General features: G+C 66.2%; 44 protein-coding genes and 3 pseudogenes (2 of these 47 only partly in view). 26 read left to right on the top strand and 21 right to left on the bottom strand.

The genetic code is table 11. The annotated features are described in order from the left end of the window. The 3 genes from G6N27_RS07355 to G6N27_RS07345 form a co-directional block, all read right to left on the bottom strand. On the bottom strand, positions 1-291 hold the beginning of the coding sequence (locus G6N27_RS07355) for a PE-PPE domain-containing protein (protein ID WP_163775745.1). Its footprint begins 852 nt before the window's first position; the window shows 291 of its 1,143 coding nt (coding positions 1-291); the start codon lies at positions 289-291; its stop codon lies off the left edge, out of view. Positions 292-334: 43 nt separating this feature from the next. Then, a complete protein-coding gene (locus G6N27_RS07350; RefSeq protein WP_163775744.1) occupies positions 335-3,310 on the bottom strand; it encodes an MMPL/RND family transporter in 2,976 nt (991 codons plus the stop codon). Between the two features lie 97 nt (positions 3,311-3,407). Then, positions 3,408-4,829 (bottom strand): condensation domain-containing protein, encoded by a 1,422-nt coding sequence (locus G6N27_RS07345; RefSeq protein ID WP_163775743.1) that lies wholly within the window; start codon positions 4,827-4,829, stop codon positions 3,408-3,410. Between the two features lie 324 nt (positions 4,830-5,153). Here G6N27_RS07345 and G6N27_RS07340 point away from each other — a divergent pair, with 324 nt between their 5' ends. Continuing rightward, positions 5,154-16,280: a type I polyketide synthase gene (locus G6N27_RS07340; protein WP_163775742.1), complete on the top strand. Its 11,127-nt coding sequence runs from the start codon at positions 5,154-5,156 to the stop codon at positions 16,278-16,280. A gap of 44 nt (positions 16,281-16,324) precedes the next feature. Here G6N27_RS07340 and G6N27_RS07335 read toward each other — a convergent pair whose 3' ends face one another. Beyond that, positions 16,325-17,434, bottom strand: a complete 1,110-nt coding sequence (locus tag G6N27_RS07335) for an acyl-CoA dehydrogenase family protein (RefSeq protein ID WP_163775741.1) — start codon at positions 17,432-17,434, stop codon at positions 16,325-16,327. A 12-nt stretch (positions 17,435-17,446) separates the two neighbouring features. Then, entirely contained in the window at positions 17,447-18,607 is a 1,161-nt protein-coding gene (locus G6N27_RS07330; RefSeq protein WP_163775740.1) for an acyl-CoA dehydrogenase family protein, read from the bottom strand. A 163-nt stretch (positions 18,608-18,770) separates the two neighbouring features. Here G6N27_RS07330 and G6N27_RS07325 point away from each other — a divergent pair, with 163 nt between their 5' ends. The 3 genes from G6N27_RS07325 to holA are packed head-to-tail and all read left to right on the top strand — an operon-like array spanning position 18,771 to position 22,126. Next, positions 18,771-19,601, top strand: coding sequence for a ComEA family DNA-binding protein (locus tag G6N27_RS07325; protein ID WP_163775739.1), 831 nt, complete (start codon positions 18,771-18,773; stop codon positions 19,599-19,601). A gap of 5 nt (positions 19,602-19,606) precedes the next feature. After that, positions 19,607-21,151 carry a ComEC/Rec2 family competence protein gene (locus G6N27_RS07320; RefSeq protein WP_163775738.1) on the top strand — a complete coding sequence of 515 codons (1,545 nt, stop codon included), beginning with the start codon at positions 19,607-19,609 and terminating at the stop codon, positions 21,149-21,151. A 33-nt stretch (positions 21,152-21,184) separates the two neighbouring features. Then, positions 21,185-22,126 carry a DNA polymerase III subunit delta gene (gene holA, locus G6N27_RS07315; RefSeq protein ID WP_232065011.1) on the top strand — a complete coding sequence of 314 codons (942 nt, stop codon included), beginning with the start codon at positions 21,185-21,187 and terminating at the stop codon, positions 22,124-22,126. Here holA and rpsT read toward each other — a convergent pair. Then, complete coding sequence (gene rpsT, locus G6N27_RS07310) at positions 22,123-22,389, bottom strand: 30S ribosomal protein S20 (RefSeq protein WP_163775736.1); 267 nt, start codon at positions 22,387-22,389, stop codon at positions 22,123-22,125. The genes holA and rpsT overlap by 4 nt on opposite strands. 298 nt (positions 22,390-22,687) lie before the next feature. Between rpsT and G6N27_RS07305 the strand changes: the two genes are divergently transcribed. From G6N27_RS07305 to G6N27_RS07285, 5 genes are all read left to right on the top strand, one after another. Further along, positions 22,688-24,268, top strand: coding sequence for a circularly permuted type 2 ATP-grasp protein (locus G6N27_RS07305; RefSeq protein ID WP_232065009.1), 1,581 nt, complete (start codon positions 22,688-22,690; stop codon positions 24,266-24,268). After that, the gene (locus G6N27_RS07300; protein WP_163775735.1) at positions 24,268-25,248 is read left to right on the top strand and encodes an alpha-E domain-containing protein; all 981 of its coding nucleotides are present in this window, start codon (positions 24,268-24,270) and stop codon (positions 25,246-25,248) included. The genes G6N27_RS07305 and G6N27_RS07300 overlap by 1 nt, the downstream gene beginning before the upstream one ends. Beyond that, positions 25,248-26,087 (top strand): transglutaminase family protein, encoded by an 840-nt coding sequence (locus tag G6N27_RS07295; protein WP_163775734.1) that lies wholly within the window; start codon positions 25,248-25,250, stop codon positions 26,085-26,087. The genes G6N27_RS07300 and G6N27_RS07295 overlap by 1 nt, the downstream gene beginning before the upstream one ends. A gap of 22 nt (positions 26,088-26,109) precedes the next feature. Beyond that, the gene (locus G6N27_RS07290) at positions 26,110-26,748 is read left to right on the top strand and encodes a hypothetical protein (protein WP_232064910.1); all 639 of its coding nucleotides are present in this window, start codon (positions 26,110-26,112) and stop codon (positions 26,746-26,748) included. 78 nt (positions 26,749-26,826) lie between these two features. Next, the gene (locus G6N27_RS07285) at positions 26,827-27,255 is read left to right on the top strand and encodes a CBS domain-containing protein (protein ID WP_163775733.1); all 429 of its coding nucleotides are present in this window, start codon (positions 26,827-26,829) and stop codon (positions 27,253-27,255) included. Between the two features lies 1 nt (position 27,256). Here the strand turns inward: G6N27_RS07285 and G6N27_RS07280 are convergent, their stop codons facing one another. Then, positions 27,257-27,835, bottom strand: a complete 579-nt coding sequence (locus tag G6N27_RS07280; protein ID WP_163775732.1) for a type II toxin-antitoxin system PemK/MazF family toxin — start codon at positions 27,833-27,835, stop codon at positions 27,257-27,259. Positions 27,836-28,102: 267 nt separating this feature from the next. Here G6N27_RS07280 and G6N27_RS07275 point away from each other — a divergent pair, with 267 nt between their 5' ends. From G6N27_RS07275 to G6N27_RS07250, 6 genes and pseudogenes are all read left to right on the top strand, one after another. Further along, positions 28,103-28,681, top strand: coding sequence for a hypothetical protein (locus tag G6N27_RS07275; RefSeq protein ID WP_163775731.1), 579 nt, complete (start codon positions 28,103-28,105; stop codon positions 28,679-28,681). Positions 28,682-28,979: 298 nt separating this feature from the next. Then, complete coding sequence (locus tag G6N27_RS07270) at positions 28,980-29,963, top strand: hypothetical protein (protein ID WP_163775730.1); 984 nt, start codon at positions 28,980-28,982, stop codon at positions 29,961-29,963. A 218-nt stretch (positions 29,964-30,181) separates the two neighbouring features. Further along, on the top strand, positions 30,182-30,712 hold the full coding sequence (locus G6N27_RS07265; protein WP_163775729.1) for a hypothetical protein: 531 nt from the start codon (positions 30,182-30,184) through the stop codon (positions 30,710-30,712). Between the two features lie 65 nt (positions 30,713-30,777). Next, positions 30,778-32,687, top strand: a pseudogene (gene lepA / locus G6N27_RS07260) (translation elongation factor 4). Positions 32,688-32,690: 3 nt separating this feature from the next. Then, on the top strand, positions 32,691-33,449 hold the full coding sequence (locus G6N27_RS07255; protein ID WP_163775728.1) for a sensor domain-containing protein: 759 nt from the start codon (positions 32,691-32,693) through the stop codon (positions 33,447-33,449). Between the two features lie 106 nt (positions 33,450-33,555). Further along, positions 33,556-34,543: pseudogene (locus G6N27_RS07250) on the top strand (IS481 family transposase). Here the strand turns inward: G6N27_RS07250 and G6N27_RS07245 are convergent. Then, positions 34,540-35,763, bottom strand: a complete 1,224-nt coding sequence (locus G6N27_RS07245; RefSeq protein ID WP_163775727.1) for an FAD-dependent oxidoreductase — start codon at positions 35,761-35,763, stop codon at positions 34,540-34,542. The pseudogene G6N27_RS07250 and the gene G6N27_RS07245 overlap by 4 nt on opposite strands. Before the next feature lie 45 nt (positions 35,764-35,808). On the opposite strand from G6N27_RS07245, the gene G6N27_RS07240 reads away from it, so the two are divergent. The 6 genes from G6N27_RS07240 (at position 35,809) to G6N27_RS07220 (ending at position 40,087) form a co-directional block, all read left to right on the top strand. Beyond that, on the top strand, positions 35,809-36,012 hold the full coding sequence (locus tag G6N27_RS07240; protein WP_163775726.1) for a hypothetical protein: 204 nt from the start codon (positions 35,809-35,811) through the stop codon (positions 36,010-36,012). Between the two features lie 132 nt (positions 36,013-36,144). Continuing rightward, positions 36,145-36,237 (top strand): Ms4533A family Cys-rich leader peptide, encoded by a 93-nt coding sequence (locus tag G6N27_RS25660; RefSeq protein WP_372512934.1) that lies wholly within the window; start codon positions 36,145-36,147, stop codon positions 36,235-36,237. A 126-nt stretch (positions 36,238-36,363) separates the two neighbouring features. Next, the gene (locus G6N27_RS07235) at positions 36,364-37,356 is read left to right on the top strand and encodes a sulfate ABC transporter substrate-binding protein (protein WP_163781474.1); all 993 of its coding nucleotides are present in this window, start codon (positions 36,364-36,366) and stop codon (positions 37,354-37,356) included. Then, positions 37,353-38,207, top strand: a complete 855-nt coding sequence (cysT, locus tag G6N27_RS07230) for a sulfate ABC transporter permease subunit CysT (protein ID WP_163775725.1) — start codon at positions 37,353-37,355, stop codon at positions 38,205-38,207. Before G6N27_RS07235 ends, cysT begins: the two co-directional genes overlap by 4 nt. Next, positions 38,204-39,022 carry a sulfate ABC transporter permease subunit CysW gene (gene cysW, locus G6N27_RS07225; RefSeq protein WP_163775724.1) on the top strand — a complete coding sequence of 273 codons (819 nt, stop codon included), beginning with the start codon at positions 38,204-38,206 and terminating at the stop codon, positions 39,020-39,022. The genes cysT and cysW overlap by 4 nt, the downstream gene beginning before the upstream one ends. 12 nt (positions 39,023-39,034) lie before the next feature. After that, a complete protein-coding gene (locus tag G6N27_RS07220; RefSeq protein WP_163775723.1) occupies positions 39,035-40,087 on the top strand; it encodes a sulfate/molybdate ABC transporter ATP-binding protein in 1,053 nt (350 codons plus the stop codon). Here G6N27_RS07220 and G6N27_RS07215 read toward each other — a convergent pair whose 3' ends face one another. Genes G6N27_RS07215 through G6N27_RS07205 form a run of 3 tightly spaced genes read right to left on the bottom strand, consistent with a single transcriptional unit; the run spans position 40,088 to position 43,169 of the window. Then, on the bottom strand, positions 40,088-40,801 hold the full coding sequence (locus G6N27_RS07215) for a sirohydrochlorin chelatase (RefSeq protein WP_163775722.1): 714 nt from the start codon (positions 40,799-40,801) through the stop codon (positions 40,088-40,090). It lies immediately after the preceding gene. Next, positions 40,780-41,511: a phosphoadenylyl-sulfate reductase gene (locus G6N27_RS07210; protein ID WP_163775721.1), complete on the bottom strand. Its 732-nt coding sequence runs from the start codon at positions 41,509-41,511 to the stop codon at positions 40,780-40,782. The genes G6N27_RS07215 and G6N27_RS07210 overlap by 22 nt, the downstream gene beginning before the upstream one ends. Further along, on the bottom strand, positions 41,508-43,169 hold the full coding sequence (locus G6N27_RS07205; protein WP_163775720.1) for a nitrite/sulfite reductase: 1,662 nt from the start codon (positions 43,167-43,169) through the stop codon (positions 41,508-41,510). The genes G6N27_RS07210 and G6N27_RS07205 overlap by 4 nt, the downstream gene beginning before the upstream one ends. 348 nt (positions 43,170-43,517) lie before the next feature. Here G6N27_RS07205 and hemW point away from each other — a divergent pair, with 348 nt between their 5' ends. After that, positions 43,518-44,690 (top strand): radical SAM family heme chaperone HemW, encoded by a 1,173-nt coding sequence (hemW, locus tag G6N27_RS07200; RefSeq protein WP_232064908.1) that lies wholly within the window; start codon positions 43,518-43,520, stop codon positions 44,688-44,690. Between the two features lie 6 nt (positions 44,691-44,696). Here hemW and G6N27_RS07195 read toward each other — a convergent pair whose 3' ends face one another. Next, positions 44,697-46,166: an HNH endonuclease signature motif containing protein gene (locus G6N27_RS07195; RefSeq protein WP_163781472.1), complete on the bottom strand. Its 1,470-nt coding sequence runs from the start codon at positions 46,164-46,166 to the stop codon at positions 44,697-44,699. A 120-nt stretch (positions 46,167-46,286) separates the two neighbouring features. On the opposite strand from G6N27_RS07195, the gene G6N27_RS07190 reads away from it, so the two are divergent. The 3 genes from G6N27_RS07190 to G6N27_RS07180 are packed head-to-tail and all read left to right on the top strand — an operon-like array spanning position 46,287 to position 49,068. Then, a complete protein-coding gene (locus G6N27_RS07190) occupies positions 46,287-47,459 on the top strand; it encodes a cytochrome P450 (protein ID WP_163775718.1) in 1,173 nt (390 codons plus the stop codon). Continuing rightward, positions 47,456-47,647 (top strand): ferredoxin, encoded by a 192-nt coding sequence (locus G6N27_RS07185; protein WP_163775717.1) that lies wholly within the window; start codon positions 47,456-47,458, stop codon positions 47,645-47,647. Before G6N27_RS07190 ends, G6N27_RS07185 begins: the two co-directional genes overlap by 4 nt. Positions 47,648-47,706: 59 nt before the next feature. Then, a complete protein-coding gene (locus G6N27_RS07180) occupies positions 47,707-49,068 on the top strand; it encodes a salicylate synthase (protein ID WP_163775716.1) in 1,362 nt (453 codons plus the stop codon). Here G6N27_RS07180 and G6N27_RS07175 read toward each other — a convergent pair. The 6 genes and pseudogenes from G6N27_RS07175 to G6N27_RS07150 form a co-directional block, all read right to left on the bottom strand. Beyond that, entirely contained in the window at positions 49,065-49,979 is a 915-nt protein-coding gene (locus tag G6N27_RS07175; RefSeq protein ID WP_163775715.1) for a MerR family transcriptional regulator, read from the bottom strand. The two genes, G6N27_RS07180 and G6N27_RS07175, sit on opposite strands and share 4 nt — an antisense overlap. A gap of 3 nt (positions 49,980-49,982) precedes the next feature. Further along, positions 49,983-51,478, bottom strand: a pseudogene (locus G6N27_RS07170) (flavin-containing monooxygenase). Continuing rightward, entirely contained in the window at positions 51,478-52,398 is a 921-nt protein-coding gene (locus G6N27_RS07165; RefSeq protein ID WP_163775714.1) for a ferritin-like domain-containing protein, read from the bottom strand. The pseudogene G6N27_RS07170 and the gene G6N27_RS07165 overlap by 1 nt, the downstream one beginning before the upstream one ends. Positions 52,399-52,422: 24 nt before the next feature. Continuing rightward, complete coding sequence (locus G6N27_RS07160; protein WP_163775713.1) at positions 52,423-53,271, bottom strand: SDR family NAD(P)-dependent oxidoreductase; 849 nt, start codon at positions 53,269-53,271, stop codon at positions 52,423-52,425. Positions 53,272-53,273: 2 nt separating this feature from the next. Next, on the bottom strand, positions 53,274-54,260 hold the full coding sequence (locus G6N27_RS07155; RefSeq protein WP_163775712.1) for an alpha/beta hydrolase: 987 nt from the start codon (positions 54,258-54,260) through the stop codon (positions 53,274-53,276). A 70-nt stretch (positions 54,261-54,330) separates the two neighbouring features. Continuing rightward, a complete protein-coding gene (locus G6N27_RS07150; RefSeq protein WP_163775711.1) occupies positions 54,331-54,708 on the bottom strand; it encodes a nuclear transport factor 2 family protein in 378 nt (125 codons plus the stop codon). 64 nt (positions 54,709-54,772) lie between these two features. Here G6N27_RS07150 and G6N27_RS07145 point away from each other — a divergent pair, with 64 nt between their 5' ends. Then, a complete protein-coding gene (locus tag G6N27_RS07145; RefSeq protein ID WP_197746526.1) occupies positions 54,773-55,378 on the top strand; it encodes a DNA-3-methyladenine glycosylase I in 606 nt (201 codons plus the stop codon). Here G6N27_RS07145 and G6N27_RS07140 read toward each other — a convergent pair. The 3 genes from G6N27_RS07140 to G6N27_RS07130 form a co-directional block, all read right to left on the bottom strand. Then, entirely contained in the window at positions 55,367-55,540 is a 174-nt protein-coding gene (locus tag G6N27_RS07140; RefSeq protein WP_163775710.1) for a hypothetical protein, read from the bottom strand. The genes G6N27_RS07145 and G6N27_RS07140 overlap by 12 nt on opposite strands. 107 nt (positions 55,541-55,647) lie before the next feature. Next, positions 55,648-57,273, bottom strand: a complete 1,626-nt coding sequence (locus tag G6N27_RS07135; RefSeq protein WP_163775709.1) for a (2,3-dihydroxybenzoyl)adenylate synthase — start codon at positions 57,271-57,273, stop codon at positions 55,648-55,650. 40 nt (positions 57,274-57,313) lie between these two features. Continuing rightward, positions 57,314-57,671: the end of a hypothetical protein gene (locus G6N27_RS07130; protein ID WP_163775708.1), read on the bottom strand. The gene runs 572 nt beyond the window's last position; only the last 358 of its 930 coding nucleotides appear in the window; its start codon lies off the right edge, out of view; the stop codon is at positions 57,314-57,316.

The raw sequence follows: 57,671 nt of genomic DNA, 5'->3' as shown, positions 1-57,671 counted from the left end.
GCCCGGGAAGAGGTTGGCGAGCACATGTCCCTGCACCTGTCCGGCGGGGTACCGAACGATCTGGCGTTGCTGGCCGGGGAACCAGTCCGCGCCCTCCATCTTGATGTACTGGTCATAGGGAACACCGAGCACGTGCGCGCCACCCAGGGCGTAGGCGGTCTGGTCGCCCGGCGCGCCCGGAGTCGGCGGCCCGGTGATGGGCCCGTTGTCGGCCGTCGCGGTACCGGCGCCGAAACACCCTGTGGCGCTGATGGTTACCAGCGCACTGACTCCTGCGAGTAGTTTCTTCATCGCTACTCCTGACCACTCATTTTGACTCGTAGTTTCACACAGTTCATTCGGGCGCGCGAACCCTTGCCGCCCGTGAGGGCCACCAGTTCGCCCGCCCGATCAGCGCCGCGAACGCGGGCACCGTGATGGTGCGAACCAGGAAGGTGTCGAGCAGGATTCCGACGCCGATGACGACCCCACCCTGCACGACGGTGCCGATGCTGGAGAACAGCAAACCGGCCATCGAGGCCGCGAAGATGACGCCCGCCGCGGTGATCACGCCACCCGTCGAGCTCAGCGTGCGAACGATCCCGTAGCGAATGCTGCGCGGAGACTCGTCGCGCATTCGCGACACCAGCAGCATGTTGTAGTCGGCTCCCACCGCGACCAGCACCACGAACGCCAGCGGCGGCACGCTCCAATGCAGATGCTGGCCGAGGATGAACTGGAAGAACACCACGCCGATGCCGACCGCCGACAAATACGAGATCACCACCGAGGCAACCAGGTACAGCGGGGCGACAATCGCGCGCAGCAGCACCATCAGGGTCAGCAGGACCACCAGCAGCGTGATCGCGATGATGAACCGGATGTCGTGGTTGTAGTAGTCGCGGGTGTCTTTGAGGCCCACGGTGAATCCCGCCATCGAGATCTTGGCGTCCGACAAGGTGGTATTCGGCTGGGCCCCTTTGGCCGTCGCCATGATCGTGTTGACCTGATCCATCGCGTCGGTGCTGAACGGGTTGAGCCTGGTCTGGACGAGGTAGCGCACCGAGTGGCCGTCCGGCGACATGAAGATGCTCGCGGCCTTCTTGAATTCGTCCAGGTGCAGCAACTGTGCCGGGATGTTGAACCCGGCCATCGTCGGCTGGGACGCGTCGTGCTTCAGCGACAACAGGAACGTTGCCGATTCGCTCAGTCCGGCTCCCAGCTGCTTGACCTGATCGACGAGTTGATTGACCGCGTCGGCCACCTGCCGGCTGCCACCGGCGAACTGGTCTGCGCCGCTCTGCAGGTTGTTCAGGTTCGACTGCAGCCCACCGGCCTGGTCCATGCCGAGGGAACGCATGACGTCGCTCAGCTTGGTGACCGCCGCACGTAGGCGGTCCGACGACGCTTTCAGCTTGTTCTTGTCTGGATACTCCTGCATCTGGTGCGCCAGATCGTTGATCGCGTCCAGATCCTCTTGATCGCGCCCACCCACAAGCTGCTCGAACGCGTCACGGGTGTTGGTGCAGGATTCGTCGGCGTCGCACACGGGGTTAGCGCGCAGGGACATCAGCACCGGGCCCAGCCAGGAGAACAGGTTCTTGCCGGCGGTGAAGTTCCAGCCCATGTCGTTGGTGATCTTGTCGATGTGGTCGACCAGTTGCGCGCCAAGGTCGACTTCTTTGACCAGCGTCTCGCCGCTGTACTGGTCCTTTGTCGAGGTGAACGTGCTCTCCAGTTCCTGCACGCTGGCGGCGAGCTGGCTGACCTGACCGCGCACGCTGTCGAGATTCTCGGCCAGCGTGTCGCTGCCCTGGGACAGCCGATTGAGGTCGCTGGTGTGGTCGCTGATCAGCTCCGAGCCGCCCTGCAGGAACGATCCGATGGCGCCCGCCTGGTAGGTGGCCCGGAATTGCTCCGGCACGTTTCCGGTCGGCCGGGTGATGCCGCTGATCGCCGCGACGTTCGGCAGCTGGCTGACGCGGTCGGCCATCTGCTCCAGGTCGGCCAGCGCCTGCGGGTTGCGCAGGTCGTGTGGCGACTGGATGAGGATGTACTCCGGGATGGACTGGTTCACCGGGAAATGGCGATCGAGTTCGGTGTAGCCGACCGAACTGGGAGTGGACGCTGAAAGGGCCTTGCGATCGTCGTAGTTGTAGCGCACGAAGGCCGAGCAGCTGGCCAGGATGGCCAGCACGATCAGGCTGGCAACCAGGTGGGTCCTGGGACGACGCACGATGCGGACGCCCGAACGCCGCCAGAATCGGGCGGTCAATTCGCGCCGTGGCTTGACCCAGCCGCGAGGGCCCGCGAGCGCCAGGATTGCCGGTAGCAGCGTCACCGCGGCCAGGAAAGCGACGCCGATCCCGATCGCCGACGCGATGCCGACGGTCTGGAACACGCCCATGCGGGCGAAGCTGATCAGCAGGAAGGTGATGCCGACCGTAGTGGCGGAGGCGGCGACGACCTTTCCGATCGAGATCAGTGCTCTCTTAAGGGCCTGGTCGGACGTTTCGCCGGATCGCAGATAGTCGTGATAGCGGCTGATCAGGAAGACCGCATAGTCTGTGCCGGCGCCGGCCATGATCGCACTCAAGAAGACGTTCGACTGGTTCGAGACGCCGGTGCCGGTGATTTGCGAGAAGGCGGCCACCAGCGACTGCGCGATCACCAGGGACAGGCCGATCGTCATCAGCGGCAGCAGCATGGTGATCACGCTGCGATACACCACCAGTAAGACGATGAGCACCAGCACGCCGATCGCCAGCTCGATCGGAAGGCGATCGTTCTCGCCAGCGACGGTCAGGTCGGCGACCGTTGCCGCCGGCCCGGTGATGTTCGCCCGCAGCGACGTGCCGGCCACGGTATGGGTGATGACGTCACTGATCTGGTTGAACGCTTCGTAGGATCGCGGCGTCCCCAATTCACCTGCCACGCCGACGGGCAGCACCCAGGCTTTGTCGTCTTTGCTGGTCACGACGGAGCGCAGTGGCGGCGTGGCGATGAAGTCCTGCAGCATCACCACGTTCTTGGTGTCTTTGCGCAGCGCGTCGACCAATTTGCCGTACACGGCCTCGTCGTCGTGACCGAGACCCTTGTCGTCGGTCAGAACCACCAGCAGCAGGTCCTCTGAACCTGATTCGTGGAAAGCCTCGGTCATCTTGCGCGCGGTGACGTTCGACGGCGCGTCGCTGGGCAGGATCGCCAGCGGATGCTTCTGTGCCATCTCGCTCAGCGACGGGAAAGTCAGTGGTAGAGCGGCCGCGACCGCAAGCCACAGCCCAATCACAACCCAAGGCCACCGCACCACGAAAGCGGCTAGCCGTCGCATATCGTCCTCGTCCCCCGGTCGGCGCCGCTGTGTGCGGTCGCCGGCGACGGTCGCCGGCGTTCGATCAGAAAAGCTCTACCCATTAAAGCTGTCGTCGCTATGCGACTCGCCCCCAATTCCCGCTGTCGGCAACCCGCACGCACACGGACTTCATCGCCTCCATGTAGCGGGTGACTGATTTCAGGGCGACCGGATTGTCGGGATACATGATCGCCATGACCGTGCCCTCGCCGTACCGGAAAATGTAGATGGTCAGCTGATAGGAGAACCGGCCGTCCGGGTAGATGCCGATATTGTCCGCCAGACCCAGTTCGCCCGCGGCCAGAATGGCGTTGAGCGGCGCTGCTCCGCCATGGAAGAAGTTGGACACCGGGAAGTTCGGCTCCGGCCATTTCAGCCAGGGCGCCAACTCCAACACGCGGTAATAAGGCACTCTCGCCATGTCGAGGCCGGAATCGAAAGCCGTCTGCGCCGCTCCCGCAGCTTCGGTGAACGAGGATGCCGCGATGGGCACGGTGATCGGGATGAGGCCGGTGAACCAGCCCTGCGTCATGAAGTTGTCCGCGGCGGTGCGCGAGTCCCGGGGAGTCAGCCCGTAGTAGGTCATCGCGCCGGTGAACTCGTGTTCCACCAGACCCAGGCACGCGAACAGGCCGCCGACGAAGCGTGCGCCGGCCGCCTGGCAGGCCGCTTCGAATCGGTCCGTCTGCGCCGGATCCATCAGCAACTCGGACGCCATGTAGCTCTTCTCCGACTCCGACGGGTCCCCCAGCGGAAGCGGAAATTCGGGAAAACCGCCGTTGTTGTTTTCGGCGAAATCGATCCACGTTCGGACTCCCGGCGAATCCACAGTCAATTGCGAGGCGAATTCCCGTTCGCGGACGCAGAAGTCGTCGAAGCTGCCCGGATCGGGAAGCTGCATGACCCCACCGCCGCTGCTCAGCGACGAATACATGCCGTTGGCCTCGAGCATCGTCGTGCCGATCAGCGTCGCGTCACCGTGCACGTGGTCCATCGCGGCGAAGAAGGAGAAGTGCTCCTCGCCCTGCACGACGCCGAACGTGAAACATCCCCATTCCAGCGGGTTCGGGATCGAGGTGACGTGTTGGTGAATTTGTTCGACGGTCATGTAGCCGTGCTCGATCGGCTCGAACTCGATATCGGCGGGGTCGGTGATGGAATGCCTGATGAATTGGCCGTCGCCGGCGTGCTCGAACCAGCTGCGGAAGGTGTCGTGGCGACGCAGGTAGGCGTTGAGGGCCTGATCCATCGCGGCGATGTCGCAGTGGCCGGCGGCGTCGCAGCTGCCGATGATCTGCCGGGAGAAATTCAGCCCGGCGGCGGTGCGTTCGGTGTAGTTACGCAGGTGTTGTCCCTGCATATAGCTGACCGGTACGGAGCTGACCGGTGCGTGGCGAACCCTCTCGATCGCAGCGGCGGTCGGGTGCCACGAGATGACGGAGCCAGGGGCCAGCGTCCATTCGTCGAGTGAGCCCACCGTGATTTTGCCGATGCGCAAGGGGTTGTCCTCCTCTAATAGCGGCTTCGACCGACCACGCTGGCGGCGTGACCCAAGATAACCCGCTCAGCTATGACTGTCGCCCAATGTCGTTCGGTTGCGCCGCGCACACCACGACGGATCTGGCGAGCGGTCTTGACAGATGGGCGCGCTTGGCGCTAACCCGGCGCGGCGTCCCTGCCGTGCGTTACGGTGCCGAATGTAAGGCGCAACGCGATGGCGTCACACTTGCAATACTGGACCAAGGCAGCAATTCTGTTGCGCACTCGGGCCGAACGCGCCGGCCGATATCTTCCACAGTCCCCACATAGAGAGGACGAACGCATGGCATCTAACGGAGAACAACAGAATCCGCCAGCGGCATTTGCGGTAGTCGGCTACGCGGCGCGTTTTCCCGGTGCCGCGAGTGCGGAGGAGTTCTGGGATGTCCTGCGCGAGGGCCGCGACGCGATATCGGAGGTGCCCCAAGACCGGTGGGACGTCGACGAGTTCTTCGACCCGGAGCCAGGCGCGCCCGGCAAGGTTGTGACCCGTCGCGCCGGTTTCGTCGACGACGTGACCGGGTTCGACGCACCGTTCTTCGGCATGTCGACGCGCGAGGTCCGGTTGATGGACCCGCAGCATCGGCTGTTGCTCGAGACGGCGTGGCGTGCAGTGGAGCATTACGGCGTCTCGCCGACGGCGCTGGCGAACACCAACACCGGCGTCTTCGTCGGGCTGGCGACCCACGACTACTTGGGAATGGCCTCCGGTGAGCTGACGTATCCCGAGATCGAGGCCTACATGGCGATCGGGACGTCGAACGCCGCAGCGGCCGGCCGGATCAGTTACCGGCTGGGCCTGCAGGGTCCGTCGGTCGCCGTCGACACTGCGTGCAGCTCGTCGTTGGTGGCGATCCACCAGGCCTGCCAGGCGCTGCAGCTGGGGGAGACCGACCTCGCTCTGGCCGGCGGCGCCAACGTGCTGCTCACCCCGGCGACCATGATCACCTTCTCCAGCGCGCAGATGCTCGCGCCCGACGGCAAGTGCAAGACGTTCGACGCGGCCGCGGACGGCTACGTGCGTGGCGAGGGCTGCGGCGTGATCGTCATCAAGCGGCTCGAGGACGCGATCCGTGACGGTGACCGGATTCGGGCCGTCATCCGTGGTAGCGCGATCAACCAGGACGGTGCATCCGGCGGTTTGACGGTGCCCAATGGTGGTGCGCAGCAACGGGTTATCGCCGACGCGCTCAAGCGCGCCGGCCTGGCGCCCAGCGACGTGAATTATCTGGAGGCACACGGCACGGGAACCTCGCTCGGCGACCCGATCGAGGCTCAGGCCGCCGGTGCGGCGCTCGGCGCCGGACGCGAGGCCAATGACCCGCTGTTGATCGGATCGGCCAAGACGAACATCGGGCACCTCGAAGCGGCAGCGGGCATCGCCGGCGTCATCAAGGTAATCCTGTCGCTGGAGAACGAGCAGCTGCCCAAGCACCTGCACTTCCAGAACCCGTCGCCGCACATTCCCTGGGACCGCCTGGCCGTCGAGGTGGTGCAGGAGACCAGGCCATGGAAGCGGGACGGCAAGCCCCGCATCGCCGGTGTCAGTTCGTTCGGCTTCGCCGGGACCAATGCGCACGTCATCCTCGAAGAAGCGCCCTTGGCTGCTCCCGCTGTCGAGGCCGCCGAGCAGCCCGACGACGGACGGTTCAGCCTCCTTCCGCTGTCGGCGCACACACCCGCCGCGTTGGTGCGGATCGCCGAGGACTACCGCGACTGGCTCACGGCGCACCCGGAGGCCACGCTGGCGGACCTGTGCCTCACCGCCGGAGTGGGACGGGCACACCTGGAGCACCGCGCCGCATTGGTGGTTAATTCGAAAGAAGCTGCCAGTGAGTTGCTCGGCGCTCTCGCAGACGACCGTCCGGCCCCCGGACTGGTCCGCGGGGAAACACACGACAAGCCGAAGACGGCGTGGCTGTTCACCGGTCAGGGCAGTCAGTACGTCGGCATGGCCCGCGAATTGTTCGACACCGAGCCGGTTTTCGCCGAGACGCTGACCCGGTGCGCCGCAGCCGCCGCCGATGTCCTCGAAAAGCCGCTCCTGGACGTCATTTTCGCCTCGGAGAGCCCGGAAAGCGAAGAGACGCTGCGGCAGACGTCCTACGCCCAGCCCGCCTTGTTCGCCATCGAGATGGGCTTGGCGCACCTGTGGCAATCGTGGGGCTTCGAGCCCGACGTGGTGCTCGGGCACAGTGTCGGGCAGTATTCGGCAGCCTGCGTCGCCGGAGTATTCAGCCTCGAAGACGGCATGCGATTGATGGCCGAGCGTGGTCGCCTGTTCGGCAGTCTGCCCGCAGGTGGTCGGATGGCCGCGGTGTTCGCCGATGCTGAGCGCGTCGAGAAGCTGACCGACGAGTTCCCCAGCCTGTCGGTCGCCGCCTACAACGGCGCCAACACCGTATTGTCCGGCCCGGCAGCGGATTTGGAACAAGCGGTGGCCCGCTTGGCGGCCGACGGCGTCCGGTGCGACTGGCTGGACACCAGCCACGCGTTCCATTCGGCGCTGCTGGACCCGATCCTGGACGAGTTCGAATCGTATGCAAACCAGTTCACGTTTGGTTCGCCGCAACGGATTCTGATCGACAACCGCACTGGCGCCACGATCGGCAGGAGCCTCAAGCTCGACGGCAACTACTGGCGTCGGCACGCCCGCCAGCCGGTCGAATTCGCCAAGAGTGTCAAGACGCTGTCCGATCTCGGTTGCAAAGTGCTCGTGGAGATCGGCCCGCAGCCCGTGCTCACCGCCGCAGCCCTGCGGGCGTGGCCTGACCCGGCCACCACGCCGAAGGCGATCGCGTCGTTGCGCAAGAACACCGCCGACCATCGCCAGATCACCGAAGCCCTCGCTGACGCTTACGTTTTGGGGCATCTACCCGACTTCGGAGCTGTCCTGCGGGGCCCGGCATGCAAGCTCGACCTGCCCACCTATCCCTTCGAGCATCGGCAGTACTGGTTCAAGGACAACCGGGAGCGCCCCCATCAGCAACAGCGTGGCGCCGGTGGCGGCGGTCCGCGCACCCAGGCCGTCCGCCTGTTGGAGGACGGCCGCATCGAGGAGCTCGCGGCCCTGCTTGACGGTGCGAACGGTGACGGGCACACCGACACCCTGGGTGTGCTGACAAGGCTTGCCGCACAGCACAATCAACAGAAGAACACCCAGTCTATTGCGGATGACCGTTATGAGATCCGCTGGGAGAGCTACACTTCCGACGCCACTGCGGCGGAGGCCGGCCAGGTTTCGACCTGGCTTCTGGTGGGGGACAACGCGGACGCGGTGCAGCCGCTGGCCGACACGCTGACCGCGCGCGGCCAGCGGTACGAGATCATCGGCTTGCCGGCGAGCGACGCAGACCAGGAACGCTTCGAAGGCGTGTTGCTCGCCGCGGCGGCAGCCGACCCGTCGCTGCGGATCGTGCATGTCGCGGCCCTCGATTCCGGCACCGAATCATCGATGAAGTCGCTGCTGCGGATGCAACACCGAGTGCTTGCCGGAACGAAGCGACTGTTCCGCGCCGTGACTGCTGCGGAGATCCGGCTACCGATTTGGTTGGTGACCCGCGGCGCGCAGCGAGTGGTCGACGCCGACACCGTGTCGCCGGAGCAGAGTGCGCTGTGGGGCTTTGGTCGGGCCGCCGCGCTCGAGCTTCCGCAGCTGTGGGGCGGACTGGCGGACCTTTCCCAGGGCGGCGCCGACGAATGGTCGCGGTTCGTCGACCACGTCGTGACCGCACCGGCCGGCGAGGACCAGATCGCGCTGCGCGACCAGACCGTCTTCGTTCCCCGGCTGATCCGACGCGTCGCGGCACCGAGTGGGGCACCGCTGCAACTTCGCGACGACGCAACATATTTGGTGACCGGTGGTCTGGGATCGATCGGACTGGAGATCGCCGGGTATCTGGCCGCGCACGGTGCCAAGCACCTGGTGCTGACCAGTCGACGCTCACCCAGTGAGGCCGTGCAGCAGCGTATCGACGCACTCAGCGCGCAGCACGGCACCGAGTTCCGGGTGGTGGAGGCCGATGTCGCCGACGCCCACGGGGTCGCGCGCCTGCTGGCCACCGTGCAGGCCGAACTGCCGCCGCTGGCCGGTATCGTGCACGCTGCCGGCGAGATCGGCACCACCCCGCTCGGGTCCCTCGAAGATGCCGAAGTCGACCGGGTGTTCGCTGGGAAAGTCTGGGGCGCTTGGCATTTGAGCGAAGCAGCTGCCGATCTGAAGTTGGACTTCTTCCTCAGCACCTCGTCGATCGCCTCGGTGTGGGGCAGCTTCGGCCAGACCGCTTACGGCGCGGCCAACGCGTTCTTGGACGGCCTGTCCTGGCGGCTGCGTGACCACGGTGTCTCCGGTGTCAGCGTGAACTTCGGGCCGTGGGCCGCGGGGATGGCCGACGAGGAAGCCCGTGCCCAGCTGCAGAAGCGTGGCGTGCGGACCCTGTCGCCCGCCGACGCGCTGGCCGGCCTGGCCGACCTGATGGCCGTGTCGTCCGAGCAGGGCGCAGCGCAGGGTGTGGTGGCGCGGATCGACTGGGCCCGCTTCCTGCCGCTGTATCAGCAGGCGGGCAAGCGCTCCCTGATGGCGGAGCTGGAGCGCGAGGTGCCCGACGTGGCGCCGGTGCCCACCACGGCGTCCGGGAAGACCGTGCTGGTCGAGCGGCTCGCGAACGCTCCTGTGCAGCAGCGCCGCAAGCTCATGGTGGATTGGCTGCGCGACGCGGTCGCCGAGGTGACGCGCGTCGATCCGTCGGAGATCCGCGAGGACGCCGGGTTCTTCGACCTCGGCATGGATTCGCTGATGGCCGTCGAATTGCGGCGCCGGATCGAACAGGGGGTGGGCAAGGAGATCCCCGCGACCCTGGCGATGGATCACCCGCGACTGTCCGACGTGGTCGACTATCTGCTCAGCGACGTGCTCGAGCTCAGCGAGCAGTCCGCCGCCAAGGCGCGTCCGCAGCTGGCCTCGCTGGCCACGGCGCGCACCGATGACCCGATCGCGATCGTCGCGGTTGCCTGCCGTTTCCCCGGCGCGCCCGACCCGGAAGCGTTCTGGGAGTTGCTGTCCGGTGGTCTCAACGCGATCCGGGAAGTCCCGGACGACCGGTTCGACGTCGACGAGTTCTACGACCCGGACCCCGACGCCCCGGGCAAGATGTACACCCGGTTCGGCGGATTCCTGGACGGGATCGACGGATTCGATCCCGAGTTCTTCGGTATCTCCCCGCGCGAGGCGGTGTGGATCGAGCCGCAGCAGCGGTTGATGCTCGAAATGGCCTGGGAGGGCTTGGAAAGGGCGGGGTACTCCCCGGCCTCGTTGCGGGGCAGCCGAACCGGCGTGTTCGTCGGTGTCGCGGCCAACGAGTACGCGCATCTGCTGTCCGGCGAGTCGATCGACAAGATCATGCCGCACTTCATCACCGGCAACGCGCTCAACGCCATCTCCGGACGGGTGTCCTTCGCACTCGGGCTCGAGGGACCGGCCGTCGCGCTCGACACCGCGTGCAGCTCGTCGCTGGTGGCGGTGCATCAGGCCTGCCAGGCATTGCACTCCGGCGACTGCGATCTGGCCCTGGCCGGCGGGGTGAACGTGCTGCTGAGCCCGATCACGATCGTCGCGGCATCCCGCGCCAGGATGCTGTCGCCGGTCGGGCAGTGCAAGACGTTCGACGCCTCGGCTGACGGCTACGTGCGTAGCGAAGGCGCCGGAATTCTGGTGCTGAAGAGGCTCAGTGACGCGCAGCGCGACGGTGACCGGATCGCCGCGGTGATCCCGGGCAGCGCAGTGAACCAGGACGGTGCGTCCAGTGGTTTGACAGTACCCAATGGTGGTGCGCAGCAACGGCTTATCGACACCGCACTGGTTCGCGCCGGTCTGGTCGGTGGCGACGTCGACTACCTCGAGGCGCACGGCACCGGCACCCCGCTGGGTGACCCGATCGAAGCCCAGGCCGCCGGCGCCGTCTACGGCGCAGGCCGCGACGCGGACCGGCCGTTGCTGATGGGATCGGTCAAGACCAACATCGGCCACCTCGAGTCGGCATCGGGAGCCGCGGGCCTGATCAAGGTCGTGTTGTCGCTGCAGCACGAGGTGCTGCCGCAGAGCCTGCACTTCGACAGTCCGAACCCGCACATTCCGTGGGACTCGTTGCCGGTCAAGGTCGTCGACAAGGCGACGCCATGGGAGCGCAGCGGCAGGCCGCGACGCGCCGGCGTGAGTTCGTTCGGATTCACCGGCACCAATGCACACGTGCTGATCGAAGAGGCGCCGGCGCCACCGGTGGTCATCGAGCAGGAGCCGGCCGACGGCGTCGACGCGCCGCCGGAGACCGACGCTGCCCAGGAGTCGGTGAACGTGCTGGCGCTGTCGGCGCGCTCACCGGAGGCGCTGGTGTCGCTGGCCCAGCGTTATGGGTCGTGGTTGACCGCGCACCCCGAGGCCGACATCGCCGACGTGTGCCTCACCGCCGGGATCGGGCGTTCGCACTTCGAGCATCGGGCGGCGTTGGTCGTCGACTCGGTGCAGAGCGCCGGCGACGGGCTGGCCGAGTTGGCCGAGGGCCGGTTGCGACCCGGTGTGGTGCGCGGTGAGTGCACCGACCGGCCGACAACGGCGTGGCTGTTCACCGGCCAAGGCAGTCAATACCCGGGAATGGCACGCGAATTGTTCTACGCCGAGCCGGTTTTCGCTGAGACGGTGAAACAGTGCGCGGACGCCGTCGCCGACATCCTGCCGCAGCCGTTGCTCGAGGTGATCTTCGCCACCGACCGGGAAACCGGCGGCAAAGCCGGAGAGACGTTGAAGCACACCTCGTTTGCCCAGCCGGCGCTGTTCGCCGTCGAGATGGGCCTGGCCCGGCTGTGGCAGTCGTGGGGTATCGAGCCCGATGTGGTGCTCGGCCACAGCGTGGGCCAGTACGCGGCGGCATGCGTGGCCGGTGTCTTAAGCATCGAGGACGGCGCACGCCTGATGGCCGAGCGTGGCCGGCTGTTCGGCAGCCTGCCCGCCGGCGGGCGGATGGTCGCCGTGTTCGCCGACCCCAAGCAGGTCGAGCAGGTCGCCAATGAATTCGCCCGGGTGTCCGTCGGCGCCTACAACGGCACGAACACGGTGCTGTCGGGTCCCGGCGAGGATCTGGAACAGGTGGTCGCCAAATTCAGCGAAGACGCAATCCGCTGCACCTGGCTGGAAACCAGCCACGCGTTCCACTCGGAACTGCTTGACCCGGTGCTCGATGAGTTCGAGGCGTACGCGGCGCAGATGCAGTTCGCTGTGCCGACGTTGCCGCTGGTCTGCAACCGCACCGGCGCCGTGCTCACCGCCGAAACAGCACTGGACGCCAAGTATTGGCGGCGGCATTCCCGTCAGCCGGTGCAGTTCGCCGAGAGCGTGCGCACCGTGGCGGCGCTGGGATGCACGGTGCTGATGGAGATCGGCCCGCAACCGGTTCTGACCGGCGCCGCGGTGCAGGTCTGGCCCGAACACCTGGCCGCGCCGCGTGCGCTGGTGTCGCTGCGCAAGGGCGTCCCGGACCGGCGTCAGATCGCCGAAGCGCTGGCCACCGCCTACGTCAGTGGTCACCGGCCCAATTTCGCTGCACTGCAACATCAGCCGCGGCACAAGGTCGAACTGCCCACCTATCCGTTCCAGCGTCGCCGGTTCTGGCCCAAGTCGTCGGGGATCACGGTCGACGGCCCGGCCGTATCCGGAATCCTCGGTAGCGCCAAGGATCTCGCCTCCGGCGACAGTGTCTACACCAGTCGCATCTCGGTGAAGTCGCAGCCGTGGCTGTCCGACCACGTCATCTACGGCACCGTCGTGGTGCCGGGTGCAACGTATGCGGCGATGGCCCTGGCCGCCGTCGGTACGCCGGCGCGGGTCAAGGAAGTCTTCTTCTACGAGCCGATCATCCTGCCCGAGAAGGCTTCTCGTGAGGTGCAGCTGACGCTGCACCCGATCGAGGGCGACGGCGACTTCACCTTCCAGGTGCACAGTCGCCCGTATGGGGTTCGTGACGCCGAGTGGTCGCTGAACGCCGACGGCACCGTCGTCACTGGTGCGGTGGACGAACCGGACCCCGACGAGGCGGATCCCGTCGACGCGGCGATCGAGCGGATGGAGCGGATGCGTCCGCAGGAGCTGTTCGAGACCTTTGCCGACATGGAACTGGCATGGGGCCCGAACTGGTCGGGTTCGCTGAAGTCGTTGTGGCTGGGCGAGGGTGAGGCGATCGGCGATATCACCGTCGGCGAAGAACTTTCCGAACAGCTCGGCACCGAACCGATGCACCCGGTCCTGATGGACCTGTGCACCGGTGTTGCGTTCCCGGCTTTCCCCGCGCTGCTTGCCGCCGAACAGGGCGTCAGCGATCTGTTCCTGCCGCTGCGGTACGGGTCGGTGTTTCTCAAAGAGAAGATGCCGCGACGGTTCTACTGCCGTGCGCGCTGGCACAACGCCGCCCTCGACGGCGAGACCCAGGTCTTTGACCTCGATTTCGTCGATCGGGACGGCCGCCTGCTGGGCGGGATTCGCGAGTTCACCGTCAAGCGCGCTCCCCGGGAAGCGTTGCTGCGCGGGCTCGGCGGCGATACCACCCGGCTGCTGTACACCGTCGGTTGGCAAGAGGTGCCACCGTCGGGCAACGACGCTGAAAGTGCCAGTGGCACATGGCTGATCGCCGGGTTCGGTGAGCTTGCCGCCCAGGTGCCGGGTTGCATCTCATTTGACCGGATCACCGATCCCGAGCTGCTGGGCCAGATTTTGTCGCAGGCTCACGAGAAGGGCATGCCGATCTCGGGCATCGTCTGGCGCGGCGCCGGCCCCGGTGCACAAGAGTCGACCGCGGACGCTGCCGCCCGGCTGGAGGCCGAGATCACCGGTCTGCTCGGCGCCGTGCACACACTGCAGGGCGGCGAGGTGAAACTGCCTGGCGGACTGTGGATCGTCACCGAGAAGGCGGTTGCCACCGAGTCCAGCGAACCGGTCGACCCAATTCAGGCAGCACTGTGGGGCCTCGGGCGCACCATCATCAACGAGGAGCCGGCGCTGCGGGTCAGGCTGATCGACTTCGACGAGCCAGAGGAGGCCGCGCAATTGCTGGCCGGCCAGCTGGGCTCGCCGGTCGTCGAGCCCGAACTTGCACTGCGACAAGGGAAGTTCCTCGCATCGCGGTTGCTGCCATGGGCGCGCAGTGGTCACCTGACGGTGCCGCGGTCGGCCGACTACGCTCTGTTGCCGACCGAGCGTGGTGCCATCGACAACCTGCGGATCACCGAGAAAGAGGTGCCGCCGCCGGACGCGGGCTACGTGCAGGTGCGGGTTGAGGCCGCCGGCCTGAACTTCCGCGACGTGCTCAACGTGTTAGGCCTCTACCCGGGTGATCCCGGCCCGATCGGTGGTGACTTCGCCGGTACCGTCACGCAATTGGGTGAGGGCGTCACCGGACTCGAGATCGGCCAGCGGGTCTACGGCTCCATGCAGGGTGCCTTCGCCAGCCGCTTCAACGTGCCGGCCCAGTTCCTGGCGCCCATTCCCGACGGTGTCAGCGCGGTCGAAGCGGCAACGATTCCCGCGGCCGCGCTCACGACCAGGCTCGCCTTCGACTGGGCACAGCTCAAGCCCGGCGACAAGGTGCTGATACACGCGGCCAGTGGTGGTGTGGGTCTGGCGGCGATCCAGATGGCGCAGCAGCACGGTGCGGTCGTCTTCGCGACGGCCAGCAAGTACAAGCGCGACACGGTGCGCAAGCTGGGTGTGCAGTATGTGTACGACTCGCGCACAACCGATTTCGCCGACCAGATCCTGGCCGACACCGACGGCGCCGGTGTCGACGTGGTGCTGAACAGCCTGACCAACGAAGGGTTCATCGAGGCGACCTTGCGGGCCACCGCCCAGAACGGCCGTTTCGCCGAGATTGCCAAGCGCGACATCTGGAGCCCGGAGCAGATGGCCGAGGCTCGACCCGACATCGCCTACGAGATCGTCGCATTGGACACGGTGATGTTCACCGAGCCCGATCGCATTCGCGACTTGCTCACCGAGGTGTCGGACGGGTTGGCCAATGGGGAGTGGACGCCACTGCCCGCCGAGGTCTACCCGCTGACCGAGGCCCGGGCCGCGTTCCGGCGGATGCAGACGGCGCGGCACATCGGCAAGATCGTGTGCCAGATCCCGAACCCGTTGCAGCCGCGCGCCGATCGCAGCTACCTGATCACCGGTGGTCTGGGTGCGATCGGTCTGCACACGGCGTCGTATCTGGCCCAGCTCGGCGCCGGCGACATCGTGTTGACCAGCCGGCGTGCGCCGGACGAGGACGCCCAGCAGGCGATCGACGAGATCGTCGAGCGCTACCGCTGCCGCATCCACGTCCGTTCGGCTGACGTCAGCAACGAGGCCGACGTCGTGAAGGTGCTGGAGGAGATCCGCGCGGAGTTGCGGCCGCTGGCAGGTGTGGTTCATCTGGCCGGTGTGCTCGATGACGCGCTGCTGGGTCAGCAGACGCTGGAGCGTTTCCAGACGACGTTGGCGTCCAAGGCTTTCGGTGCCCTGTACTTGGACCGGCTGACGAAGGACGACGACCTGGACTTCTTCATCCTGTCCTCGTCGGTGTCCAGCTTGTTCGGATCACCGGGTCAGGCCAACTACTCGACCGCCAATGCACTACTGGACGGATTGGTCGGGCAGCGAAAGGCGCAGGGCCTGCCGGTCACCGGGGTCAACTTCGGTCCGTGGGGACAGGGCGGCATGGCCTCGTCGGAGGCCGCGACAGCCAACATCAGTGCGCAAGGCCTGGTCCCGCTGGAGCCGTCGGCCGCACTCAGCGCACTGTCCGAGGTGATCGCCAACGGCACCGGCCAGGCGACCATCCTGAAGGCCAACTGGCAGCGGGCAGCCAAGGTGTTGGGCAGTTCGCGTCCACCGATCCTCGACGTGGTGCTGCCCAGCGCAGCCGGTGAGGTTGTCGGTGACAGCGAGTTGCTCAAGCAGCTGCAGGAGATACCGGTGTCGCAACGAGCCGGGTTCATCACCGAATTCCTGCAGCGCGAAGTGCAGGGCTTCCTGCGGCTTGCGCAGCCGCCCGCGGCGACCAGCCGGTTCCTCGACCTCGGAACGGATTCGCTGATGGCGGTCGAACTCCGGAACCGGCTGCACAGCCAGTTCGGCGGCAAGTTCACCATCAATGCGACGGCGGTCTTCGACTACCCGACGATCGGTGGGCTGGGCGAGTATCTGGCGGCCCAGCTGCCCGACGCCGATGGCGAGGCTCCGGCACCGGAGGCATCAACCAACGGTGAGGCATCGACCAACGGTGCGACATCGGCCAACGGCGAGGCGCGCGGCGACGCGGAACCAGTTGCGGTTCCGGCTGTGTCGGAGTCGGGTGACGCGGAATCAGGAGCGGGCGAGCCGAATTAGCTGATGGTGGTGCGGGTTCAGTGCTGAACCCGCACCGGGCACCGCTACAGCGTCACGACGTCGTAGTCGCCGACCTGGTCGATCAGCACGTGCAACTGGTCCTGTGACGACCCGAAGGTGTGGTCGATTCCGGTCAACCGGGCCGCGTAGTGGCCCACCGGGTATTCCGCGGTCATACCGATGCCGCCGTGCAACTGGATCGCCTCTTGGCTGATGTGCCGGCCCGACCGTCCGATCTGCAGCTTGGCGCGGGCAGCGATGACGGGATCGAAATTGCCATCAGCGATCGACAGCGCCGCGTAGAGGTTCATGCTGCGCGCCAGTTCCAACGAGACGTACATGTCGGCGGAGCGTTGCGTCAGCGTCTGGAAGGTGTTGAGCGTGACGCCGAACTGCTTGCGCTGCTTGAGGTAATCGGTCGTCAGCCGCAGCGCCTCTTCCATCGCGCCGACGGCCTCGGCGCACAGCGCGGACTGGATCCGGACCACGCCGTTGCGGAGCGCCGCCGAGGCGTCCCCGCCGGTGCCCAGCGGCTCGCCGGCGGCCTTGTCGAGATCGATCTGCGCGCCGCGTTGGCCGTCGAACGTGCGGTACGGGTGGCGGGTGATGTCCTCGCCGTCGACGAGGAACAACCCGACTCCGCCGTCCGGCAGCTTCGCACTGACCACCAGCGTGTCGGCTGAGTCGCCGGCCAGCACCGGGTTCTTGCGACCGCTGATCACCCACGAATCACCTTGCTGGGCAGCAGTTGTCGAGACCTCGTCGGTGAGCACACCGCGGGCGCCGGGTTCCAGGTGCGCGAAGGCTAACAACCGCTGACCTTCGGCGACCTCGCCGAGCAGTTCTTTCTGCGCGTTGCTGCCGACCTCGGCGATGATCGCGCCGGGTCCCAGCGCGGCATGCACGACGGGCTCGGGTGCCAGCCGCCGCCCGACTTCGGTGAGTACGACCGTCACCTCGAGCTGGCCGGCCTCTTCGGGGTCGAATCCCAGCCCGAGGATGCCGGTTTCGGCGAGCTGGGTCCACACCTCTTTGCTCCAGCCCAACTCGGAGGCGATGACCTTGTTGCGGCTCTCCGCGTCGTAGCTGCGGGACAGCAACTCTTTCGTGGTGTCGCGCAACAGAACCTGTTCGTCGCTCAACTGAAAGTCCATGGCTTAACTCCCTTACAAGCCGAGAATGGTCGACGCGATGATGGTGCGCTGTACTTCGTTGCTGCCGCCGTAGATCGACGTCTTGCGGTAGTTCAGGTAGTGCGGCGCGCTGCCCTGCGCCCACTCCGGCGAGGCGATGTCGCTGCCGGCGTCGAAGGGCAGCGCGTCCGGACCCGCGACCTCGACGAGCAACTCCGTGGCGATCTGCTGTAGCTGGCTGCCGCGCAGTTTGAGCACCGACGACGCCGGGTTCGGCTTGCCGTCGGCCGAGCCGGACGCGACCCGCATCTGGGTGAGTTCCAGTGCCAGCAGCTCGTTTTCGGCTTCGGCGAGCCGGGCGGCGAACAGCGGATCCTTGAGCAGTCCGGTCTCGGTGGCGCGTTCCTTGACGTCGGCCAGTCGCACTTTGGTGCGCCCGACGCCCGCGATGCCCGTCCGCTCGTTACCCAGCAGGAATTTCGCGTACGACCAACCCTGATTCTCTTCTCCGACAAGCTGATCGGCGGGTACTCGGACATCCTCGAAGAACACTTCGTTGACCTCGACGCTGCCGTCGATCAGTTTGATCGGGCGCATCGTGATACCGGGCGTGTCCAAATCGATGAGCAGGAACGAGATACCGGCCTGCTTCTTCGGCGCCTGCGGGTCGGTGCGCACCAGGCAGAAAATCCAGTCGGCGTACTGGCCCAGCGTCGTCCATGTCTTCTGCCCGTTGACGACGTAGCTGTCGCCGTCACGCAGGGCGGTGGTGCGCAGCGACGCCAGGTCCGAGCCGGCCTCCGGCTCGGAGAATCCCTGGCACCACCAGATGTCCAGGTTCGCCGTCGGCGGCAGGAAGCGCTGCTTGGTTTCCTGCGAGCCGAACTCGGCGATGACCGGGCCGACCATCTTGGCGTTGAAGTTCAGCGGCTCGGGTACACAGGCGAGCTGCATCTCGTCCAGCCAGATCTGGTGCTGAGCCGGCGTCCAGTCTTTGCCGCCCCACTCGACGGGCCAGCTGGGCACCGCGAGCCCGTGCTCGTTGAGGATCTTGTGGCTGGTGGCGATGTCCTCGTGGTTGATTCCTTCGCCCTGACGGGTCCGCTCGCGGATCTCTGCAGGGATCTTCGTCGTGTAAAACTCGCGCAGCTCGTCGCGGAAGGCGGCTTCGTCCTTTGTGAGCGCCAGTTGCATGGCAGTCTCCTCTGCTGGATCTGACGGTCTTGCATGCACGTTATCCGTCTTCCCAACCAACCAGTCAGGCGGCCTGTGCACAGTTGACAGTCGGTCCACAGCGCGGCGGTATCGGGGTCGGCGACGGCACCGTCACGACGGCTGCCGTACTTACCGTCGTCGCATGCGCACAGAACTGCCCGCCGAGCGACTGCACCGCCGCCTCGGTGCCCAACCGGACGCCGCCGCCGAACCAGACGACGACGGAGAAGACGACACCGACCCGAATTCGCTGGTGCCGCGCTGGCTTCCGGACGGCTCGACGCACGACGGGTGGCTGGCCAAGGTGCGCGCCGATCCGGGGCGGGCGGGCGCTGTCGCCTTGGCCGCGGTCGCGGCCATCGCGGTGCTGGTGACGATCTTCACGCTGATGCGTGAACAGCCCGCGCCGGTGGTCTCGGCGAAGCTCCCGCCGGTCGACATGGCGGCATCGGCCGGCCGCAGCCCGGATGCGAGTCCATCGGCGCGGGCCAACCAACCGGTCGTGGTCAGTGTTGTGGGCCTGGTGCATACGCCGGGCCTGGTCACCTTGACGCCGGGCGCGCGGATCGCCGACGCGTTGAAGGCGGCGGGCGGAACGATGAACGGCGCCGACACCGCCGGGCTCAACATGGCCCGCCAGGTCGACGACGGCGAGCAGATCGTGGTGGGGATCGCGCCGGTCAACGGGCAGCCCAGCGTGCTGGGTAGCTCGACGAGCTCGGGAGCGACCACCGCCGGACCGTCGACCACCGGGTCACGTCCCGGCAGGACGGCCCCGTCTCAGGTGATCAACCTCAATACCGCCACCGTGCAGCAGCTGGACGCGCTGCCCGGGGTCGGGCCGGTCACCGCAGCCGCAATCGTGGCCTGGCGCGATTCTCACGGCAAGTTCACCAGCGTCGACCAGCTCGGCGAGGTCGACGGCATCGGTCCCGGGCGCCTGGAAAAGCTGCGCCCGCTGGTCCGTGTCTGAGCCTGATGCACACGGCCGTGGCCGAGCGGCTGGATGCCCGTCTGGTCCCGGCCGCGGCGACCAGTTGGGTGGTGACCGCGGCGGGGATCTTGTGGCCGATCGGCAACGTCGTCGGGTGGCTTTGCGCTGCGGCGGGCGCGTGCGGTGTACTGCTGTGGCGCGCTGGGTCTGGCAGGCCACGATTGCGGGCCATCGGCATCGGCCTGACCGCCACCGGTGTCGTCGGCGCGGGCTTCGGATTTGCGATCGCATTGCGCGCCAACGCGGTTGCCCGCCATCCCGTCACCGCGGCCTTCGGCTCAGCTGTGGAGGTGGCCGTCACGCCCAGCCAGAGCGCGGCACCGGTTGGCCGCGGCCACGTGATGTTCCGGGGTTCCCTGCGAGGGCTGGGGCACAACGAGATGTCGGGCCGCGTCGTGGTTTTCGCACCGGCCCGCGACTTCGATGCCGTCATGGTCGGCCAGCCGCTGCGGTTCCGGGCCAGGGTCACCCGGCCCACCCGCCGTGACCTGACGGTGGCCGTCGTGACCGCGATCGGCACACCGACGACGGGCCGAGCCGGCCCGGTGAACCGCGCCGCGTCCGGGGTTCGGGCAGGCTTCGCCGCCTCGGCTCGTCACGTGCTGCCTGCCGATCAGGCGGCGATGCTGCCGGCACTGGTCCTCGGCGACATGTCGACGGTCAGCCCGATCACCGCCCAGGAATTCCGCACGGCTGGGCTGACGCATCTCACCGCGGTATCCGGTGCCAACGTCACGATCGTGTGCGGTGCGGTGCTGTTCTCGTCGCGGCTGCTCGGCCCTCGGGCCGCGGTCGGGCTGGCCGGGCTCGCCCTGCTGTTGTTCGTCATCGTCGTGCAGCCCACCGCCAGCGTGCTGCGCGCCGCGGTGATGGGCGCGATCGCGTTGTTCAGCATGTTGTCGGCGCGGCGCAGACAGGCGATCCCGGCGCTGTCGGCGACCGTGCTGGTGTTGATGGTGGTCGCGCCGCAGTTGGCCGTCGATGTGGGTCTGGCGCTGTCGGTGGTGGCGACCGCCGCATTGGTGGTCATCGCGCCGGCGTGGTCGCGCCGTCTGGTGGACGCGGGGTGGCCCAAGTGGCTGGCCGACGCCGTCTGTGTGGCGTGCGCCGCGCAGTTGGTGACGGCGCCGCTGATCGCCGCGATCTCGGGCCGGTTGAGTCTGGTGGCCGCCGCGGCCAACCTCGCCGTCGCGGCGCTGGTGGCACCGATCACCGTGCTGGGCACCGCGGCGGCTGCGCTGGGCCCGGTCTGGCCCGCGGCGGCCCAGCTGCTGATCCGGTTCACCGGCCCCGAGCTGTGGTGGCTGTTGCGGATCGCGCACTGGGCCGCGAGCGTTCCCGCCGCGAGTCTTCCGGTGCCCTCCGGGCTGCCCGGCGCGGTGGCCCTCGGCGCCGCAGGACTGCTGGCGGTGTTGCTGTGGCGGTGGCGGTGGTTCCGGGCGGGGATGGCGGTGGCGGCCGTCGCGCTGCTGGCCTGGTCGCTGTCCGGTCTGCTGGCAGGGGCCGGCGGCCCTGTCGGCACGACGTGACACGATCAACCGGTGAGCCAGCAGGATTCGGCATTGCATCTGGTACTGGGCGACGAGGCTCTGCTCGTCGAGCGTGCCGTCGGCGACATCCTGCGCGCGGCCCGGAAACGCGCCGGCACCGACGACGTTCCGGTGAACCAGGTGCGGGCCGGCGACGTCGGGGTCTACGAGCTGGCCGAACTGCTGAGCCCGTCGCTGTTCGCCGACGAGCGCATCGTCGTGCTGGAAGCGGCCGGGGAAGCCGGCAAAGAGGCCGCCGAATTGATCGCCAACGCCGCCGCCGACGTGCCGATGGGCACCGATCTGGTGGTCGTGCACTCCGGTGGCGGGCGCGCCAAAGCGCTGGCCAATCAGCTGCAGAAGCTGGGCGCACAGGTCCATCCGTGCGCTCGGATCACCAAGCCCGGCGAACGATCGGACTTCGTGCGCAAGGAGTTTCGCGCACTCAAAGTCAAGGTCGACGACGACACGGTCAGCGCGCTGCTCGATGCGGTCGGCTCCGACATCCGCGAACTCGCTTCGGCCTGTTCACAATTGGTGGCGGACACCGGCGGGAGCGTCGACGTCGCCGCGGTCCGGCGTTATCACAGCGGCCGGGCTGAGGTGAAGGGGTTCGACATCGCCGACCGTGCCGTGGTCGGCGACGTCAAGGGCGCCGTCGAGGCGTTGCGATGGGCGATGATGCGTGGCGAACCGCACGTGGTGTTGGCCGACGCGCTGGCCGAGGCGGTGCACAGCATCGGCCGGGTGGGAGCGCTGTCCGGTGACCCGTACCGTCTTGCCGCCGAACTGGGCATGCCGCCGTGGCGTGTGCAGAAGGCGCAGAAGCAGGCCCGGCGCTGGTCGCGGGATTCGGTGGCTACTGCGATGAGGCTGGTGGCGGCGCTGAACGCCGACGTGAAGGGCGCAGCCGCGGATCCGAACTACGCCCTGGAAGCTGCGGTAAGAAAGGTCGCCGAGCTAGTGGCTGACTAGCTACCCAGCTTGTGCAATGCGCTGGCCAGCGCGGACTTCTTGTTCGCGGCCTGGTTCTTGTGGATCACGCCCTTGCTGGCGGCCTTGTCGAGCTTGCGACTGGTGGAGACCAGCAGTTCGGCGGCCTTTTCCTTCTCGCCCGCCTCGGCGGCCTCACGGAATGCGCGCACGGCCGTGCGAAGCGACGACTTCACCGACTTGTTGCGCAGTCGGGCGCGCTCGTTGGTGCGGTTGCGCTTTTGCTGCGACTTGATGTTGGCCACGCGTAATTCCTTCGACGTAATTTTTTGCAGGCTTGTGGTGTCACGGTTGGCCGCAGCGCTGAAGACGCTTGAGCGGCGACTGCTTAGGGTATCAGTCCCCGATGCATTCCCCCAAAGCGAAGGCCCCGGACCTGCGGAGCTGGACGATCTGATGCAGCATGGCACAGTGGCCCTTCGAACTTTGCCTGGAGAAACCAAACGGCATCAGCGCAGCAAGCCGCAGTCGCCGCCGCCCTACGATCACATCTTCGACGGGTACAACTCTGCGGGCGGTTGCTACGCGGAGGCGTTCGACGAGATGTTCGACGCTCAGGGCAACGTTCGCGGACCGTACAAGGGGATTTACAAAGAGTTGGCGCCGTCGGACGCCGCCGACCTCGATGACCGCGCCGAGGCGCTGAGTCGCGCATTCGTCGACCAGGGCATCACGTTCTCGCTGTCCGGTCAGGAGCGGCCGTTTCCGCTGGACCAGGTCCCGCGCGTCATCTCGGCCGCCGAATGGACGCGGCTTGAGCGCGGCATCACCCAGCGCGTGAAGGCCCTCGAGGCCTACTTGGACGACATCTACGGCGACCAGGAGATCCTGCGTGACGGTGTGATCCCACGCCGGCTGATCACCTCCTGCGAGCACTTTCACCGCCAGGCCGTCGGCATCATGCCGCCCAACGGCGTGCGGATCCATGTCGCGGGCATCGACATGATCCGCGACGAGAAAGGCACCTGGCGAGTCCTCGAGGACAACCTGCGGTCGCCGTCGGGCGTGTCCTACGTGATGGAGAACCGCCGCACGATGGCGCGCGTGTTCCCCAACCTGTTCGCCAGCCACCGGGTGCGCGCCGTCGACGACTATGCGGCCCACCTGTTGCGGGCGCTGCGCAATTCCGCGGCCACCAACGAAGCCGACCCGACCGTCGTGGTGCTGACGCCGGGCGTCTACAACTCGGCGTACTTCGAGCATTCGCTGCTCGCCCGTCAGATGGGTGTCGAGCTGGTCGAGGGCCGTGACCTGTTCTGTCGGGACAACCAGGTCTACATGCGCACCACCGAAGGGGAGGTGCAGGTCGACGTCATCTATCGGCGCATCGACGACGTCTATCTGGACCCGATGCAATTCCGCCCCGATTCGGTGCTCGGCGTGGCCGGCCTGCTCAACGCGGCCCGTGCCGGCAACGTGGTGATCTCCAGCGCCATCGGCAACGGCGTGGGCGACGACAAACTCGTCTACACCTACGTGCCGACCATCATCGAGTACTACCTCGGCGAGAAGCCGCTGCTGGCCAACGTCGACACCTACCGGTGCTGGCTGGACGACGAGCGCGAGGAGGTGCTCGACCGGGTCGACGAGCTGGTGATCAAACCCGTTGAAGGATCGGGTGGTTACGGCATCGTCTTCGGTCCGGAAGCGTCCGCCAAAGAGCTCAACGCGATCAGCAAAAGCATTCGCGACGACCCGCGGGGCTGGATCGCCCAGCCGATGATGCAGCTGTCGACCGTGCCGACGCAGATCGGCGACACACTCACGCCGCGTTACGTCGACCTGCGGCCGTTCGCGGTCAACGACGGCGACGACGTCTGGGTGCTGCCCGGCGGTCTGACCCGGGTGGCGCTGGTCGATGGGTCGCGGGTGGTCAACTCCAGCCAAGGCGGCGGATCCAAGGACACCTGGGTGCTAGCGTCACGCACCTCAGGGGCCGACCGTGAACTCGGCGCCGCCGAGGTTGTGAAGAAGCTACCCAAGACGGTCACCAGCAACGGGGACTCGGATGCCGAAAAGCCGCCCCAGCAGAAGCAACAGCAGCAACAGAGACAGTCGAAGTCGGAACCGGTCACGGAACAACAGCCGGGCCAGCAGCAGCAACAGCAGCAGGTGATCCGCTGATGCTCGCCCGCAACGCTGAAGCGCTGTACTGGATCGGTCGTTATGTCGAGCGCGCCGACGACACGGCGCGCATCCTCGACGTCACGGTCCACCAGCTGTTGGAGGACTCCAGCGTCGACCCCGACCATACGTCGCGAGTCCTGTTGCAGGTCTTGGGAATTGATGCACCCGAGACGGAGCTGGACGTCTGGTCGCTGACCGACCTGGTGGCATTCCAGCGTAAGACAAAAGGCGGTGGCACCTCCATCGTCGACGCGATCACCGCCGCGCGGGAGAACGCGAGGTCTGCCCGCGAGGTGACGTCCACCGAGACCTGGGAGTGCCTCAACACCACCTTCAACGCGCTGGGTGAACGCGAGCGCGCCGCCAAAAGGCTTGGGCCACACGAGTTTCTGTCGTTCATCGAAGGTCGCGCCGCGATGTTTGCCGGTCTGGCGGACTCGACGCTGTCCCGGGACGACGGTTACCGCTTCATGGTGCTGGGTCGCGCGATCGAACGGGTCGACATGACGGTGCGCATGTTGCTGTCACGAGTGGGGGACAGCGCGGTGTCCCCGGCGTGGGTGACGGTGCTTCGATCCGCGGGTGCACACGACACCTACCTGCGCACCTACCGCGGTGTGCTGGATGCGAATCGGGTCGTCGAATTCATTTTGCTGGACCGGCTTTTCCCGCGGTCGATCTTCTACTCACTGAAGCTGGCCGAGCACAGCCTCGATGAACTGCTGCACAGTCGGGGCAGTCGCGTCGGCGCCACATCCGAGGCTCAGCGGCTGTTGGGACGGGCGCGAAGCGAGCTCGAGTTCGTGCGGCCGGGTGTTCTGCTCGAATCATTGGAGATGCGGCTCGCCGGGTTGCAGAAATCGTGTTTTGACGTCGGAGAAGCGTTGTCGACGCAGTACTTCCACGCCGTGCCGTGGGTTGCCTGGTCGGATGCCGGCCACCGCGATCCGCTACCAGCCGGGAAGGGGAAGAAGTGATGTGGCGCAACCGCGTTCTACACGCGACCGGCTACGCGTACCCGTCGCCGGCGACAGCCTCCTACAACGAAGCCCGACTCACGCCGAGATCGGACTCGCGGCAAAACGTCGTCCTCAACCGGGTGGAAACCGTTCCGGCGACCAGGTCGTACCGCTACATCGATTACTGGGGCACCGCTGTGACGGCGTTCGACCTGCACGCCCCGCACACCGAGTTGACGGTGACGTCCGCGTCCGTCGTGGAGACCGACCGGCCCGATCCGGTGACCGAGGAACTCTCCTGGTCGGATCTGCAGCAAGAGGCGGTGATCGACCGGTACGACGAGGTGTTGCGTCCCACGGATTACACGCCGGCGAGCAAACGCATCACGGCCGTGGGCCGGCGGATCGCCAAGGAGCACGAACCAGCCGACGCCGTGCTCGCGGCGGCGGCCTGGGTGCGCAGCGAACTGGATTACGTCAAGGGCAGCACCGGGGTTCACACATCGGGCTCGGACGCCTTGCGTGAAGGCAAGGGTGTCTGCCAGGACTTCGTTCACTTGTCGCTGATGGTGTTGCGCAGCATGGGAATTCCGGCGCGCTACGTGTCGGGATACCACCATCCCGACGCCGACGCGGTGATCGGAGAGACTGTCGACGGGCAGAGCCACGCCTGGATTCAGGCCTGGACCGGAAGTTGGTGGGACCACGATCCCACCAACGACAGCGAGATCAACGAGCAGTACATCACCGTCGGGGTCGGCCGCGACTACGCCGACGTCTCTCCGCTGAAGGGCATCTACCACGGGCAAGGCGCCACCGATCTTGACGTGGTCGTCGAAATCACCCGACTGGCATAGCTTTCCGCCTTATCGTGTCGCCATGGCTGAGTCGCCGCGGCACGGAACCTGGTCGCTGACTCTGATTGCGGCGACGAGTGTCGCCCTGCTGTTCGGTGGCTTGGCGATCGGCGTCGCGCTCGGCGGCATGCTGCCGCTGCCGTACGGGTCGGTCGCCGCTGTCCAGCATTACGTGCTGTCGCAGTCGTCGGCGTTGCGTGTCATCGCGGTGACGACGTTCGCGGCGTCGGTGCCGCTGGCGGTCTACGCGGCGATCGCCAGTGCCCGGCTGCGTCAACCGGTCGCCGCAATCGCTTTGGCGGGCGGAATCCTAGCGGCGGGCGCCTTGGGTCTGACCGGGTTGGTGGGCTGGACGTTGTCGAGGACGGAGATCACCGGCGACACCCCGTTGGTCCGGTCGCTGTATCTGATGGCGTTTCTGATCGGTGGGCCCGCGCACATCGTGGCGCTCGGGGTGCTCATCGCAGGGATCGCGGCCGGCGGGGTCTTGGCGCGGCCACTGACCCGGGTCGGCGTGGCGATCGCCGTGCTGTGCGAATCGGCAGCGCTGGTATTGGCCTGGCCGATGTTGGGTCCAGTGTTGCCGGTCGCCCGGGTCGCGGCGTTGACGTGGCTGGTCGTCGCGGGCGCGCGGCTGGATCGCGCGAACGCCTTGGTCTGATTTCGCCCAGCTACTCACATCGCGCCCGATATCGCCGTAGCCTGGATGTGAACCTGATCACACTCGGCGGGAGGCTCTATGCGGATTGCAGATGTGTTGCGCGGCAAAGGTGGCGCGGTGGTGACGATCAAGCCCGACGCGACGGTGGCGGAGTTGCTCGCCGGGCTCGCCGATCACAACATCGGCGCCATGGTGGTGGCCGGTCCCGACGGCGTGCTGGGCATCGTCTCCGAGCGTGACGTCGTGCGCCAGCTGCACGCCCACGGAGCGTCGGTGCTGTCTCAGTCGGTTGAGAAGATCATGACGACAGTGGTGTCGACATGCTCCAAGTCCGACACCGTCGACAGCCTCACGATGCTGATGACCGAGAACCGGGTGCGGCACGTGCCGGTGCTCGAGGACGGCAAGCTGATCGGCATCGTCAGCATCGGCGACGTCGTGAAGACGCGGATGCAGGAGCTGGAAAGCGAGCACGAGCAGCTCCAGTCCTACATCACCCAGGGCTGATTCAGCTCCAGGAGTAGTCGCGGCGCAGCCGGGCAGCGACGACGTCGAAGACGCCGCGGTCCAGGATCGCCCCCTCGCGACGGATGCCCTCTTCGGGCACGTCGAGCACGCGATCGAGTCGCACCCAGCTGGGTCGGCCGGCGCCATCCCAGCTGCCGGTACCGATGCTCACCCACGAACGGTCGTCGGCGTGCCGTTCCTGGCTGGACATCATCAGCCCGAGCAAGGTGGCGCGGTCGCGGCCAACGACCAGGACCGGGCGGTCCTTGCCGCGGGACGGGTCTTCCTCATAGGTCACCCACGTCCACACGATCTCGCCCGGATCGGCCCGACCGTCGAGGTCGGGCGCGTAAACCAGTTTGCGGGCCCGGTGCGCAGTGGGCACGCTCGTCCTGGTCACCGGCCTGCCTGTGGTGATCTCGGCCGGCGGTTCGGCGGCGGTGCCGGCGATCACGTCGAGTCCGATCTGAATGCCCCGCTGCACGGCGGGCGAATGCTGCAGCTGCCGAATCAACTTCGGGGCTTCGCTGAAGACAAGGTGTTCGGCGAGACGCTGGAACTGCCTCCACTGTGACGCCATCTTCGCAGCATAAGACGGAACCGATGCGCGACGCCGGTCACGCCCGGCCTTTGGCCGTCGAGAGGTTTTGTCTTGCTTGTCGGATATAACCGCCGAAAATCCGGACAGGGAGGCTACCCGACACCAAAAGTTTTCGCGGAATACTTACCGAAGTAGTATCAGATTGTTAGTGTGCTCTCAGGTTTCACACCAGGCTCGATGTGGATGTGGGGGACCTCCGGCGGAACGCCCGGACCGCCGGACGACATCTTCGAAAGGCAATGATTCATGGATATTCGCAAAATCGCCGCGGCCAGTGGCCTCGCGATCGGCGCAGCTCTGGCGTTCGCGCCGCTCGCCTCCGCTGACGCCTTCTCTTCCATCGTCGACAGCGAGATCGCGGGCGAGAACTCCATCTTCCAACTCGACACCCTGCTTGCGGGCGTGCCCAGCAGCGACTACTCCGTCGTCGACGGGTTCGACACCATCAATGCGGCGGACATCGCGACGGTGCAGGGCACCGGCACCACTCCGTTCGACTTTTTGATCTACGGGGTTGACCCGAGCCAAGCTGGTCTGGCCGGCGACCCAGGTTCCTACAACATCTTCAACGGCGCGGTGACCAAGTTCGACGACGCCCTCAACGTGCTGCTCTACGCGGCGGAGAACAAGGACGCCCTGATCCCTGCCGGCGATCTGTTCGGTAACCACATCGCTGACGCACTGGCCGGCGGAACGGATGCCAGCGCGTTCGAGTACTTCTGGAACTTTGCCATCGGCGACCTTGGCGGCTTCTTGCAGGAAAACCTGTCAGCCCTGGACATCTCGGCCACGACAGCCAATTCACTGTTTGGACTGTTTGGATAGTTCACGCTCCACAACGAACCCCCGGAGGCAACTCCGGGGGTTTCGTTTGGGCCCGCATCGAACCGCGCGCGAATGCTGAAGTTCTGATTCCGCTGCCGCCCGCCGGATCGGCTGCACGGAAAAAAGAATTTAAGTTTTTGTGGAGTGTTTCTCTTCAACTGGACCCAGCTCATTGTTACGTTCTTCTCAGGTTCCAGGTTTGGTGTCAGGCGATCGGCAGCCGTGACAACGATGTGGGGGGACCTCCGACGAGACGCCCGATCCGTCGGTGGACATCATTCTGAAAGGCAATACCTTCGTGGACATTCGTAAAATTGCGGCCGCTGCTGCCCTGGCGACCGGCTCGGCCCTGGCGCTTGCACCGCTCGCGTCGGCGGACCTGACCACCACCGTCACCAGCACTCTGGACAGCGAGATCGCGTTGCAGAACTCGATTTTCGAGCTGCAAGCCGCTTCCGCCGGAGCCGAAGTCACCAAGGCCACGGCACCGGGCCAGTACGACTCGCTGACCAACCTGTCACATGACGCCCCGCACCTCATTGCCAACACCGCCAGCTACGGTCAGGTCACTCCGCTGGAGACCGAAATCTACGGGGCCAACCCGATTCTCGCGGGCATCTCCTCCGAGACCGGGCCCTACAACGAGTTGAACGGTGCGCTGACCCAGCTCTACGACGCCTACAACGTCTACGCCTTCGCGGCAGCCAACGGTGGCACTCTGGACGCCAACCCCGCTGACTACCTCGGATCTGCCACCACGATCGGCCACGCGCTGGACACCGGCTCCGTCTCGGGAGCGTCGCAGTATTTCCTCACCTTCGCCGAGGGCGACCTGAAGGGATTCGACGCGATCTTCGCGCCGAACGCGACCGGAATCGGCGACATCCTGCCGACCCAGGCCAATGAGATCGTGCAACTCAACAATCTCTTTGAGCTCGACGGCAAGCTTGCCAACGTGTTCGCCGACATCGTGCCGCACACCGCCGTGGGTACCAACGTGGGATTCGACACCATCCCGGTCGGTGACCTGAACACGACGTTCAACGACCTCGTGTTCGGGGCAGCGGGCCCGAGCACCGACCCGGGTTCGTACGACGTGCTCAACGGGGCGCTGACCGAGTTCTTCAACGCGGACAACGTCGGGCTCTACGCCCTGCTGAACGGCGGCGACCTGTTGCCGTCCGATCTCGTCTTCGGAACTCACGACTTCACCGGTTCGGTGGCCACCGTTATCGGCGACTACCTGAACCTTGGGTTCCAGGACCTGCTCGGTTACTTCTGACCCTAGGTCGATTCACGCTCCACAACGGACCCCCGGAGGATCATCCTCCGGGGGTTTCGTTTCGGCCGGATCGCCCGAGATTTAACACATTTGGCATCAGGCTCAACAAGAACTCAGCTAGTTGTTTGGATACGCTCAGGTTTGACCAGCAATGGCGCTGGAGGGATGACGAAGGGTGCATAGCCCCGCCGCTGGGGGAGATCGTGAAAGGCAGAACTATGAACATTCGCACAATCGGCGCCGTTGGTGGCCTCGCAGCCGGTGCGGCCCTGGCGTTTGCGCCGCTGGCGTCGGCGGACGATCTGACGACGACGGTCGACGCCGAGATTTCGTCGCTCAACGCCATCTTCGCGGGTCAAGTTGCTCTCGCGGGTGACACTGGCGACCTGGTCACGGGGGGCACCGGCGTCGCCGACACCATCCCGCTGGCGGACGCTCCCGACACGGCGCCGTTCACGACTCTCGACTACGAGCTTTACGGCCTGTTCCCGGCCATCGCTCCGCCCGACTCTGCCCCGGGCGCCTACGACGTCTTCAACGGCACGCTGACCGAGTTCTACGACGCCTACAACGCGTTCGCGTACTTGACTTTGGACGGCGGTGCCGTCATTCCGACCGCCGACCTGATTGGGGCCGCAGATATAGCCCTCGACGATGGCACGCTCACCGACGCGGCGCTCTTCGGCGACTTCTTCAACACCGGTCTGGCCGACCTGGCCACCTTCTTCGGCGTTCCGTTCACGCTCTAGCCTCCGCTCGACAGCGAACCCCCGGAGGAAACTCCGGGGGTTTCGTTTGACCGACACGATCCGCGATTGTGCTGCAGCGCCGGTCCCTGGATACGCTGGTAACGCCTAAGCCCGGCTTCACCAGGAGATTCCCATCAGCAGTTTCGCCGACCAGACCTTCACCGCGCCGGCGCAGATTCGGAACTTCTGCATCATCGCCCACATCGACCACGGCAAGTCCACGTTGGCCGACCGCATGCTGCAGCTCACCGGCGTCGTCGCGGAGCGGGATATGCGCGCCCAGTACCTCGACCGGATGGACATCGAGCGTGAGCGTGGCATCACCATCAAGGCCCAAAATGTCCGTCTGCCTTGGCGACTCGACGGCACCGATTACGTCCTGCATCTGATCGACACCCCGGGCCACGTCGACTTCACCTACGAGGTGTCCCGGGCGCTGGAGGCCTGCGAAGGCGCGGTGCTGCTGGTCGACGCTGCGCAGGGCATCGAAGCCCAGACGCTGGCCAACCTGTACCTCGCGCTCGACCGCGATCTGCACATCATCCCGGTGCTCAACAAGATCGACCTGCCCGCCGCCGACCCCGACCGCTACGCGGGGGAGATCGCCCACATCATCGGCTGCGAGCCGACCGACGTGCTGCGGGTCTCGGGCAAGACGGGGGAGGGCGTCGCCGATCTGCTCGACCATGTCGTGCGCGAGGTGCCTCCACCGACGGGCGATGCCAACGCGCCCGCGCGGGCGATGATCTTCGACTCCGTCTACGACATCTACCGCGGCGTCGTCACCTACGTGCGCGTCGTCGACGGCAAGATCACCCCACGCGAACGCATCGCGATGATGTCCACCGGCGCGGTCCACGAACTGCTCGAGGTCGGCATCGTCTCGCCCGAGCCGAAGCCGTCTGCCGGCCTCGGCGTCGGCGAGGTGGGCTACCTCATCACCGGTGTGAAAGATGTCCGCCAGTCGAAAGTCGGCGACACCGTCACCAGCGCGCGGCACGGCGCGACCCAGGCCCTGACCGGCTACCGCGAACCCAAGCCGATGGTCTACTCCGGGCTCTATCCGGTCGACGGATCCGATTACCCCGTCCTGCGCGACGCGCTGGACAGGCTGCAACTCAACGACGCGGCGCTGACCTACGAGCCCGAGACCTCGGTGGCGCTCGGCTTCGGCTTCCGGTGCGGGTTCCTCGGGCTGCTGCACATGGAGATCACCCGTGAGCGTCTGGAGCGGGAGTTCGACCTCGACCTGATCTCGACATCGCCGAACGTGGTGTATCGCGTTGTCAAGGAAGATAATTCCGAGCTCGTCGTCACCAACCCATCGGACTGGCCCGACGGCAAGGTGCGCGCCGTGTATGAGCCCGTCGTCAAGACCACCATCATCACGCCGAGCGAATTCATCGGCTCCATCATGGAACTCTGCCAGTCCCGGCGCGGCGATCTCGGTGGCATGGACTACCTTTCGCCGGAACGCGTCGAACTGCGCTACACGATGCCGTTGGGGGAGATCATCTTCGACTTCTTCGACTCGCTGAAATCGCGCACCCGCGGCTACGCCAGCCTCGACTACGAAGAGGCCGGTGAGCAGGAGGCCGCGCTGGTCAAGGTCGACATCCTGCTGCAGGGCGAGGCCGTCGACGCGTTCAGCGCCATCGTGCACAAGGACGCCGCGGCCGCCTACGGCAACAAGATGACGACCCGGCTCAAGGAGCTCATTCCGCGACAGCAGTTCGAGGTGCCGGTGCAGGCCGCGATCGGATCCAAAATCATTGCGCGGGAGAACATTCGCGCGATCCGGAAAGATGTGCTGTCGAAGTGCTACGGCGGTGACATCACCCGCAAGCGCAAACTGCTGGAGAAGCAAAAAGAAGGCAAGAAGCGGATGAAGACGATCGGCCGTGTCGACGTGCCGCAGGAGGCGTTTGTCGCCGCGCTGTCCACGGACGCCGCGGGAGACAAAGGGAAGAAGTAACCCATGCGGATGGTCGGACCGGTGACGGTGTGCGCGGCGATCGCCGCGTTAGCGGTGGGTTGCAGCCCGATCGTCGCCGGGACGGCGAAACCGGCGAAGAATCTGAAACCGCGTCCGCTGTTCGGCTCTGTCCTGCGGCAGGTCCCGCTCGATGACACCGCGCTGACCCGGATGCTCGAACAGCCTTTCCTGAACCGGCAACCACCGGTCTTCGGGGGCCCGGACAAACTCGGCGACGCCGACAGTGCCGGGTCATCGCCCGAATGCCTGGGGGTGACGACCATGCTGCAGCGAAACGCCTACGAGTCCGCCGATGTCAGAGACGTCATGTGGGAGACCTGGTGGAACGACGGCGATCCGGCCCAGGTGATCAGCGTGATCGAGGGAGTGGTCTCGCTGCCGTCGGCGGCGCAGGCGCAGACGTTGTTCGCGCAATTCCCGCAGCAATGGCAGCAGTGCAAGGATGCGACGACGACCGAACAGACCGGCCCGATCAAGACGACGACCGTCGTCAACAGCGTCCGCGTGGCCGATTCCGTTGTGGCGGCGACCAATACCGCGACAGCCGAGCTGCCGAACATAGAGGCGCTGCAGGCCACGCCGCAGGCTCGCGCGGTCGGTGTGCGACTGAACTGCATCGTCGAGGTCGAGGTGGTGTTCTTCGGTGACCGTCACCCGTCGGATCCGGGTTCGGCCAACCCGGACACCAGCGCGGTCGACATCGCGCACGCGATGATGAAGCGGATTGACACGCTGAGCTAGCTGTACTGACCACGGACGTTGGTGACGGCGTGGTGTGGTGACAAAGCGAAGACCTCCGAGTGAAGTGCGAGCTGTCTAGGAAAGCACTCACACACCGGAGGTCTTCGTGTCTCACCGTAATGCCCCTTTGTCGGAGCTGGGCCGTCTGCGTTTAGCGCGTTGTGTTGTCGAGGATGGTTGGCCGCTGCGGCGGGCCGCAGAGCGCTTCCAGGTTGCGGTGAGCACCGCGGCGCGCTGGGCAAGCCGGTATCGCGCGTTCGGTGAGGCCGGCATGGCCGATCGGTCCTCGCGCCCGCATCACAGCCCCAACCGGACCCCGACGCGCACCGAGCGGCGCATCATCGGGGTGCGTGTTACTCGACGCTGGGGACCAGCACGTATCGGTTACCTGCTCGGAATTCATCCTCGACGGTGCATCGGGTCCTGACCCGATATCGGCTGGCCAAATTACGCTGGCTGGATCGCCCGACCGGGCGCGTCGTGCGCCGCATGCACTCCGAGCACTGTGGGGATCTGGTTCATGTCGACGTCAAAAAGCTGGGCAAGATTCCCGCCGGCGGTGGTTGGCGCATGTTGGGCCGCTCGGTAGGCCAACGTCACTCCCAGGCCGATAAGTCCAGCGGGAAACGCAACGGGTACCGCAATCCTGTGCGCGGCTATCACTTCCTACATACCGCCCTGGATGCACACTCTCGACTGGCCTACAGCGAGCTGCTGGCCGACGAGCGAAAAGACACCGCAGCAGGTTTTGGCTGCGCGCTAACGCATGGTTCGCCGAATCCGGCATCACCGTACGGAAAGTGTTGACCGACAACGGCTCCTGCTACCGCTCGCACGCCTTTGCTGACGCCCTGGGTCACATCGAACATCGCCGGACCCGACCCTATCGACCCCAGACCAACGGCAAAGTAGAGCGGTTTCACCGCACCCTGGCCGACGAATGGGCCTACGCCCGGCTCTACCGCAGCGACGCCGAACGCTGCCAGGAATTCACCACCTGGCTGCACACCTACAATTTCCACCGCGGCCACACCGCACTCGGCGGCCAACCACCCGCCACCCGCGTACCTAACCTCTCAGGTCAGTACAGCTAGCGGCGGGCGTACTTCGGCGCGTGCTCGGGCAGCGGGCCCATCGCCACCAGGTATCCGGCGAGGCGTCGCAACAGCGGAACGTTCTTGACCACCTTCAACGCTGCCGGCGGGTGGGGGGTCTGGTCGCCGTCGCCCACCGCGATCGCGATCAGGTTGGCGTGGATGGTCCGTTGTATCGCTTGCAGAATCACGGTGGGAATCCAGCGTCGCACCTGCACGTGGGCCAGGTGGCGCGGCGAGACCCGCCCGGCACGCAGGTGCCGGGCCAGGATGCGGGCGGCGGCAACCGCATCGGCCACCGCGAGGTTGATGCCCACACCGCCGACCGGTGACATGGCATGCGCGGCGTCGCCGATGCACAACAGCCCGTCGCAGTACCAGCGGCTGAGCCGATTGAGTTGCACGTCAAGCAGTTTCACGTCGTCGAACGAGGTCAGTCGGTCCACTCGGTCGGCCAGCGACGGCACCATGCTCGCCAGATTGCTGCGCAGCGCCCTTATTCCGGCCGCCCTGCGCTGCGCGTCGGATCCCTTGGGGATGATGTAGGCGATTTGGTAGTAGTCACCCCGGTCGATGGTGATGGCAGCCCGCCCGGCATTCAGCACACCGGCAAGCCCGGGCGGGTCGCCGTCGTGGCGTGGCAACCGGAACCACCAGACGTCCATCGGTGCGCCGAACGCACGGGGGACCAGTCCGGCCGCCTCGCGCAACGTCGACGAGCGGCCGTCGCAGGCAACGGTCAACGCGGCCTTCATATCCCGGGTCTGGCCGTCGGCGTCGCGGTATGTCACCCCGACCACCCGGTCACCGTCGCGGATCGCCCCGACGACTTCGGTGTTTCGCAGCAGCCGGAAGCTGGGTTCGGCGTCGGCGGCGGTCGCCAGCATCTCCAGGAGATCCCACTGCGGCACCAGCGCGATGTTCTTGTGAGCTCCGGGGAGTTTGCCGAAGTCGACGTCGACTTCGACGCCCTCGACCCGGAATCGAACCGAGTCGATCAGCCGATGGGGCAGTTCGTCGAACCGCGGGCCCAGCCCGAGTTCGTCGAGCAGCCGCAGCGTGCTGGCGTGCACGGTGTCGCCGCGGAAATCGCGCAGGAAGTCGGCGTGCTTCTCCATCACCGTGACGTCGACGCCGGCGCGGGCCAGCAGCAAGCCGAGCATCATCCCGGCCGGCCCGCCGCCGGCGATGACGCAGGTCGACTCGTTGCCGGCGGTCATGCTCCGATCCTGGCATGTTGGCTTCCACAGTCGCGCGGAATAGGGTTGACGCCGATGAACGGATTCCTCAGCTGGTGGGACGGCGTCGAGTTGTGGCTGTCCGGGCTGGGCTTCGTCTTACAGACGGTGGTGGTCATGCCGGTGGTGCTGGCATTGGCCTACGTCATCGCGGTGACGCTGGACGCATTGCTCGGTCGCGGTATTCACCTGATGCGCCGCATTCTGCACAGCGACGAAGAACCCGGATGAATCGAAAAGCGGGGATGCCGCGATCGCAGGTCACGTTGGTGCTGGTCGCATTGGTGGTGCTGGTAATCGTTGCCTGGCTGCTGACGCGCTGACCAGCCCTGCAGGTCCGGCGAACTCTGTTACGCTTCCGCCATGCACGCTGCGTCCGGTAACACCGAGTGCCATGTCTTGGCGCTCATTGCCGTGGGCGATTGCGCCGTAGCCGACGTGCATTGTTGTCGCTGACCTTCGCCCCGCGCTGAATTCGCTTTATTTCGCGACGGGATTCGTCAGCCGATAAGCCCCCATCCGAAAGGTCGACCATTGTTCGACGACATCAGAAGTGTCGCCGGATTACGGCACGCCGTCGCGATGACTGTGGCCGCCGGCATGCTCGCGGCGTGCCACGGCGGGCCCAGCGATGTCGTCGGCGGCGGCGGCGGTCCGTCCAACGCCAACACCAACATCACGCTGGTCGCCTACTCGGTCCCCGAACCCGGCTGGAGCAAAGTCATTCCGGCGTTCAACGCCTCGCCGGAGGGCAAAGGCATCCAGGTGATCTCCTCGTACGGGGCCTCGGGGGACCAGTCGCGCGGGGTCGCAGACGGCAAACCGGCCGATGTCGTCAACTTCTCCGTCGAGCCCGACATCACCCGGCTGGTCAAGATCGGCAAGGTCTCCAAGGACTGGGACAAAGACGCCACCAAGGGCATCCCGTTCGGATCGGTGGTGACGTTGGTGGTGCGGCCGGGCAACCCGAAGAACATCAAGGACTGGGATGACCTGCTGCGCCCCGGCGTGGAGGTGATCACGCCCAGCCCGCTGAGTTCGGGCTCGGCGAAATGGAATCTGCTGGCGCCCTATGTCGTCAAGAGCGCCGGCGGCCACGACTCCCAAGCGGGTCTGGACTTCATTCACAAGCTGGTCAACGAGCACGTCAAACTCCGCCCCGGATCGGGTCGCGAGGCCACCGACGTCTTCGTGCAGGGCAGCGGCGACGTGCTGATCAGTTACGAGAACGAGGCGATCGCCACCGAGCGGCTGGGTAAGCCGGTCACCCACGTCAACCCGCCGCAGACCATCAAGATCGAGAACCCGGTGGCCGTGGTGACAAGCAGCCCACACCTGAACGCCGCCACCGCATTCAAGAACTTCCAGTACACGGCGCAGGCCCAAAGGGTATGGGCGGCCGCGGGATTCCGCCCGGTCGATCCCGCCGTCGCCGCCGAGGTCCGCGACAAGTTCCCGGCTCCGGCGAAACTCTGGACGATCGCCGATCTCGGCGGGTGGCCAACCGTGGACAAGCAGCTGTTCGACAAGAGCTCGGGCAGCATCACCAAGATCTACACGAAAGCCACCGGATGACGACGACGATCACCCGCGAGGTGACTGGGGGTGGTAACACCCCGGCCCACAACAGGTTACGCAGCGATGGCACGTCACTGCGGGTCGGTGTTTCGATCCTGTGGCTGTCGGTGATCGTGCTGCTGCCGTTGGCCGCCATCGCGTGGCAGTCGATCGGCGGCGGCTGGCGGGCTTTCGAGCTCGCGGTCACCTCGAACGCCGCGCTCGAGTCGTTCCGGGTGACGCTGACCATCTCCGCCGGCGTCACCGTCCTCAACATGTTCTTCGGATTGCTCATCGCCTGGGTTCTGGTTCGCGACGACTTCCCGGGGAAGAGGATTGTCGACGCGATCATCGATCTGCCGTTCGCGCTGCCCACGATCGTGGCGAGTCTGGTGCTACTAGCGCTCTACGGCAAGAACAGCCCGGTCGGCTTGCACTTGCAGCACACCGGTTGGGGCGTGGGCGTGGCACTGGCGTTCGTCACGCTGCCGTTCGTGGTGCGCGCCGTTCAGCCGGTGTTGCTCGAAATCGACCATGAGACCGAGGAAGCGGCCGCGTCGCTGGGCGCCAACAACGCGACGATCTTCACCACCGTCGTGCTGCCGTCGCTGACGCCGGTGTTGTTGACCGGCGCCGGGCTGACGTTTTCCCGCGCGATCGGCGAATTCGGATCGGTCGTGCTGATCGGCGGCGCGGTACCCGGCAAAACCGAGGTGTCCTCGCAGTGGATCCGGACGCTGATCGAGAACGACGACCGCGTCGGTGCCGCGGCGATATCGATTGTGCTGCTGCTCATCTCGTTTGTCGTGCTGTTTGTCCTGCGGACCGTGGGGTCACGCGCGGCCAAGCGTGAGGAGCTGTCGGCGTGAAGACCTCCCCGAAAGTCCGCTACCTGCTTCGCTTCCTCGCGCTGGGTTACGTTCTCGTGCTGCTGATCATTCCGGTGGGACTCATTCTGTGGCGGACGTTCGCGCCGGGCCTGGGTCAGTTCTTCGACTGGATCAGCACGCCGGCAGCGATTTCCGCGCTGAACCTGTCCGTGCTGGTGGTGGCGATCGTGGTGCCGCTCAATGTGATCTTCGGCGTCCCGACCGCACTGATGCTGGCGCGCAACCGTTTTCGCGGCAAAGGCATTCTGCAGGCAATCATCGACCTGCCGTTCGCGGTCTCTCCGGTCGTAGTGGGCGTGGCGTTGATCGTGTTGTGGGGGTCGGCGGGTCTGCTGGGCTTCGTCGAGAAGGACTTCGGGTTCAAGATCATCTTCGGGCTGCCCGGCATCGTGCTCGCCAGCGTGTTCGCCACGCTGCCGTTCGTCATCCGTGAGGTCGAGCCGGTGCTGCATGAGATCGGCACCGATCAGGAGCAGGCCGCGGCGACGCTGGGTTCCGGCTGGTGGCAGACGTTTTGGCGGATCACCCTGCCGTCGATCCGGTGGGGCCTGACCTACGGGATCGTGTTGACGGTCGCCCGCACGCTCGGCGAATACGGCGCGGTGCTCATCGTGTCGTCGAACCTGCCGGGCGAGTCGCAGACGCTGACGCTGCTGGTGGCCGACCGCTACAACCGCGGCACCGAGTACGGGGCCTACGCGTTGTCGACGCTGCTGATGGCGGTGTCCGTGGTGGTTCTGGTCGTTCAGGTGATTCTCGACGCGCGCCGTGCGCGCGCTGCCAAGCAGGCTTGAGGAGGAGGCTTCGTGACTAACGCGATTGTCGTACGCGGCGCCAACAAACGCTACGGCGATTTCGCCGCACTGGACAACGTCGACTTCGAGGTGCCCGACGGCTCCCTCACCGCGCTGCTGGGGCCCAGCGGTTCGGGCAAGTCGACGCTGTTACGCGCCATCGCCGGACTCGACCAACCGGACAGCGGGACGATCACGATCAACGGCCAAGACGTCACCGGTATCCCACCGCAGCGGCGCGGCATCGGATTCGTGTTCCAGCATTACGCGGCCTTCAAGCATCTGACCGTTCGTGACAATGTGGCCTTCGGGCTGAAGATCCGCAAACGGCCCAAGGCCGAGATCGCCGCGAAGGTCGACAATCTGCTCGAGGTGGTGGGGCTCAGCGGATTCCAAACCCGTTACCCCAGTCAGCTTTCCGGCGGTCAGCGCCAGCGCATGGCACTGGCGCGCGCGCTGGCCGTCGACCCCAAGGTGCTGCTGCTCGACGAGCCTTTCGGCGCGCTCGACGCCAAGGTCCGCGAGGACTTGCGGACATGGCTGCGCCGCTTGCACGACGAGGTGCATGTCACGACCGTGCTGGTCACCCACGACCAGGCCGAGGCATTGGATGTCGCTGACCGGATCGCCGTGCTCAAAGATGGCCGCATAGAACAGGTGGGATCCCCGCGGGACGTCTACGACACACCGGTGAACCCGTTCGTGATGTCATTTCTCGGCGCGGTCTCCACGCTGAACGGTGCGCTGGTCCGCCCGCATGACCTCCGGGTCGGTCGCAGTCCCGATATGAAGATCGCGTCCGACGACGGCACTGCCGATTCCGCCGGAGTGGTCCGGGCCACCATCGACCGCGTGGTCATGCTGGGCTTCGAAGTGCGCGTGGAATTGACCAACGCCGCCACCGGCAAGCCGTTCATCGCGCAGATCACTCGCGGTGATGCCGAGGCGCTGGGTCTGAAAGCGGGAGACACCGTCTACGTTCGCGCCACGCGGGTGCCGACGCTGCTCGGCGAGCCGTCTACGAACGTCGACGCCGCGGCCGACGCACTCACGTCGACGCCGTAATCAGGCGGCGATCGGTTCGGCGAGCGCTGTATCGAAGCGATCCAGCACCGTCTCGGCCACGAGCTGGTGTGAGCCCAGCGGTGCTGCCATCGGAATACCTTCTCCCGCTGCATATTTGAGCACCCGATCGGTCAGTTGGCCGGGCGCCAGGAACCACGGCGCGATCACCATGCGCCGAGCGCCGTTGCGGCGCAGCCGATCGACGGCATCGGCCGGTGACGGGCCCGATCCGGTGGCGAACGCGGTCGTCGCGGTGGCCCATCGAGTGCCCGCGATCAGCTTGCCCGCCACGTCAGCGGTACGGGCATTGGCTGCGGCGTGCGTCGAGCCGATGGCGACCACCACCAAACCTAGCTCGGAATCGGTTGTGCTGAGTCCTAATTCGGCGATGCGCTCATGCATCACAGCGACGAGCCGGTCGTCCTCGCCCAGCACGGCCGCCTGTCGCACGCTGACCCCGCAGTCGGCGATCTGCCGCGGGATGTCTGTGCGGGCGTGGTAGGCGTCGGCCAACAGGAACGGGCTGACAACCGCTCCCGGGGTCAGGGCGTCGACCAGGCGTGGAGTGTTCAGGTCGCAGAACGCGACGCGCACATCCAACCCCGGGCGCAGACGGCGAATCCGGCTTGCGACAGCCTGTGCATTGGCCGCCGACCGCGGATCCCGGCTGCCATGCGCCGTGAGCACGAGCGTCACGACGCGTGCAGCCCGCATTCGGTCTTGGACAGTCCCTGCCAACGCCCACTGCGCGGGTCGGCACCCTCGACTGGCTTGGCCGTGCACGGCGCGCAGCCGATCGACGGATAGCCTTCGTAGACAAGCGGATTGACCAACACGTCGTGCTCGTCGATGTAGTCCTGCATATCGTCGTCGGACCAGGTCGCCAACGGATTGATCTTCACCAGGCCGAACGCCTCGTCGAAGCTGACCAGCGGGGCGTTGGCGCGCGTCGGCGCTTCGACCCGCCGCAGGCCGGTCACCCACGCGGAGTAGCCGCGCAGCGCCTTGGACAGCGGGGCGACCTTGCGAAGCCGGCAGCATTCGCTGGGCTTGCGGGCGAACAGATCCTTGCCCAGCAGGTCGTCCTGCTGGGCGACCGTGTGCTCTGGCGTGACGTTGAGCACCCGAACGTCGTAGACGGCCTCGACCGCATCGCGGGTGCCAATCGTCTCCACAAAGTGATATCCGGTGTCCAAGAACAACACTGGCACGCCGGGACGGACTTTGGCCGCCATGTCGACCAAGACGGCGTCCTGCATGTTCGACGCCACCACGTAGTTACAGGTCGCGGTGGATCGGGGGCCTCGCACGCCGCCGAAGTTCTCGTCGGTCCAGCGCAGTAGGTCGGCGGCACTGGCGCCCTCCAACTCCGCCGCACCTTTCTCGGCCAGTTCGCGTAGCTCGGCTTCGGTCAAGTTGCTCATCGCAGATCCGCCTCCTCGGCACGCAGCGCCCACGTCGCGAAACGTTCCCCTGTGTCGCGCTGCTTGATGAAATTGCGGACGACCCGGTCGATGTAATCGCCGAGTTCGTCGCTGGTCACTTTGTGCTGGCGCAGTTTTCGGCCAAAACCACTGTCAAGACCCAGGCTGCCGCCTAGGTGAACCTGGAAACCCTCGACGGAATTCCCGTCGCCGTCGTCGACCATCTGGCCCTTGAATCCGATGTCGGCGATCTGAATTCGGGCACAGGAGTTGGGACAGCCGTTGATGTTCACCGTGACCGGCACGTCGAGGTCGGCGTTGATGTCGTCGAGCCGGCGTTCCAGTTCGGGCACCAGCGACTGGGAACGCACCCGAGTCTCGGCGAAGGACAGCTTGCAGTATTCGATACCGGTACAGGCCATCAGGTTTCGACGCCAATGCGATGGCCGCGAGGGCAGTCCCAGCGCGTCCAGGCCGGCGACCAACTCGTCCAGTTTGTCGTCGGCGACGTCGAGGATGATCAGCTTCTGGTACGGGGTGAAGCTGACTCGGGTCGATCCGGCCTGCTCGGCCAGGTCGGCCACCGCGGCCAGAATGGTGCCCGATACCCGTCCGGCGATCGGGGCGACCCCGACCGCGTTGAGTCCGCTCTTGAGGCGCTGCACGCCGACGTGGTCGATCGGGCGGGTGAGCGGCTCGGGCGCCGGGCCGTCGATGAGTTTGCGCTTCAGGTACTCGGTTTCGAGGACCTCGCGGAACTTCTCGATGCCCCAGTCCTTGATCAGGAACTTCAGCCGGGCCTTGGCCCGCAGTCGTCGGTAGCCGTAGTCACGGAACAGTGAGGTGACGGCCTCCCAGACGTCGGGAACCTCGTCGAGTGGCACCCACGCGCCGACCCGTTGGGCCAGCATCGGGTTGGTGGACAGGCCACCGCCCACCCACAAATCCAGTCCGGGGCCGTGCTCGGGATGGTTGACGCCGATGAACGCGATGTCGTTGATCTCGTGGGCGACGTCCTGCAGACCGGAGATCGCGGTCTTGTACTTGCGCGGCAGGTTGGAGAACTCTGGGTTACCGATGTAGCGACGGACGATCTCGTTGATCGCCGGCGTCGGGTCGAGAACCTCGTCGACCGACTCACCGGCCAGCGGGGAGCCCAGGACTACACGCGGGCAGTCACCGCACGCCTCGGTCGTCTGCAGCCCCACCTCGGCCAGCCGGTCCCAGATCGCGGGTACGTCTTCGATCCGGATCCAGTGGTATTGCACGTTTTCCCGGTCGGAGATGTCGGCGGTGTCGCGCGCGTATTCGATGGAGATCTCACCGAGCGTGCGCAGCGCCGCCGTCGAGATCGCGCCGCCGTCGCAACGCACCCGCATCATGAAGTACTTGGCTTCGAGCAGGTCGATGTTCTCGTCGCCGGTGAAGCTGCCGTCGTAGCCCTGTTCGCGTTGGGTGTAGAGCCCGGCCCAGCGCATCCGGCCACGCAGGTCGTTCTTCTCGATGCTGTCGAAGCCGGTTTTGGAGTACTGGTTGAGGATTCGGTCGCGCACATTGAGCGCATCGTCGTCCTGCTTGAACTGCTCGTTGGGATTGAGCGGCTCGCGCTCACCAAGCGCCCACTGACCTTGGCTTTTGGTGGGGCGGGGCGACGACATTCGGCAATCTCCTTAATGGAGGAGCCGGCTTGGGACCGCGCACATCACCGGTTGGCTGTCCCGGCGGCGCAGATCCGGGGGCCAGCTGAAAGTACTGGTGGGCGGGTCTACGACATCAAGCCAGACAGCGACAGCTGCACACACGCAAGAAGTCGACATGGCGACGCGCCACCAACGCGATACGGAAATTGGGGTGGGCGGCGGTCACTCGGCCATTGTGCCATGGATGGCGCGGGCCGCTGTAACCAGGGGCGACTTTGGCTCAGCATGAGCGAAAATATGCGAAGCACCAGGGCCGCGCCGCCCAGCGCTGGAGGTTCGGCCAGCACTGAGGAATATTGGGACGGCGTGACGGCATCCCCTGTGGCGGTCGAGCTGCCCGAATTGCGATTGAGCCCGGGCGGACCGTTCGGCATCTACATTCACGTGCCGTTCTGCTTCACCCGCTGCGGCTACTGCGACTTCAACACCTATACCCCCGCCGAACTGGGCGGGGTCAACCCGGACGCGTGGCTCGAGGTGTTGCGGTCGGAGCTCGAACTGGCGGCGGCGCGGCTGGGCGCACCGACCGTGCAGACGGTGTTCGTCGGCGGCGGGACCCCGTCACTGCTGGGCGGGGCGCGGATCGCCTCGGTCATGGACGCGGTGCGCGACAACTTCGAGCTGGCACCGGACGCCGAGGTCACCACCGAAGCCAACCCGGAGTCGGCGTGGCCGGACTTCTTCGCGGCCGCCCGCGCGGCGGGCTTCACCAGGGTGTCGCTGGGCATGCAATCGGTGTCACCGCGGGTGCTCGGTGTTCTCGACCGGATTCACACGCCGAACCGGTCGGCCGCGGCTGCGCGCGAGGCGCTTGCTGAAGGATTCGAGCACGTCAGCCTCGACCTGATCTACGGCACACCGGGGGAGTCCGACGACGACCTGCTGCGCTCGGTCGACACGGCCATCGAGACCGGCGTCGATCACGTGTCCGCGTACGCCTTAGTTGTCGAGAACGGCACCGCGCTGGCGCGGCGGGTCCGCAGCGGCGAGCTCGCCGCTCCCGACGACGACGTGCTGGCGCATCGCTACGAATTGGCGGACGAGCGGCTGTCGGCGGCCGGGTTCGAGTGGTACGAGGTGTCGAACTGGAGCCGCCCGGGCGGACAATGCCGGCACAATCTGGGCTATTGGGACGGCGGTCAGTGGTGGGGCGCCGGGCCCGGCGCGCACAGTTTCGTCGGCGCGACTCGCTGGTGGAATGTCAAGCATCCCAACGCTTATGCCCAACTCTTGGCTGGCGCGACGTTGCCGGTCGCCGGTTTCGAACAGTTGGATGTCGATAGCCGACACACCGAGGAGGTGCTGCTGCGCATCCGGCTGCGCCAGGGTCTGGCGGTGGAACTGCTGGATGAGGCCGAGCGTCAACGCGCCGATACCGCGATCGAGGACGGCTTGTTGATCCCCGAGGGCGAACGCCTGGTGCTCACCGACCGGGGGAGGTTGCTGGCCGACGGAGTCGTCCGCATGCTGCTGGACTAGCACCGGTCAGAAGGGCGGCGGGTCGTAACCCGCTGCGCGTCTTCGGCGCTGTTCGCAAAGTCGCTCTGCGGCGAGCCGTTGTTCGTTGTCCTGACGCTCAGCGGCGACGCGATAACGGCGATCTTCTGCCCGTGTGCGTTTCCGTCGCGGCATCATCAATCCATCTGCGCTACTGGATGTTTCATCTCTCTGAGTGATCTTCAGCTCTCCGGTCGGGGTGGCCAGCACGGGGAAGAAGAAGCTGCCGCCGGGTGTCGTCGAGTAAACCTGGCCGCTCGGCGCGGTCCACGTGACGGTGCCGTCGGCAAGTTGTCGATCTCTCCAGCCGCCGGACCCCGAGTAGAACGTCTTGAGTAAGTGATGGTAGCGGCACAATAGTTTCAGATTCGATGCGTGCGTGGGACCCATCGGGAAGGGCACGGTGTGGTCGAGATCGCAGACTTCAGCTGGTTGGTCGCATCCCGGGAACCGGCACGTCAAATCCCGGCAGCGCACGAATTCGGCCAACGCCGTCGATGGTCGGTAACCGGGCTCGGCATCGGCTGACGGCAGCTTCAGCGGCTTGATCTTCGCGCTTTTGGCCATGTCGCGCAGGGTGTTCGAGCCCACCGGCCCGAACGTCTGCAGGTATCCGGGCGACTGTGAGTCACCACTGATCGTCGCCTGCTCGGCCAAGACATGAATCACCACGTCGAACGCCGGGCGCCGTTGCGTTGCAGAGCAGTCCGGCGTATTGCATTGGCAGCGCATCGCCGTCAGGCCGCCGGCCAATGCGGCCAACGCGTCCGCCCGGCGTTGTTGTTTGGTGCGCGGATCTGCCGCGCAGACCGTTTGGGCGAGCGCGTCGAGCTTCTGATCTATAGCCACGCCGTCGGCAATGTGCAGCTGCGCCCAGACCCCGGCCAAACCTGCATCGGTGGGCCCGATTTCGACATAGCGATTCTCGCTGTGCTCCCGCGGCACTCGTTTGCCGGCCGGATCGAATCGCATGACCCACATATCGATGCGCTCGAAAAGCCTTGGCCCGGAGAGCCGCATCCACTTTGGCGCGTGCGTGGCGATGGCGGCATCCAGCTTGGCGACCAAGGCCGGATTCTCAACCAGCTCAGTGCGACATACGACCGCGGCCATCGCCCGGAAGTCGATGAGTCCGCGGGCGAAAACCTCGGCGACGCGAGGGAGGCGCTCACGTAGGGCGATCGCATAGCGCAACCTCCCGCGGGCCCGGCCGCGGCTGATACCCAAGGCCGCAGCGACTTCGGCCACGACGTTTTCATGGCCGTCGATGGCCCAGTTGTCCCGATCGACATCGTCTGCGGGTGCACGACGCGCATACAACTCACCGATCGCCGCCAGCTCCCGCCCGCACATCGCATTCTGGCGGCGCGCCGCATCGCTGATGACGTCCACCACGCCGGCATCGTCAACACCCGAAAAGGTGCCTACGAGCTGCGGCGATCCCTCGGCATCGAACATATATTCGATAATAGCGGGGTCCACCGACAGGAAGTTCGCCAGCATGAATCCGCCGTTTGGCCCCCGGAAATAACTGCTGAATCGTCTGCCCGCATCGGCCGTTGGTGTCAGGCTGGCCTGATGGCAGATACCGAAGGGTATGTCGACCAGGCGGTGGCGGGTCTTGCCGAGCCGCAGCCGATGTACAAGGCGCTGCGCGAGTCGACCCCGGTGTTCCGGTCGCCGCAAGCGGTTGTGCTCAGCCGGCTGGCCGACATCGAGATGGCACTCAAGCACACCGAGCTGTTCTCGTCCAACATGGACGCCGTCGACCTGGGCAACGTGCGACCGCTGATTCCACTGCAGATCGACCCGCCTGAGCACGCGAAGTACCGCCGTATCCTCGACCCGCTTTTCACCCCGCGCGAAATGGCCAAGCGTGAACCGCGCGTCACCGAGCTGGTGAACGAGATGATCGACCGCTTCGTCGATCGCGGTGAATGCGACTTTCACGAAGAGTTCGCCGTCCCGCTGCCCTGCACGGTGTTTCTGCAGTTGCTCGGCCTGCCGCTGGAAGACCTGGATCAATTTCTGGAGTGGAAGGACGGCGTGATCCGCCCGGAGGGCGAATCCGGATACGACCGCCGCCACGAGGCCACGGCCCCTGCGGCACAACAGATTTACGACTACTTTGAACGCGCCATCGAGGACCATATCGCCCGCCCGCGCGACGACGTGCTGTCCTCGCTGATTGACGCGAAAGTCGAGGGGAGACCGCTGACGCATGAGGAGATCCTCGACATCTGCTTTCTGTTCCTGATCGCCGGGCTGGACACGGTGACCGACTCGCTCGACTGCTTCTTCGTCTACCTGGCCCGCCACCCCGACCACCGGCATCAGCTCGTCGAGCAACCGGACATCTTGCCGAGCGCCATCGAGGAGTTGCTGCGCTGGGAGACACCGGTGCCCGGCGTCGTCCGCGTCGCGATGGACGACGTCGAGGTCGGCGGCTGCCCGATCAGCAAGGGGGAGCGGGTCAGCCCGTTGCTGGGTGCCGCGAACACCGACCCCGCGGAGTTCCCCGACCCGGAACTGGTCGACTTCTGCCGCAACCCGAACCGGCACCGGGCCTTCGGCGGCGGTCCGCACCGCTGTCTGGGCTCCCACCTGGCCCGCATGGAATTGCGGGTCGCATTGCGCGAATTCCACCGCCGCATACCGGATTACGAGATCAAGCCCGGTACCCAGTTGACGTACACGGCCGCGCTGCGATCGGTGGAGTCGCTGCCGCTGACGTTCCCGGTGCCGACGTGATACGCGTCGATGTGGACGCCGAGCGTTGCGTCGGTCATGGCCGCTGCTACAGCTTGGCGCCTGAGATCTTCGACGCCGACGAGGTCGGTCACTCGATAGTGCTCGTCGGCGAAGTTTCGGGTGAGCGTGAGGCGCGGGCGGTTGACGCCCAGCGGAACTGCCCGGAGGGCGCCATCACGTTGTCGTGATCGGCTGGGCGCGGACAGGGATACCCGCGCGTTGATAGGTTAGGCTACATTTACTAACCGTGACCGATCTCGGTGTCGAACCCAATCAGGCAAGCGCCGCGTCACTGTCCCTTCGGCTGCCCGCTGACATCGCACCCGCCGACCTGGCCGCCGAGTTGGCGTCGGCATTGCCCGAGCGTGACGGCGAGGAGTACCTGCTCTACGAATACGACGGCCAATGGGTGCTGGCGATCGGCGCGCTGGCCGTCGTCGAGCTGGACTGCGACGAGCTTCGCATCATCCGCGACGGGGTGACGCAGCGAGAAGCCTGGTCCGGCCGGCCGGGGCCGGTGCTCGGCGAGGCGGTCGACCGGCTGCTGCTGGAGACCGACCAGGCGTTCGGCTGGATCGCCTTCGAATTTGGTGCCTATCGGTTCGGTCTGCAGGAGCGTCTCGCGCCGCACACCCCACTGGCCCGGGTGCTCTGGCCCCGCACCCGAATCGTCGTCACCGGCGAGACCGTCAGCCTGATCGACGCCGACGAGCGCCAGCGCGACGTGGTCGCCCGGTTGCTGAGCGCGGGTCCGCCCCCGACGCCGAGCGCGTCGGCAATAGACGTGGCCGCCGACACCTCGGACTACCGGGCCCGCGTCGGCGCGGCGATCGGTGAGATCGCCACCGGGGCCTACCACAAGGTGATTCTGTCCCGCTGCGTGAATGTGCCTTTCCCCCTGGACTTTCCGTCGACCTACCGGCTGGGACGGCGTCACAACACCCCCGCGCGTTCGTTCCTGTTGCGGTTCGGCGGATTCCGGGCGCTGGGATACAGCCCCGAATTGGTGGCCGCGGTGCGCGACGACGGGGTGGCGGTGACCGAACCACTGGCCGGCACCCGGGCTTTGGGCCGCGGCGCGGTGCGCGACCGGCAGGCCCGCGACGAGCTCGAGTCCGACAGCAAGGAAATCGTCGAGCACGCCATGTCGGTGCGCAGCTCATTGCAGGAGATCACCGAGGTCGCCGAACCCGGCACCGCCGCCGTCGTCGACTTCATGACAGTGCGCGAGCGCGGCAGCGTGCAGCATCTCGGTTCGACGGTCACCGGCCGACTGGATGCGTCCAAAGACCGGATGGATGCGCTGGAGACGCTGTTCCCTGCGGTTACCGCTTCGGGCATTCCCAAGGCGGCCGGCGTGGACGCCATCCTGCGGCTCGACGAGGCCCCCCGTGAGTTGTATTCCGGTGCGGTGGTGATGTTTTCGGCCGACGGCCGATTGGATGCTGCGCTCACGCTGCGAGCGGCCTACGAACGCGACGGCCGTACCTGGCTGAGGGCCGGGGCAGGCATCATCGGCGCCTCGGATCCCGACCGGGAATTCGAAGAGACCTGCGAGAAGCTGACCACGCTGGCGCCGCACCTGGTGGCGCTTCGCCTACTGCCCTAGCCGGCGTCGGCGTCCGGGGCACCCTCCAGGTAGTCGGCCAGGATGCTGCTGACCAGCGACTCGATCGTCGATTCGATCGACGAGGCGAGAGTGGCGGTCACCGACGCGACGGCCTGGGTGCGCAGCCGGACCAGCATGGTGATCAGTTGGGCGATCTCGGTGTCGGCGGGCAGGGCTTCGCGAGGCTTAATCCGGTGGGCGACGTGCTCGGCGCCCGCCCGCACCAGCAGCTCGCTGATCTGGTCGATCAACGGGACGATCTGCTCGTGCAGGTCGATGAGTTTGTCCATGCTCACGCCGTAGCCGCGGATCTCGTTGAACGCCTCGATCAGCTTCGGCCGGGTGAGCGTGGCCTGGTCGCCGTCGATACGGATCACCTGCAGCCGCTCCAGGCGGTCAAAAGCCTTGTCGTCGTTGATCAGTCGCTGCGCCGCGGTCAGCGGCATGGTCTCGGACTTCTCGGTGGTCCAGGTGCCGACGATCGCGGTCTCCAAGCCGAGCACGTCGCCGAGGTTCTTGCCTTCCTCCCAGGCGCTGAGCATCTCCCGGACGTGCGCGATGTTGTAGCCGCGGTCGAGCATCGAGGTGATGAGCCGCAGCCGGGTCAGGTGGGTGTCGTTGTAGAGCGCGATGCGCCCGACCCGCAGCGGTGGCGGTAACAGCCCGCGGTCGCGGTACACCCGGACGTTGCGGGTGGTGGTGCCGGCCAGCCGGGCCAAGTCGTCGATGCGGTATTCCCCGAAGCCCGGCGCACCGTGCGGCTGGCGGACCGCCGCGTCGAACAGCTGCGACACGGCGTTCTCGATGACCTCCCGCGACTGGCGCCGAACGCGTTTGGGCGCGCGTCGCAAGTTGGCCAAGATCCCGGCGATGGTGCCGGTCTCTGTGCGGGGTGGTCGGTCGGGGGCCATCGTTCAGGCAGACGAGCTGACGCGGGCGGCAGTTCGTTCGACCGCGTCGTAGTCGGCGTAGCGGAAGTCGCGCATCTGTCGAAGATACTGCGTCGCGAAACCTGGGTACATCGACGCGTTGAACCCGTCCTTGGTCAGATACCAACTGTTGCAACCCGTCATCCACGTCGTCTTGGTGAGCCGCCGCTGGAGGCGCTCGTTGTAGCGGCGCTGGACGTCGTGGCGGACGTCGAGGTAACGCAGGTCGTTGCGCAGGATGGTGGTGATACCACTGACGGCGTAGTCGAGCTGGCCTTCGACGTAGACCAGCAGCGAGTTGTGGCCGGGCCCGGAGTTGGGACCTGTGGTGAAGAACAGGTTCGGATAGCCATGCGCGCTGGCGCTCTTGTAAGCCTGTGCGCCGCCGGACCATTCGGCAGCCAGCGTGCGGCCACCGAGCCCGGTGACCGGGAACGGCGGACCGTCCAGGTGCACGTCGTAGCCGGTGGCGAAGACGATGCAGTCCACGTGGTGTTCGACGCCGTCGCTGGTGCGGATGCCGACGGGGCTCAGGGTCGCAATCGGCCAGTCGATCAGCTTGCAGTTGTCGCGCTGCAGCGCGGGGTAGTAGTCACTGGAGACCAGCATCCGTTTGCAACCCGGGGTGAAGTCGGGGGTGAGCTGACGGCGTAGCCACGGGTCTTTGACCTGCCGGTGCAGATGCAGGCGACCCAGCCGGGCCACCAGCGAGGTGGCCGGAGTGTTCCATACCAGAGCGGTGGCGCTGGCCTCGTGGCCCCAGTACAACGCCTGGCGGGCAAGCTGTTGCACGGCAGGAACTTTGGCGAACACCTTCTGCACTGCGGGGGGTGTTGCGACATCCACGCGGGGCAGCACCCAACCCGGGGTTCGCTGGAAGACCTTGACGAAGTCGGCCTGCTTGACCAGTTCGGGGATGATCTGGATGGCGCTGGCCCCGGTGCCGATCACCGCGACCCGCTTTCCGGCGAAGTCGTAGTCGTGATCCCACCGGGCGCTGTGGATCCTGTGCCCGGTGTAGGAGTCGATGCCGCGGATCTCGGGGAAGCTGGAGTCCGGCAGCGGCCCGGATGCCAGGATGACGGTCCTTGCCCGAAAGCGTTTGCGGCTCTTCGTGGTTGCGGTCACACGCCGGCGTCCTCGTCGAACGACAGCCCGGTGACCTCTTGGCCGAACTGGATGTGGCGGCGGATGTCGAACCGGTCGGCCATGTCTTCGATGTGTTCGCAGATTTCGCCGGCCGGCGAGTAGGTCCGTGACCACGTCGGGTTCTTGACGAACGAATACGAATACAGCAGCGACGGGATGTCGCAGCTGGCGCCCGGATAGCTGGTGTCGCGCCAGGTTCCGCCCACCCGGTCGCTGCGTTCCAGGATCACGATGTCGTCGACGCCGGCTTCGACCAATTTGATCGCGGCGCCGAGTCCGCTGAAACCGGCTCCGACGATCAGCGTGTCGTAGATGTGTGTGTTGGGCACGATCAGGCCGCCGGCTCGTGGGTGACTTCTTTGACCCAGCTGGGTACTGACGGCAGCAGGGGCCGCGGATACCGATCAGAAAGCCAGACCATCGAATTCGCCAGCAGGTGGTAGGGGTGGCGCGGATTCGTGACCACTCCGGCGTAGCGCCTCAGGAACCGATAAGTCGGCACCCGGCTGGTCTTTTCGCCACGATCACCGAGCTCTTTGAATCGTTTCACGGCCCGATAAAGCCGCTCGGGCTCCATGCCCATGTCGGTGATCTCGTTGCGGATCCGATTGATCAGCGGTGCGCCCATGATCGCGCCGATGATCAGACCCGGAGTGGCGTTGCGACCGACGAAGTCGATCAGCAGACGGCGGATCTTCGCGTGGCCGATCATGTCGAGAACCTCGAAATCGACGACCAGATGCCGTGATTCGTCGTTGTTGATCTTCTCGAACACCTGGTGACAGACCGGGTCGTGCACCTCGTCGAGCAGGAACTTCAGCAGCGCGCCGTCCAGCGCGACTTCGAGCATCGGGATGACGGTGCCGAGCAGAGACAGCGGCATGTCGTCAGCCCAGCGGTCCAGCCAGTCGATAGCCAGCCGGATGTTCACGTTCGGCTCGGGAACCTCGCCGTCCTCGAGCATGCCCCACCGCTTCATCAGCGCCAGTTCGGCGTTGGCGTGCCGCTGCTCCTCGGCGTGGAAGTAGCGATAAATCTGGGCGATGGTCGGTGTGGGCGCCTTTTTCGCCAGCGCCGCGAACCCCCGCGCGCCGATGTTCTCGATCCAGCACAGGTCGGCCATGAACGCCTTGAGCTGTGGCCGCTGTTCGTCGGTGATCGTCTCGGCACCGGGTGCGTCCCAATCGATGTCGGCAAGCGCCCACTGGCGATCCTTGATCTTCACCAGCATCGCGTCCATGTCGATACTCATCGGAGTCCTCCTTCGGATGGGTCTTTAGAGCGGGGCGATCCGGGACACCAGGCCGACGGCGCGGGTGTACGTTCCGGGAACCAGTCGCTTGATGCTCCAGCCGATTTTGGCTTCGAGCTGCGGCATGCAGTACAGGTCGCCGCGGTCGTGGGCGTCCAGACAGGTCTTCGCGACTTTTTCCGCCGACACGCCAGTCCAGCGCATGATCCTGTGCGCGAACTGGTTCGTCTCGGCCGAGATGCGGCCGGCTTCGAGTATGTTCGTCTTGACGAAGGTGGGGCACAGGGCGGTGACTTTCACTCCGCTGCCGGACAATTCGGCGGCCAAGGTCTCCGACAGCGACAGCGCACCGGCCTTGCTGACGTTGTAGGCCGCCATGCTGGGCGCGGCGCCGAACGCCGCGGCGGAGGCGACGTTGATGATGCCCCGCGGCGTGTTCGAGGGTTCGGCGGACCGCAGGATCGGCGCGAAGACGTGGCAGCCGTGGATGGGTCCCCACAGGTTGATGCCCAGCACCCACTGCCAATCTTCGATGGGAAGTTCGCCGATCGGGGCGCCGCCCGAGCCGACGCCGGCATTGTTGATCACCAGCGTCGGCGTGGTTCCGAACCAGGACTGCGACTGGACGGCCAGTTCCTGGACGTCGCCGAGTTGGGTTACGTCGCAGGCGATTGCGACCGCGTCGGCGCCGAGGTCGGTTATCGCGCTGACCGTCCTCTTCGCGGCGACTTCGTCGATGTCGCTGCACACGACCCGACCGCCACGTTTGGCGAGTTCGACGGCGAACGCCGCGCCGATACCGCTGCCCGCACCCGTCACCACCGCACGAGCGTGGTGGCTCACCTTGGGCGACTTGCCGAACGGTCCGATCATGGTCAATCTGCCTTTCCTGCCATGGCGTCAAAATCGCTGGCCCGCAATGACGTTGTGATGAAGTGCGCCGCGTGCCTCATAGCTTTCGCGGCTTCGGGCGACAACCGTGGCAGCGCCTGGAAGACGTGCACTTGGTCTGGCCAGACCTGAAGCTCGCAGCGGCCTCCGCCGGCGTGGATATCGGCGGCGAGTCGCCTCGCATCGCTGAGCAGCATCTCGGCGCCACCGGCCTGGATCAGCGTCGGCGGTAGCGCAGGCCCGCCGGCCACGTCGAGAGCCAGGCGTTCGTGCGTGGGATCGACGTCGCGGGTGTACAAGGCGAGCAGACGGGCGGCGTCGGAGACCCGGATGGCTGGGTCGCGACGCAACGCCTCGCGCACGCGAGCCAGGCCGAGCGTCAGATCGATCAGCGGCGAGAACAGCACCAGCGCAGCGGCTTTGGCGGCTTCGGCCTCCGATTGCAGCAGCAGGTCCACCGTCAAATGGCCGCCGGCTGAATCCCCGGCAATGACAACACGTTCCGGCGGCACGTGACCGACCAGCCAGTCCCATCCCGCCCGCACGTCATGGGCGGCGGTGGGGAAGCGGTGCCGCGGCGCCAGACGATAGTCGACGGCGAACACCGGTAAGCCGGTCAACCGCGACAGCCACGAGGTCAGCCGACGGTGTGTTCGCGGGGAGCACAGCGCATAGCCGCTGCCGTGGACGAAGTAGATCGCATTGTCGGTGCTGTGCACGCCGGGCGCACGGACCCATTCGCCGACCACTCGACGACCGTCGGGCAGTACGCCGTCGACCCTCTCAGCGCGGGCGCCGGCCAGTGGGGGACCGAACGCGTCCATGACGCCGGCCAGGATCCGGCGTGACAGCCAGAGCCCCCAGGCCTGTTCGGGCGGCAAAACCGCGCTGATCTGGCGCAATGTCAGCGTGCTGACGAGGGCTGCACCACGCGATCGCAGTGATCCGCGGCCCGACGCTGGGTCCGTCATGCGACTGAGTCAACACAAAATGGTGACATTAGTCAATGGCAAGGTCTGGCGAGTCGCCGCTCAGTCCGTCTCACATCGGTTCGACCCACTGAGCGCGAGATGGCCCCGGCTCGAATGGATCGCCGAAATACTGGGTCTCACGAACGACCTTGGCGCCGTCGAATTCCATGACGCTGACGACGTAATACGGGTGGTCGTCGTATGTCATCACCAACTCGGTGACCCACAGATCGCCGCCACCCAGGGTCCGCCGGACGGTGAACCGCTTCGCATTCGGTTGTGCGGTGCGCGACGCCTGGATGTTGCGCCGCCCGCGGATCCGCTCACCCGATTGCGGATACTCGAGAACCGCTTCCTCGGAATAGATTTCGTGTTCAGCTTCAAATTCGTTGGCATCCGATGCCGTCCAATGCCGCGATAAGGCGGCCCGCACTTCGTCGTCCCGCATCGAGGTCCTTCTTTCCTGGCGCTCGGGACTCAACATAGCTGAGCTGCCGATTATTGTCGTGGGTATGAAGGCCATGGCCGGCATCGGCATGCCGCCGCAGCTGCCCACCGTCGTCACCGCCGCCGACGGAATCACCCGCTGCCGCTGGGCCACTGAGACGGGCCGCGATCTGACCGGTTATCACGATGCCGAGTGGGGTACGCCGACGCACGACGAGGCGGCGCTTTTCGAAACGCTCGCGCTGACGTACTTCGAGAACGGCCTGTCGTGGCTGGCCGTCTTCGACAAGCGGGACAACTTCCGCAGAGCGTTTAGTGAATTCGAGCCAACCGCAGTGGCCGCGATGACGTCCGCGGATGTCGACCGATTGATGGCTGACCGCTCCATCATTCGCAACCGGCGCAAGATCGAAGCGACGGTGCACAACGCCCGCGTCATGTTGTCGTGCTCGTTGGCGCAATTGGCGTGGGACCATCAGCCTCGGCGTCACTATCCGTTGCGGAGCTGGGCTGACGGCCGGATGGACAGCCCGGAATCCCATCTTCTTTCGGCAGCGTTGCGGGAAAAAGGTTTTCGGCTCGTCGGGCCCGTCGTCGCGCATTCGTTCATGCAAACCGTCGGGATCGAGAACGGTCACTTCGACGGATGTTTTAGGAGCTCAGCCCTCTAGATGGGCGTTGTGGGGCACCGTCGACAGCGGTGACGCCATCGCGGCGCCCGACCCGAGGATGGCGGCGGCGGAGGCGAGTACCGAGAGGACGCCCGCCAAGACCGGCCGCCGAGCCGTGCTGTCGTCGCTGACCGACGTGCTAACAAGACTTGATCTCAACATTTCACCTCCTCGGGCAATTGAACTCGAGGCTAGTGGCCAAAGCTAAGGCGTCTCTGTCCGAACTCGATGAATTCGTCTGAATCTTAAGGCGCAGGTTTAATTTCCGGTTATCCCGACTGCAACTGCTGGGCGATGGCCTTCTTGTCGACCTTGCCGACCGGTGTGGTGGGCAGCGCAGTCATCTCGGTCAGCACATCGGGTCGAGCGTGGGTGGCTACGCCGCGTTGGGTGAGAAAATCGTTCAACTCCGACAGCGTCACTGGGGCCCCGGTGAAAACGACTGCCGCGCAGATTTTTTCGCCAAGATATGGATCCTTCAGCGCGACGGCTGCGGCCGATCCGATCGACGGGTGCGCCCGCAGGTGCTCTTCGATGTCGCCCGCGGCGACGGTTTCGCCGCCGCGATGAATGACGTCTTTCACCCGGCCGGTGACTTCCAGATAGCCATCGAGGTGCGTGCGGACCAGGTCGCCGCTGCGGTAGAAGCCGTCGGGGTCGAACGAGCGGGCGTTGTCGGCTTCGGCGTTGAAATACCCGTTGATGGTGTAGGGCCCCCGCACCAGCAGTTCTCCTTCGGCACCGGCCTGCGCCGGCTGGCCGGCGTCGTCGACGACGCGCAGTTCGTCGTCGTCGCACAGCGGCCGGCCCTGGGTGTGGTCGACCAATTCCGGCGGGTCGCCCGGCCGCGTGTAACACAACAGACCCTCGGCCATCCCGAACACCTGCTGCAGGCCGGGCGTCAGCGTCGCACGGATCCGACGGGCGTCGTCAGCCTCCAATTTCGCGCCGCCGACCTGCAGGAGCCGCAGCGATGTCGGCGTCTCGGGCTCCCACTCGGTGGCCTCGGCCCACAAGTTGGCCAACGCCGGTACCAGCGCAGTGACCGTGACGCCGTGGCGCGCGATCGCAGCGAAGGCTGACTCCGGGCTGGGGTTGGTGAGAAACACTGTGGTCGCGCCGACCGCGATGGCGCCGAGCAGACCCGGGCAGGCCAGCGGAAAGTTGTGGGCGGACGGCAGCGCCGCGAGGTACACGTCATCGGAGGTCAGCGTGCACAGCTCGGCGCTGGCGGTGGCGTTGTAGACGTAGTCGTCGTGGGTGCGGGGGATGAGCTTCGGCAGGCCGGTCGTGCCGCCGGAAACCAGCAGCAGCGCAGGCGAACTCGGGTCCGGGGTGCTCCGCGTGTGCCGCTCGTCCCGGCAGGCACGCACCTGCGACCACGGCACGAACGATTCGGGGTCGCCGTCGACGATGACGTGCTGCAGCCCGCGATGCTCCTGCGTGAGCTGCCGTGCCATCGGGCGGTAGTCGAATCCGGCTGCGGTGTCGGGAATTATCAGCGCCGTCGCGTCGCTGACGCCGGCGAAATGCCCCAACTCGGTGGCGCGATGGCCGGTCAGACACATCACCGGGATCGCGCCGGCGCGCAGCAGCCCGAACAACGCCACCGCGAACTCGCAGCCGTTGGGCAGTTGCAGCAGCACCCGATCGCCTTGCGTGATGCCCAACGCCGCGAGCCCGGCGGCGGCGCGATCGGCTCGTTCGTCGAGTTGGGTGAAGGTCAGTCGTTGCGGCCCGCCCGCATCGATCACCCCGATGCGGGCGGGCCAGCGGCGAGCGGCGTCGGACAGCAACGAGTCGAGAGTCCGGCCGGTCCAGTAGCCGGCGGAGCGGTAGCGCGCCGCGCGGTCCGGCGGAAAAGGCACAAAGCCGTCCAGAGTGGAAGACGACATTGCCTGCCTCCTGTGCTCCCCGCCCAACCGCGTTCGTTGTTTAGAAGCTAAACGACTCACTCAGTGCGGTGGCCAGTTGCTCCGGCCACGTCACGAACAGCTCTTCGAGGACGCTGCCGGTATTGAGCAGGCCGGTGAACGTTTCGCCGCTCACGGCCAGGGGATAGCCGTTGAGCAGGTCGCCGGTCAGGTCGGACGGCAAGTTGTTCAGATCGGTCAACGCCTGGCTGAAATCCCCGGCGGAGAAGTCGGCCGCGATGCCCTGCACATCCTGGGACAGGCCGAAGGCGACGCCGATCTGCGGAGCGAGCAGCGCATCGCCGAGGGCTTTGAGCTCGTTGTAGTTGCCGAACGTCTCGAGCAGATTCGTCTGGATCTGCGACAGTTCGACAGGGATC

It is taken from the genome of Mycobacterium cookii (genome assembly GCF_010727945.1).
Lineage (GTDB): Bacteria > Actinomycetota > Actinomycetes > Mycobacteriales > Mycobacteriaceae > Mycobacterium > Mycobacterium cookii.
The sequence above is the reverse complement of the archived record's forward strand: the minus strand, read 5'-3'. Positions and strand labels throughout refer to the sequence as shown.

What these genes read in the sequence shown, in the direction of transcription:
- G6N27_RS07350 (WP_163775744.1), bottom strand. Translation starts at nt 3,310, where the DNA reads ATGCGACGGCTAGCCGCTTTCGTGGTGCGGTGGCCTTGGGTTGTGATT.
- G6N27_RS07340 (WP_163775742.1), top strand. Translation starts at nt 5,154, where the DNA reads ATGGCATCTAACGGAGAACAACAGAATCCGCCAGCGGCATTTGCGGTA.
- G6N27_RS07335 (WP_163775741.1), bottom strand. Translation starts at nt 17,434, where the DNA reads ATGGACTTTCAGTTGAGCGACGAACAGGTTCTGTTGCGCGACACCACG.
- G6N27_RS07330 (WP_163775740.1), bottom strand. Translation starts at nt 18,607, where the DNA reads ATGCAACTGGCGCTCACAAAGGACGAAGCCGCCTTCCGCGACGAGCTG.
- G6N27_RS07325 (WP_163775739.1), top strand. Translation starts at nt 18,771, where the DNA reads ATGCGCACAGAACTGCCCGCCGAGCGACTGCACCGCCGCCTCGGTGCC.
- G6N27_RS07320 (WP_163775738.1), top strand. Translation starts at nt 19,607, where the DNA reads ATGCACACGGCCGTGGCCGAGCGGCTGGATGCCCGTCTGGTCCCGGCC.
- G6N27_RS07305 (WP_232065009.1), top strand. Translation starts at nt 22,688, where the DNA reads ATGTTCGACGCTCAGGGCAACGTTCGCGGACCGTACAAGGGGATTTAC.
- G6N27_RS07300 (WP_163775735.1), top strand. Translation starts at nt 24,268, where the DNA reads ATGCTCGCCCGCAACGCTGAAGCGCTGTACTGGATCGGTCGTTATGTC.
- G6N27_RS07295 (WP_163775734.1), top strand. Translation starts at nt 25,248, where the DNA reads ATGTGGCGCAACCGCGTTCTACACGCGACCGGCTACGCGTACCCGTCG.
- G6N27_RS07290 (WP_232064910.1), top strand. Translation starts at nt 26,110, where the DNA reads ATGGCTGAGTCGCCGCGGCACGGAACCTGGTCGCTGACTCTGATTGCG.
- G6N27_RS07285 (WP_163775733.1), top strand. Translation starts at nt 26,827, where the DNA reads ATGCGGATTGCAGATGTGTTGCGCGGCAAAGGTGGCGCGGTGGTGACG.
- G6N27_RS07280 (WP_163775732.1), bottom strand. Translation starts at nt 27,835, where the DNA reads ATGGCGTCACAGTGGAGGCAGTTCCAGCGTCTCGCCGAACACCTTGTC.
- G6N27_RS07275 (WP_163775731.1), top strand. Translation starts at nt 28,103, where the DNA reads ATGGATATTCGCAAAATCGCCGCGGCCAGTGGCCTCGCGATCGGCGCA.
- G6N27_RS07265 (WP_163775729.1), top strand. Translation starts at nt 30,182, where the DNA reads ATGAACATTCGCACAATCGGCGCCGTTGGTGGCCTCGCAGCCGGTGCG.
- G6N27_RS07255 (WP_163775728.1), top strand. Translation starts at nt 32,691, where the DNA reads ATGCGGATGGTCGGACCGGTGACGGTGTGCGCGGCGATCGCCGCGTTA.
- G6N27_RS07245 (WP_163775727.1), bottom strand. Translation starts at nt 35,763, where the DNA reads ATGACCGCCGGCAACGAGTCGACCTGCGTCATCGCCGGCGGCGGGCCG.
- G6N27_RS25660 (WP_372512934.1), top strand. Translation starts at nt 36,145, where the DNA reads ATGCACGCTGCGTCCGGTAACACCGAGTGCCATGTCTTGGCGCTCATT.
- G6N27_RS07235 (WP_163781474.1), top strand. Translation starts at nt 36,364, where the DNA reads ATGACTGTGGCCGCCGGCATGCTCGCGGCGTGCCACGGCGGGCCCAGC.
- cysT (WP_163775725.1), top strand. Translation starts at nt 37,353, where the DNA reads ATGACGACGACGATCACCCGCGAGGTGACTGGGGGTGGTAACACCCCG.
- G6N27_RS07215 (WP_163775722.1), bottom strand. Translation starts at nt 40,801, where the DNA reads ATGCGGGCTGCACGCGTCGTGACGCTCGTGCTCACGGCGCATGGCAGC.
- G6N27_RS07210 (WP_163775721.1), bottom strand. Translation starts at nt 41,511, where the DNA reads ATGAGCAACTTGACCGAAGCCGAGCTACGCGAACTGGCCGAGAAAGGT.
- G6N27_RS07205 (WP_163775720.1), bottom strand. Translation starts at nt 43,169, where the DNA reads ATGTCGTCGCCCCGCCCCACCAAAAGCCAAGGTCAGTGGGCGCTTGGT.
- G6N27_RS07195 (WP_163781472.1), bottom strand. Translation starts at nt 46,166, where the DNA reads ATGTTCGATGCCGAGGGATCGCCGCAGCTCGTAGGCACCTTTTCGGGT.
- G6N27_RS07190 (WP_163775718.1), top strand. Translation starts at nt 46,287, where the DNA reads ATGGCAGATACCGAAGGGTATGTCGACCAGGCGGTGGCGGGTCTTGCC.
- G6N27_RS07175 (WP_163775715.1), bottom strand. Translation starts at nt 49,979, where the DNA reads ATGGCCCCCGACCGACCACCCCGCACAGAGACCGGCACCATCGCCGGG.
- G6N27_RS07165 (WP_163775714.1), bottom strand. Translation starts at nt 52,398, where the DNA reads ATGAGTATCGACATGGACGCGATGCTGGTGAAGATCAAGGATCGCCAG.
- G6N27_RS07160 (WP_163775713.1), bottom strand. Translation starts at nt 53,271, where the DNA reads ATGATCGGACCGTTCGGCAAGTCGCCCAAGGTGAGCCACCACGCTCGT.
- G6N27_RS07155 (WP_163775712.1), bottom strand. Translation starts at nt 54,260, where the DNA reads ATGACGGACCCAGCGTCGGGCCGCGGATCACTGCGATCGCGTGGTGCA.
- G6N27_RS07150 (WP_163775711.1), bottom strand. Translation starts at nt 54,708, where the DNA reads ATGCGGGACGACGAAGTGCGGGCCGCCTTATCGCGGCATTGGACGGCA.
- G6N27_RS07145 (WP_197746526.1), top strand. Translation starts at nt 54,773, where the DNA reads ATGAAGGCCATGGCCGGCATCGGCATGCCGCCGCAGCTGCCCACCGTC.
- G6N27_RS07140 (WP_163775710.1), bottom strand. Translation starts at nt 55,540, where the DNA reads ATGTTGAGATCAAGTCTTGTTAGCACGTCGGTCAGCGACGACAGCACG.
- G6N27_RS07135 (WP_163775709.1), bottom strand. Translation starts at nt 57,273, where the DNA reads ATGTCGTCTTCCACTCTGGACGGCTTTGTGCCTTTTCCGCCGGACCGC.